Annotated in this window: 49 protein-coding genes and 1 tRNA gene (1 of these 50 running past the window's edge); 21 read left to right on the top strand and 29 right to left on the bottom strand. The window is 39.5% G+C overall.

Features of this window, described 5'->3' with window-relative positions:
- Positions 1 to 190 (bottom strand): hypothetical protein (locus tag HP439_RS19370; RefSeq protein WP_216657734.1); only part of this gene is annotated, 190 nt, incomplete at its 3' end.
- A gap of 123 nt (positions 191 to 313) precedes the next feature.
- Entirely contained in the window at positions 314 to 1,561 is a 1,248-nt protein-coding gene (locus HP439_RS01605; protein ID WP_172388601.1) for a PQQ-dependent sugar dehydrogenase, read from the bottom strand.
- Between the two features lie 549 nt (positions 1,562 to 2,110).
- Here HP439_RS01605 and HP439_RS01610 point away from each other — a divergent pair.
- The 7 genes from HP439_RS01610 (at position 2,111) to HP439_RS01640 (ending at position 8,790) form a co-directional block, all read left to right on the top strand.
- Positions 2,111 to 2,752 (top strand): hypothetical protein, encoded by a 642-nt coding sequence (locus HP439_RS01610; RefSeq protein WP_172388602.1) that lies wholly within the window; start codon positions 2,111 to 2,113, stop codon positions 2,750 to 2,752.
- A gap of 10 nt (positions 2,753 to 2,762) precedes the next feature.
- Complete coding sequence (locus HP439_RS01615; RefSeq protein WP_172388603.1) at positions 2,763 to 3,749, top strand: hypothetical protein; 987 nt, start codon at positions 2,763 to 2,765, stop codon at positions 3,747 to 3,749.
- Between the two features lie 221 nt (positions 3,750 to 3,970).
- Positions 3,971 to 5,800 carry a helix-turn-helix transcriptional regulator gene (locus tag HP439_RS01620; RefSeq protein WP_172388604.1) on the top strand — a complete coding sequence of 610 codons (1,830 nt, stop codon included), beginning with the start codon at positions 3,971 to 3,973 and terminating at the stop codon, positions 5,798 to 5,800.
- Positions 5,801 to 5,945: 145 nt separating this feature from the next.
- Positions 5,946 to 6,920 (top strand): SPFH domain-containing protein, encoded by a 975-nt coding sequence (locus tag HP439_RS01625; RefSeq protein WP_172388605.1) that lies wholly within the window; start codon positions 5,946 to 5,948, stop codon positions 6,918 to 6,920.
- 7 nt (positions 6,921 to 6,927) lie between these two features.
- A complete protein-coding gene (locus HP439_RS01630) occupies positions 6,928 to 7,170 on the top strand; it encodes a PH domain-containing protein (protein WP_172388606.1) in 243 nt (80 codons plus the stop codon).
- Between the two features lie 10 nt (positions 7,171 to 7,180).
- Complete coding sequence (locus HP439_RS01635; RefSeq protein WP_172388607.1) at positions 7,181 to 7,984, top strand: hypothetical protein; 804 nt, start codon at positions 7,181 to 7,183, stop codon at positions 7,982 to 7,984.
- A 38-nt stretch (positions 7,985 to 8,022) separates the two neighbouring features.
- On the top strand, positions 8,023 to 8,790 hold the full coding sequence (locus tag HP439_RS01640; RefSeq protein ID WP_172388608.1) for a DUF6620 family protein: 768 nt from the start codon (positions 8,023 to 8,025) through the stop codon (positions 8,788 to 8,790).
- An 83-nt stretch (positions 8,791 to 8,873) separates the two neighbouring features.
- Here HP439_RS01640 and HP439_RS01645 read toward each other — a convergent pair whose 3' ends face one another.
- The 7 genes from HP439_RS01645 to moaA form a co-directional block, all read right to left on the bottom strand.
- On the bottom strand, positions 8,874 to 9,599 hold the full coding sequence (locus tag HP439_RS01645) for a 3-keto-disaccharide hydrolase (RefSeq protein ID WP_172388609.1): 726 nt from the start codon (positions 9,597 to 9,599) through the stop codon (positions 8,874 to 8,876).
- Positions 9,600 to 9,712: 113 nt separating this feature from the next.
- Entirely contained in the window at positions 9,713 to 10,621 is a 909-nt protein-coding gene (moaCB, locus tag HP439_RS01650; protein WP_172388610.1) for a bifunctional molybdenum cofactor biosynthesis protein MoaC/MoaB, read from the bottom strand.
- Positions 10,621 to 11,067, bottom strand: a complete 447-nt coding sequence (locus tag HP439_RS01655; protein WP_216657735.1) for a molybdenum cofactor biosynthesis protein MoaE — start codon at positions 11,065 to 11,067, stop codon at positions 10,621 to 10,623. Before HP439_RS01655 ends, moaCB begins: the two co-directional genes overlap by 1 nt.
- Positions 11,048 to 12,166 carry a HesA/MoeB/ThiF family protein gene (locus HP439_RS01660; protein WP_172388611.1) on the bottom strand — a complete coding sequence of 373 codons (1,119 nt, stop codon included), beginning with the start codon at positions 12,164 to 12,166 and terminating at the stop codon, positions 11,048 to 11,050. The genes HP439_RS01655 and HP439_RS01660 overlap by 20 nt, the downstream gene beginning before the upstream one ends.
- Before the next feature lie 2 nt (positions 12,167 to 12,168).
- Entirely contained in the window at positions 12,169 to 12,396 is a 228-nt protein-coding gene (locus tag HP439_RS01665; protein WP_172388612.1) for a MoaD/ThiS family protein, read from the bottom strand.
- Positions 12,397 to 12,765: 369 nt separating this feature from the next.
- Positions 12,766 to 13,494, bottom strand: coding sequence for a sulfite exporter TauE/SafE family protein (locus HP439_RS01670; RefSeq protein ID WP_172388613.1), 729 nt, complete (start codon positions 13,492 to 13,494; stop codon positions 12,766 to 12,768).
- A gap of 138 nt (positions 13,495 to 13,632) precedes the next feature.
- Positions 13,633 to 14,622 (bottom strand): GTP 3',8-cyclase MoaA, encoded by a 990-nt coding sequence (moaA, locus tag HP439_RS01675; protein ID WP_216657736.1) that lies wholly within the window; start codon positions 14,620 to 14,622, stop codon positions 13,633 to 13,635.
- Positions 14,623 to 15,076: 454 nt separating this feature from the next.
- On the opposite strand from moaA, the gene HP439_RS01680 reads away from it, so the two are divergent.
- Positions 15,077 to 15,703 (top strand): metallophosphatase domain-containing protein, encoded by a 627-nt coding sequence (locus HP439_RS01680; protein WP_172388614.1) that lies wholly within the window; start codon positions 15,077 to 15,079, stop codon positions 15,701 to 15,703.
- Between the two features lie 81 nt (positions 15,704 to 15,784).
- Here the strand turns inward: HP439_RS01680 and HP439_RS01685 are convergent, their stop codons facing one another.
- From HP439_RS01685 to HP439_RS01745, 13 genes are all read right to left on the bottom strand, one after another.
- Complete coding sequence (locus HP439_RS01685; protein ID WP_172388615.1) at positions 15,785 to 17,074, bottom strand: DEAD/DEAH box helicase; 1,290 nt, start codon at positions 17,072 to 17,074, stop codon at positions 15,785 to 15,787.
- A gap of 293 nt (positions 17,075 to 17,367) precedes the next feature.
- A complete protein-coding gene (locus HP439_RS01690; RefSeq protein WP_172388616.1) occupies positions 17,368 to 18,402 on the bottom strand; it encodes a PKD domain-containing protein in 1,035 nt (344 codons plus the stop codon).
- Positions 18,403 to 18,426: 24 nt separating this feature from the next.
- Positions 18,427 to 19,800 carry a discoidin domain-containing protein gene (locus HP439_RS01695; protein ID WP_172388617.1) on the bottom strand — a complete coding sequence of 458 codons (1,374 nt, stop codon included), beginning with the start codon at positions 19,798 to 19,800 and terminating at the stop codon, positions 18,427 to 18,429.
- Positions 19,801 to 19,810: 10 nt separating this feature from the next.
- Positions 19,811 to 21,547 carry an alkaline phosphatase family protein gene (locus HP439_RS01700; protein WP_172388618.1) on the bottom strand — a complete coding sequence of 579 codons (1,737 nt, stop codon included), beginning with the start codon at positions 21,545 to 21,547 and terminating at the stop codon, positions 19,811 to 19,813.
- Positions 21,548 to 21,556: 9 nt separating this feature from the next.
- On the bottom strand, positions 21,557 to 23,173 hold the full coding sequence (locus HP439_RS01705; RefSeq protein WP_172388619.1) for a DUF5008 domain-containing protein: 1,617 nt from the start codon (positions 23,171 to 23,173) through the stop codon (positions 21,557 to 21,559).
- Positions 23,174 to 23,178: 5 nt separating this feature from the next.
- Positions 23,179 to 23,922, bottom strand: coding sequence for a fasciclin domain-containing protein (locus HP439_RS01710; RefSeq protein WP_172388620.1), 744 nt, complete (start codon positions 23,920 to 23,922; stop codon positions 23,179 to 23,181).
- A gap of 3 nt (positions 23,923 to 23,925) precedes the next feature.
- Entirely contained in the window at positions 23,926 to 25,512 is a 1,587-nt protein-coding gene (locus HP439_RS01715; RefSeq protein ID WP_172388621.1) for a RagB/SusD family nutrient uptake outer membrane protein, read from the bottom strand.
- A gap of 23 nt (positions 25,513 to 25,535) precedes the next feature.
- On the bottom strand, positions 25,536 to 28,685 hold the full coding sequence (locus tag HP439_RS01720) for a SusC/RagA family TonB-linked outer membrane protein (protein ID WP_172388622.1): 3,150 nt from the start codon (positions 28,683 to 28,685) through the stop codon (positions 25,536 to 25,538).
- An 11-nt stretch (positions 28,686 to 28,696) separates the two neighbouring features.
- Entirely contained in the window at positions 28,697 to 29,785 is a 1,089-nt protein-coding gene (locus tag HP439_RS01725) for a DUF5007 domain-containing protein (protein ID WP_172388623.1), read from the bottom strand.
- A 42-nt stretch (positions 29,786 to 29,827) separates the two neighbouring features.
- Positions 29,828 to 30,922 (bottom strand): fasciclin domain-containing protein, encoded by a 1,095-nt coding sequence (locus tag HP439_RS01730; RefSeq protein ID WP_172388624.1) that lies wholly within the window; start codon positions 30,920 to 30,922, stop codon positions 29,828 to 29,830.
- 19 nt (positions 30,923 to 30,941) lie between these two features.
- Positions 30,942 to 32,447, bottom strand: a complete 1,506-nt coding sequence (locus HP439_RS01735; protein ID WP_172388625.1) for a RagB/SusD family nutrient uptake outer membrane protein — start codon at positions 32,445 to 32,447, stop codon at positions 30,942 to 30,944.
- Positions 32,448 to 32,457: 10 nt separating this feature from the next.
- Positions 32,458 to 35,436 carry a SusC/RagA family TonB-linked outer membrane protein gene (locus HP439_RS01740; RefSeq protein ID WP_172388626.1) on the bottom strand — a complete coding sequence of 993 codons (2,979 nt, stop codon included), beginning with the start codon at positions 35,434 to 35,436 and terminating at the stop codon, positions 32,458 to 32,460.
- Positions 35,437 to 36,237: 801 nt separating this feature from the next.
- Positions 36,238 to 38,412: a S9 family peptidase gene (locus tag HP439_RS01745; RefSeq protein WP_172388627.1), complete on the bottom strand. Its 2,175-nt coding sequence runs from the start codon at positions 38,410 to 38,412 to the stop codon at positions 36,238 to 36,240.
- A gap of 417 nt (positions 38,413 to 38,829) precedes the next feature.
- On the opposite strand from HP439_RS01745, the gene HP439_RS01750 reads away from it, so the two are divergent.
- Positions 38,830 to 41,211: an ABC transporter permease gene (locus HP439_RS01750; protein WP_172388628.1), complete on the top strand. Its 2,382-nt coding sequence runs from the start codon at positions 38,830 to 38,832 to the stop codon at positions 41,209 to 41,211.
- Between the two features lie 113 nt (positions 41,212 to 41,324).
- Here HP439_RS01750 and HP439_RS01755 read toward each other — a convergent pair whose 3' ends face one another.
- A complete protein-coding gene (locus tag HP439_RS01755) occupies positions 41,325 to 41,951 on the bottom strand; it encodes an NAD(P)-dependent oxidoreductase (RefSeq protein ID WP_172388629.1) in 627 nt (208 codons plus the stop codon).
- A gap of 74 nt (positions 41,952 to 42,025) precedes the next feature.
- Positions 42,026 to 42,799: a helix-turn-helix domain-containing protein gene (locus HP439_RS01760; protein WP_172388630.1), complete on the bottom strand. Its 774-nt coding sequence runs from the start codon at positions 42,797 to 42,799 to the stop codon at positions 42,026 to 42,028.
- A 367-nt stretch (positions 42,800 to 43,166) separates the two neighbouring features.
- Here HP439_RS01760 and HP439_RS01765 point away from each other — a divergent pair, with 367 nt between their 5' ends.
- Positions 43,167 to 43,655 (top strand): DUF1440 domain-containing protein, encoded by a 489-nt coding sequence (locus HP439_RS01765; RefSeq protein WP_172388631.1) that lies wholly within the window; start codon positions 43,167 to 43,169, stop codon positions 43,653 to 43,655.
- Positions 43,656 to 44,070: 415 nt separating this feature from the next.
- Complete coding sequence (locus HP439_RS01770; protein ID WP_172388632.1) at positions 44,071 to 44,649, top strand: YdeI/OmpD-associated family protein; 579 nt, start codon at positions 44,071 to 44,073, stop codon at positions 44,647 to 44,649.
- A 63-nt stretch (positions 44,650 to 44,712) separates the two neighbouring features.
- On the opposite strand, the gene HP439_RS01775 is transcribed toward HP439_RS01770, so the two are convergent.
- Both HP439_RS01775 and HP439_RS01780 read right to left on the bottom strand, forming a co-directional pair.
- Complete coding sequence (locus tag HP439_RS01775) at positions 44,713 to 45,345, bottom strand: response regulator transcription factor (protein ID WP_172388633.1); 633 nt, start codon at positions 45,343 to 45,345, stop codon at positions 44,713 to 44,715.
- On the bottom strand, positions 45,338 to 47,230 hold the full coding sequence (locus HP439_RS01780; protein ID WP_216657737.1) for a tetratricopeptide repeat-containing sensor histidine kinase: 1,893 nt from the start codon (positions 47,228 to 47,230) through the stop codon (positions 45,338 to 45,340). Before HP439_RS01780 ends, HP439_RS01775 begins: the two co-directional genes overlap by 8 nt.
- A 228-nt stretch (positions 47,231 to 47,458) precedes the next feature.
- Between HP439_RS01780 and HP439_RS01785 the strand changes: the two genes are divergently transcribed.
- Entirely contained in the window at positions 47,459 to 47,929 is a 471-nt protein-coding gene (locus HP439_RS01785) for a hypothetical protein (RefSeq protein WP_172388635.1), read from the top strand.
- A gap of 182 nt (positions 47,930 to 48,111) precedes the next feature.
- Here HP439_RS01785 and HP439_RS01790 read toward each other — a convergent pair whose 3' ends face one another.
- Positions 48,112 to 48,654: a hypothetical protein gene (locus HP439_RS01790; protein WP_172388636.1), complete on the bottom strand. Its 543-nt coding sequence runs from the start codon at positions 48,652 to 48,654 to the stop codon at positions 48,112 to 48,114.
- Positions 48,655 to 49,064: 410 nt separating this feature from the next.
- Complete coding sequence (locus tag HP439_RS01795; RefSeq protein ID WP_172388637.1) at positions 49,065 to 49,418, bottom strand: nuclear transport factor 2 family protein; 354 nt, start codon at positions 49,416 to 49,418, stop codon at positions 49,065 to 49,067.
- Positions 49,419 to 49,754: 336 nt separating this feature from the next.
- Here HP439_RS01795 and HP439_RS01800 point away from each other — a divergent pair, with 336 nt between their 5' ends.
- The 4 genes from HP439_RS01800 (at position 49,755) to HP439_RS01815 (ending at position 53,559) form a co-directional block, all read left to right on the top strand.
- Complete coding sequence (locus HP439_RS01800; RefSeq protein ID WP_172388638.1) at positions 49,755 to 50,588, top strand: oxidoreductase; 834 nt, start codon at positions 49,755 to 49,757, stop codon at positions 50,586 to 50,588.
- 19 nt (positions 50,589 to 50,607) lie between these two features.
- Entirely contained in the window at positions 50,608 to 51,528 is a 921-nt protein-coding gene (locus HP439_RS01805) for a helix-turn-helix domain-containing protein (protein WP_172388639.1), read from the top strand.
- 502 nt (positions 51,529 to 52,030) lie between these two features.
- On the top strand, positions 52,031 to 52,555 hold the full coding sequence (locus HP439_RS01810; protein ID WP_172388640.1) for an SRPBCC family protein: 525 nt from the start codon (positions 52,031 to 52,033) through the stop codon (positions 52,553 to 52,555).
- Positions 52,556 to 52,779: 224 nt separating this feature from the next.
- Entirely contained in the window at positions 52,780 to 53,559 is a 780-nt protein-coding gene (locus tag HP439_RS01815; protein ID WP_172388641.1) for an aminoglycoside 6-adenylyltransferase, read from the top strand.
- Between the two features lie 232 nt (positions 53,560 to 53,791).
- On the opposite strand, the gene HP439_RS01820 is transcribed toward HP439_RS01815, so the two are convergent.
- Positions 53,792 to 53,865: transfer RNA gene (locus HP439_RS01820), tRNA-Ile, on the bottom strand.
- A gap of 85 nt (positions 53,866 to 53,950) precedes the next feature.
- Between HP439_RS01820 and HP439_RS01825 the strand changes: the two genes are divergently transcribed.
- The 5 genes from HP439_RS01825 to HP439_RS01845 all read left to right on the top strand — a co-directional run.
- Entirely contained in the window at positions 53,951 to 54,580 is a 630-nt protein-coding gene (locus HP439_RS01825) for an HAD family hydrolase (RefSeq protein WP_172388642.1), read from the top strand.
- 91 nt (positions 54,581 to 54,671) lie between these two features.
- Positions 54,672 to 54,863: a 30S ribosomal protein S21 gene (gene rpsU, locus HP439_RS01830; RefSeq protein WP_172388643.1), complete on the top strand. Its 192-nt coding sequence runs from the start codon at positions 54,672 to 54,674 to the stop codon at positions 54,861 to 54,863.
- Between the two features lie 112 nt (positions 54,864 to 54,975).
- Positions 54,976 to 55,812 carry a sulfurtransferase gene (locus HP439_RS01835; protein WP_172388644.1) on the top strand — a complete coding sequence of 279 codons (837 nt, stop codon included), beginning with the start codon at positions 54,976 to 54,978 and terminating at the stop codon, positions 55,810 to 55,812.
- Positions 55,813 to 55,981: 169 nt separating this feature from the next.
- The gene (locus HP439_RS01840; RefSeq protein WP_172388645.1) at positions 55,982 to 57,229 is read left to right on the top strand and encodes an MFS transporter; all 1,248 of its coding nucleotides are present in this window, start codon (positions 55,982 to 55,984) and stop codon (positions 57,227 to 57,229) included.
- Positions 57,230 to 57,608: 379 nt separating this feature from the next.
- Positions 57,609 to 57,671, top strand: the 5' end (the start) of a protein-coding gene (locus HP439_RS01845; RefSeq protein ID WP_172388653.1) for a HEPN domain-containing protein. 2,043 nt of this gene lie beyond the right edge of the window; only the first 63 of its 2,106 coding nucleotides appear in the window; the start codon lies at positions 57,609 to 57,611; its stop codon lies off the right edge, out of view.

A 57,671-nucleotide genomic window follows, 5' to 3' on the forward strand; every position in this document is an offset into this window, starting at 1 on the left:
CGCGATTCATTTCCTGTTCTAGCTTAATTTTAAAAGGAGAATAATAATTTACGATAGCGGTATCATTCTGAACTGAAGTGTCGATTTGATAATATTGTACCTTTTTTACCGTGGGATGTAACTGTGTTTTACAGGATATGACTAACAGCGGGATTGTTAAAAATGCCCAAATACTCCAGGAACGCTTCATACTCATGAATTTTCTCCAAAAGTACAGACTATAATTAAATTTCTTATAGGATGGGACAAATATCTTTTAAAAAAAAGGACACTTAACGATATGCTAAGTGTCCTTCATTGTTTTGTTTCAACTCTATTTTTTGGATATCTTGTACAGCTTGCCGCCGTCAGTTACCGTAAACAATTCGCCGTTATTGCCCTGTTTTATATCACGAAAGCGTTGGCCCTCTTTCGCTAATAGGCGTTCCTCACCAACAACTTTATTGTCTTTGATGACGATGCGGGCAATATGGGTACTACTCAGTCCTGAGATAAATAAATTGTTCTTCCATTCTGGAATTACATCACTGTCATAAAAGGTGATTCCGCTGGGAGATAATACTGGATCCCAGTAATAAACAGGCTGTTCTAGACCTTCTTTTTTCTGGATTACTGGATCACCAACTTTTTCTCCACTGTATTCTAGCCCATAGGTTATCTCCGGCCAACCATAATGCTTCCCAGGTTCCACTCTATTTAACTCGTCCCCACCTCTAGGCCCAAATTCAGTTTCCCATAGGTCTCCTGTCTCGGGGTGGAAGGCCATGCCTTGCACGTTACGATGTCCATAGGAATAAATCTCTGGACGAGCATCTGCTTGAGAGGCAAACGGGTTGCCTTCCGCAGGTTTGCCATCTTTTGTAATTCGTATAATTTTGCCCAAGGCCGATGTTAAATCTGCTGCTTGCGGGCGAGTCTCTAAATCTGATCGCTCTCCGGTACTTAAATATAAAAAACCATCTTTTCCAAATAATACCCGTCCGCCATAATGTAGTTTACCATCGTAGGTTGGAAGTGCTTGATAAATAACGGATGCTTGTTCAATAGTTTTCTCATCGTCGGAAAGTCGGCCTTTTCCAACTGCCGTATGGTTTCCACCATTAGCAGGTTCAGAGAATGCCCAATAAACTGTTCGGTTAGACGTGAAATCAGGATCTAAGGTAATTCCAAGTAACCCTCCTTGGCCGTCAGCATCAACTTTCGGTAAGCCGGTGATAGCCTCACTAACGGCTCCATCTACACCGACAATCCGCAACGTTCCTTCCCGCTCGGTGATTAATAATCGTCCGTCAGGTAATACTGCAATAGCCCAAGGAGACTTAAGTTTGTCGGTAACAACGGTACTTTCATAAGCTGTCGTCGTTTTTACTCCAGCGATTCGGGTCTGTCCGTCAAAAGCCGGAGGATAATCGGTATTTGCTTTTTGTGTTTCCACGGGAGGATATATACTATCTGAAGCCGTGCTATCAGAAGAGGTACTCGTTGCCGCCGTATTATTGTTACATGAAGCCATAAATAAGCCGAATGCCGGTAGCAAAAATGCAGGTAGTTTGTTCTTCATATGTTTGTCTGTTATGTTACGAAAGATCGTTATTGTCATTACTTAATTTCACGACGGATATAATAGCGGTCCTTCTCTTACAATGTTTAGTTTTCTACGTTTAGGAAATTAACTGCAAAATACAAGAATTTGTTTCAAATCACATCATAAAAAGTGATTAAATTTATATTTTCATGGGTCGCCTATTTCGTTGCTTCAATTAATTCCTAGAGCTAATATGCTATGAGAAATACTATTTAGCTACTTTTGGTAGACTTCCGCGGCTGATGTCTGTATGATTTTTAGATCGCGTCGTCCTTGGGTCGGACGTTTGCGATTCTCCTTAACTATCGTAAAAGATACTGTTTAACCGAGTATAATATATTATACGAAATCCTATTTGTTTTTTTATTTTGTAAAACTCTGTAATATAAGTTTTTACGTGTATTGTAGTCATTTTGTAGTCGCTGTTTTATTGAATCCGGTTCGTGAGCTACAGGGATGATTGGGTATATTGGGGTAATGATGAAAAAAATATTTTTTAATTATAGGGCGTTTAATCGAACAAAAATGAATCGTTATAGAATGATCTTTTGTGCGAGTGTGGTTGCTTTTTTGTTTGCTGGCTGCAATCAGATTTCCCAAAGTTTTAAAGATACTTTTAAGCAGCCCGCTCAGGGTGAAAAACAAGGAACATCTCGCATGATGAAACGGATGATGAATGAAGTTTTAACCAAAGAGAATTATTTAGATAACGCAGGATATCTTAGAGGAGTGAAACAGAAACTTGAGGATCTGCCTAAGTTTAAAGGCAAGTCGCTACAGGTATACAGTGATATCCATTTTTACGATGATGGTAGGGTGATGTTAAGTCTGCGGGATCCGGATATTTTAGAGAACGTTGATAGCTATACTTTTCGTGATGGCGAGTGGCAGGAGCCAGAGCCGGTTCAGGTGAGCAGCAGAGTAGATCTCGACCAGCAAGTTTTATCGCTCGATTCGATAGATTTCGGTACAGTTACAAAACTTTACAACTATTTGAGTAAAGAATCGGAAAAGATTGACGGCGCAGAAGATGTTAATCATATTTACTTGATAATTAGACCTACATTGATCGACAATCAATGGTATTCCTCAGTGCAAGGGGCTCGGGGGACGTATAGCCTGCGTGCTATGTTGTCCGGCGAAATAATAAAGTTTGAACGAGATTAATAAACAAGGTATGTCTAGAAGCTTTTGGGTATTGTATTTAATGTTTTTCATCTTTGTCTTTCCGATGATATTTGAGTACGCTCCGGTTATGCTAGGAGGAAGCAGTATGTTCGGTTATACATCATCTTGGATATCTATTCTTTACCTTTCTATCGGTAGCGTAGGGTGGATATTGTTTATTGTTGCCTATTATTTAAAAATGGTGCGGCCGGGGATAGTGATGCAAAAAAGTGCAAATAAAACTTTACAAGAAGGGATTCTACGCGTAGCTCGAGTCGAGTCGAAGAAGATTTTAAAGGATGCACAAAACCATCAGGAGCTGGAACTAGAATTGAGTTTTAAGAACTTGTCAAATGTGTCGGTTAAAATCCCCTACGAATTAAATGACGGCTCGCCGGAGAAAAAACGGTTTGAAGTAGGGAAGAACGTGGATATTCGTATTAATCCTAGTATGGGCGCGCCGCTGATCATCATAGATGGTTCTTGGTTTGGAAAACGCAATATTTTAAACCCATATAATCTGGGATTGATTTTCCTTGCAATATTTTGTGTGAGCTATCTGGTATTCTCTTATTGGTTTCAAAATAACGGAATGGGTTGGCGTTTTCTACACTTTTGGCATCCGTGGGTTACTATTCCGTATTATGGTTTGTTTTTCGGCCTTTTAGTTGGTCAATTTCTATTTGGAGAGGTGATGGGGGTGCATACCAAAAGAGCAAATATGGATCGCAAAATTCTTATAAAAGGGAAGACCGCTATAGCGAAGTTACGCGAAAGGAACCAAACAGGCTTGTACATTAACGAACAACCACAAATACGGTTTGAATTTGAGTTTACAGATGATCAGGGGCAAATCCGCGTCGGTAGTGTTAAAAAGATAGTCAATCTTTTGGAATTACATACTATCAATGTAACTGAGTTGCCTATTTTTTATTTACCAGAGGATCCATCAAAAGTCCTTTTGGCGGAGGATTTTTATTTTGATGAAAATTATTAGTTACAATTATCTTTTTTGTTAAAAAGTAAAACGCCATCCCGTATTCTTTGATAGCGACTTGCTTTCAGCTCTTTTGATCCTTGAAAAGAGACTCTAAAAAAGGAGACCTGAGATGGGATGGCAACCCCATGAATTTGAATTAATTTGATATATTTAGCTTTTGAGCCAAATAAACGGCGTAATTTACTATTTGGCTTCTTACAATTTATTCAAATTAACTCATGTCGAATATTCAATATTTTGTTTGCGTAGCCTTCATTCTATTAAGCTATACTGTGAATGCGCAGGGGAATACTCTGGCGGCGTTATTGGATAAAGCAAAGTCAGCTCGTATGGACGCGAATGCTGAGGAAAATTATCGTTTGCTTCATCAAGCAGAGCAACGAGCCGATCTTGAGAATTATCCCATTGAACGTGGAAAATTATTCTCCGAATTGAGTAAACATTATTTAGTAACTGACAATTTTGATCGTGCAAAAATATACGTCGATAGTAACTTAACCCTTTCAAAAGCCTCTCGGAATGACCTCGCGTTGGCGCATGCATATACCGGAGCAGCAACGTATTATAATTATTTGGATATCGGGAATCTTGCGGTGGAATATGCGCAACGGACAACGGAAGTTTTGAAACGATCTCCTGATGCTTCGCTCGCTGCCAGAGCCTATTATATTCTTTACGGTGTATATTCTGGATGGGATGATCTGGCTTTAACAAGTAAGTACGCAAAATTGGCAATCGAAAATTCTAAACTAGCGAAAGACTTTGAACTTCTTGCAAATTCATACAGTGCTTATTCAACGGTAATGGAATATCAATATCGTAAGAATAAAGAAGGTATTTATTTAGATAGTATTGCTCATTATCTGCATCTTTCATTAAATGTTTTTGAAACAAATCCTTCAGCAGTGAGTAAGCGGACATATGCGATTTCTAATGTGAATCTTGCAAATTATTTTTTTCGATACGGGGATGAAAAAAAGCCAGCGATACAGGATAGTATATTGAAGTATACGAATGCGGCTAAAGAGATTTATCTGATTCATGACAGGAGTTATTTGATTATGGGAAACGTAAACGGCTTACTTGCTGAGGTAGCTAAGGTACGTGGTAATGATCAGGTCGCTGAAAGCTATTTAATGGATTCCTACATTCATCTGCGTGCTTCAAAGGCTCCTTCCTATTACGCGCTAGCTAATGTTACCCAGGGATTGAGTGATTTCTATAGCGAGCGAAACGATTTTGAGAAAGCACTATTTTATCAAAAAAAGAAACAAGAATTTGAACAGAAAATCTTCGATGAAGCGGAGATGCGGCAAACAAAACGGTTAGAAACACAGTTCGAAAATAAACAATTGCAAGCACAAATACAGGTTGCGCAGGATCGAGAAAGTCAGCGGCGTATTCAAATAGTACTATTGATTGGACTTTGTTTGCTTTTGGTAATCGTGGTGTTTCTAATTCGAATATCGAGTAAGAATAAGCATAGGCTAGATCGAGAGCGCAATTTAAGATTGCAGCAACAAAAGGATGATAATGAAAGGCAAGCAAAATTGCAACAGCAAATTCAACTGGAAGAGCAGGCTAGGTTACGATCAGAACAGGAACTTCTTTACATTAAACAAGATCAATTACAAAAAGAAGCTATGGCCGACGCGTTGCAGATCGATCGAAAAAATAGGCTCTTACTTCAACTCAAGGAGAAATTTAAACAATTCGAGACAACCGAAAATGGGAGATTCATCGATCGAATAATTAAGGAAGAAATGCGACTGGAAGAAAAAGTGGAACAATCCGCAAGAGCATTTAAAGACATTCACCCAGACTTTTTTGAGAAGCTTAAAATCCAGTCAGGAGATAAACTCTCAGCACTTGAGCTCAAACATTGTGCATACATGCATTTACAGTTATCGACCAAAGAGATTGCTGCCGCATTTCATATTGAACCCAAAAGTGTACGCGTTAGCAAATATCGAATTAAACAAAAGCTTCAACTACCTAAAGAAACGGAGTTAAATAATTACCTTCAAACACTCGTTAATAATTCTTAAAGTGAAATTGATTTAAAATTATAAGTAACTTATAGTCAGGTAGATATTTAATGTGTAGTCATTTTGTAGTCGCCTGATTTATACCATTTTCATTTGGTCTGTCGTAGATTTAAAAACACAGTTTTATAAACTTAAAATCGACGCGATGGATAAACGTTCTAATTTTTTACCTTTTATAGAGGTTATTGAATGGCACGATCAGCCCACAACAGTAATGATGTGGAAAGTGCCGGATGAAGATCGAGAGATAAAAAATGGTGCAAAGCTCATTGTGCGAGAGGGGCAGGCCAGCATGTTTATGACACAGGGAACGGTTGCTGATATTTTTCAAGCGGGCGCTCACGCCTTGCAGACACAAAATATTCCAATATTGACCCGCATAAAAGGATGGAAATATGGTTTTGAAAGCCCATTTAAAGCAGACGTATTTTATTTTGCACTAAAACAGTTTCTGAATTTAAAATGGGGAACACCCTCCCCGGTAATTCTGCGGGATCCACAATTTGGGCAAGTGCGTCTACGTGCATTTGGGAGTTATAATGTTCGTATTAGCAATATAGAACGTTTTTTTCGTGAATATGCAGGGGTCAGCGCCGAATTGACGATTAAAGATTTCGAAGTGAAACTTCGAGATTATATAGCACCGAAATTTGCAGAGGCATTGGCGCAGTTACAGATACCTACATTGGATATCGCACGTAACCTTTCGGTATTAAATAATCAAATAGAACCGTTAATACTGCCTTATTTTGAAGATCTTGGAATAACTATAACACAGTTTACTGTTACCTCCGTCAGCCTGCCACAACAGGTTACTGAATTTTTTGATAAAGTTACTGGGATGAATATGGTTGGGGATGATGCAGCGCGGTTTCGAGAATTTAATACATCGTTAGCAATTGGTTCTCCAAATAGTGTAATAGCGGGCGATGTTCAGCAGGGGGTGGGTTTAGGTTTATTGATCAAAGAAATGCAAAATCAGCCAGTTAACGATACGTCGGGAACTTCATCAACCGACATTACAGCGTCATTACAACAATTAAAAAAGCTTTTTGATTCAGGGTTAATTGATGAAAATGAGTACAAGGATAAGAAGACTGAATTGCTATCAAAACTATAATTAAACGATGGACGACCCAGAAAAAAAAACACTATCAATAGTCGAGCGACTAAAGAAGAAAGCGTTAGAACAAAAGCGAGAGAAGGTCACTACTCAACCTTTGAGAACGACGGTTCTACAATGTCCAGATTGCGGTGCAGCACGTGCAAAGGTAGACGGCTTAACACGTTGCGCATATTGTGGGCGGCAATTGATGGAAGTGGAGTTGACCGACGGCATAAATATAACATCAAAAGATAATTCACCTTAATAAATAAGATATGCTTAATATTTTTGGATTTAATAAGAATGAAGAAACCAGTCAGCGAGATAATATTCAACAACCAGAGACCGCTACACCTTTCGGTCGTTTACAGATTTTTTTGGGGAAACTCGACGACCGTGCCCAGGAAATTGCGAAGGAGGTTGAAGAATCCGCGCAGCTTATTGCTGATGCAGATACAGACCCTTATAAGCGGAGCTTTTTACAGTTTAAATCTGCGATAATAGCACAATTTACACAGATTATTCAGAAAGCGAGTTCGACCTATCAGACAAAAGTGATTCCTTCTGCACGCGGAATGGAGATGCTTGAGATCGCGCCTTATTATAGTGAGTGGAATGCTCGAATGGTTAATATGATGGAGAAATTGTTCAATGGCGTGCTAGAACGTGACCTAGAAAAAGAATATGCACTTACTATGGAGGAGTACAATTTGGCGGTTGATGCTTTCCATTGTAGTCAATGTGGTGCAAAGCTCGATATTAATAGATTCTATTTTCAATCAAGCTATATCACATGTGAGTATTGCCAGACACAAAATACGTTTGATCCTGGAAGTAAAGCACGAATGATCGAACATATTGTGCAACCCTTGGCGCGTGCACGTTGTAAAGATTTATATCAAATTTATCAAAACAAAAAAATGCAGACAAGTAAAAGGGATGCTAGAGATGAGCATGAGGCTTACCTAGATGTGCTTATAACAGAGATGAATTCAATATTACCAGGGATGGAGCAGCAACATCAAAGCTATAGAGCTCGCCTGGTAAGAGATTTCGAGAATGACATTTTACCATGGTAAAGTAAGATAACTAAATGAACACTTAAAAATAAAATATCATGTTTAAGAAACTAATAAAAAAATTCAATGACAATATTGAAGATCTTGCGAAAGGCGTAATGCAAGATCAGTTAAATAAGTCTACCCCAGAACAAGAGCCTGGAAATTACGGACAGGGTGACATGCAGCAAATTTTTGATATGGGCGCAGCTTCGGCGGGCGTAAAGACAATGAATACTGCTTCTGAAGATCCAAACGATCCATTATTGGCGCCCGTTCATGGTGTGACGATAGCAGATTACGCTGCAGGAGCGTCTAAGATTGGTGAGGGATGTTCAGAGGATGAAATATGTACTGCTCTGGGAATTGAAAGGCCAATTTGGGATGAAGCGCAAACGACTTGGAATAATAGAATGAGGGACGACAATACATATAACCTCGTCAACGTATATTCAAAATATTTTGGGCAAGCAAAAGAACATCCAAAATTAGGAAGCTTGACACCGGGGAATGCACCCCAAACAGATGTTCTTACCGAAGATGCTAAGGCGAATCTCGATCGTTTGGAAACTGATAAACATTATTTTTTCGAGATTCAGGGTGCTCTCGAAGCCGCCTATGCTAATGGTATTGATGGCGCACAATGGTTAATTGACAATCTTGGGCTCACCGTGTCTCAAGTTAATGGCGCAGGAACGAAATATATGAATGATTTTGGCGTGATGGCCCAAATGATGGCTTATCAGGAACAGAAGAAAAACGAATATAACGAACGCTTTGCGAAAGAGCATGGCACGGGCGGTGTAGTCGATGATATAGATTTTTAATTACAATCTTCCAGTGTTAAAATAATAAAAAAAGCTCTACGACTAAACCGTAGAGTTTTTCTCTTTAAGAATCCTTTGAAGACTTACAAATTTCTAATTTTTATATTCCGAAAAGATACTCCGCGAGACCAATCCTGTAATGCTATTTTGCCTTTTGTATTCTTGCCAAATTCAGGATAATTTTTAAATGCACTTCGTGTCACTTGGGCTTTCCATTCTGAAGAATTAAAATCCGTTTCTGCGGTCATAACATCGTTTAAATAAAAAGTTACCTTCCCGTCTTTCTGAACTATCCGTGATTGATTCCATTCATTTCTAGGCTTGGTGTTAACAAAGTTTTTCTGAGGCGAAAACGTATATAAACATCCCGAGCGTTTTAACGGCTTATCGAAATCCACGTGGGCATCATCTAGTAATTGATACTCGGGTCCCGAATGATAAGTAGCATCAATAGTTGGGTCTTCAATGACATTAATAAATACACCGCTATTACCTTCTTTTTCAAGCTTCCATTCAAAGGTGAATTCATAATTTTCGTAGGTATTATTACTTATTAAATCTCCTTTTTGTGTGTCGCTCGTCGGGTCGCAGTAAATTGTACCATTTTGAACTACCCATGGGGCAGGGATGTTTTTTTTGTTGTATATATGCCAGTTATTCAGTGATTTACCATCGAATAATAATTCCCATCCGGTTTCTTTTTCTTCCTCAGTAAGTTTGTTGGGTTCTTCTTCCGGCGAACTGCAAGCGAAAAAAACAACAGAAGATAAAAGGGGTAAGAAAATCGTATTTAGTAGGTTAAGTTTCATAACGCTAACTTAAGGGAAATACAGTAAAATATCAACTAAATTGATATTTTTGAATTATAAGCGTTGATCATGATCGATTGCAACCTGTTTATATTTTTCTGTAGCCAAAGGAGTTAGTGGGCATTGTCACCGCGAACATCGAATACGTGTAGAACATGAGGGAACAGCGTCGCCATATATTCTCTAACGGCATTTTCTGATCCAGGTAATGTCAACACAAACATGTCGTCTGAAAACCCGGCAATGCTGCGGGATAGCATGGCAGTTCCAATCCGCTGCTGCCCATAAGACCTGGCATTTTCCATGATTCCCGGAATTTCAGTTGTTAGGTAGGGTTTCACAGCCTCAGGTGTGACGTCGCGTACAGATAGGCCGGTGCCCCCTGTAAATATCAACAGATTGACTCCTTCGGACTTATAAGTCTCTAGTTTTGCTGCTATTGCCTGCTTTTCGTCCGGGACAACACTATACAAGATGTGATTAAACCCGTGGTCCTGTAATATTGAAACGATCGCTTTACCCGATTGATCTTGTTTTTTTTCTTGAAATACGCTATCGCTGCATACGACTATCGCAGCTTTAAGTGTTTGGGGTGCAAAGGAAGAAGCATTGCTTTTACCACCTTTTTTATCAATCAACCGTATGTCACTGATCTGGATACCTTTATCTATTGGTTTGAGCATATCGTAAATAACCAAGGCTGCAATCGAGGCGCCGTGCATCGCCTCCACCTCTACGCCAGTTTTGTATATTGTATGAACCTCCACTTCTATGTTTATAGACAAATCGTCCAAGGAGTAGCGTATAGCTGCATATTCTACGGGTAGCGGGTGACAGTCGGGAATCATGTCACTGGTTTTTTTTATCGCTAAAAGTGCGGATGCTCTGGCAAACTCAAAAATATCGCCCTTGGGAACTGATTTACTTTTTATTGCATCCATCGTTTGAGGCAATGTAACGGTGACTTTTGCAGCAGCGATGGCTTTTCGTAGGGTGTAGTTTTTAAACGTTATCTCGACCATTATGATTTATTTTCTTTCCATTGGTAGCTATCGTCTGTGAAAATTTCTTTTCCCCAGATCGGTAATTCTTTTTTAACACGCTCGACGAGCTCCTCGCAGGCGGCTATTGCTGCCTTTCTGCGTTCACTAGAGACAAAAACGAAAAAGCAGATTTCTCCAACTTTTATCGAGCCCAAACTGTGATATACATGTAAACAGGTTAAGGGATATTTTTCGAATATATTTTCTCTAATGGTCGTCATTTGTACCAATGCTAATTCCGTGTTTGCCGTATATTCAATCGCGGACACGGTTTTATCCCCTATTTCATCGGCACGTATCTGGCCTAGAAAAAGACTGTGTGCCCCAATATTCGTTTTGTTGGCGTGTTTGGAAATACCGTCCATGATCATCTGGGGAGAGATCGCTCCAGCAACAAAAATATTTTTAACAGATTTTTCCATCATTATAGGTTAGCATGGCAGAAATTCCGCCTTCTAAATTTCGAATTGAATAATTTGCACCAAGTTTGTCGGCTAAAAATTGTGCAGCGGTAGAACTCCTTTTTCCTTCTTGACATATTACAATCACATTGTACTTATCAATTTTTTTAAATTTATCGTGAAGTTCCTTCAGGGGTATCTGTAGGTGTGGGAAGGATAATTTTGGAAGCTCGTTCGTATTTCGAACGTCTACTATCAGAACATCGTCGGAATTTGGAAGGAGGGCGAACTCTTGTTGAGAGATAGGATCGACAGAATTTAATTTCAGTCCGCAATGATAGGCATAGTCAAAATCCTCAAACTCTGCTAGTGACTGCGGTTGAGAGGGGACTTGACGATTTTCTACAGGGATGTCGACGACAATGGTCCGATTATCTTTCACATTCATAATCATTAACTTATTAACGAGAGGTTGGCCAACACCTGTCAATAATTTGATTGCTTCCGAGGCTTGCAACACACCGATCAAGCCTGGCAATACGCCCAATACTCCGTTCTCATTGCAGTCCGGTGCGTCGAGCGGGCTTGGTGGGGTAGGGAACAAATTTCGATAAGTTGTTTTGTTTCCGTTTTCATCGGAAACATTGAACACAGCAACCTGTCCTTCGTATTCGAAAATAGCCCCGAATACCAAGGGTTGTTCTAACAGCATACAGATATCAGTAAGCATGTAACGCGTTGAAAAATTATCCGTGCAGTCAACAATAACGTCATATCCCTCGAGTAGTTCGATAGCATTCTCCGTAGAGAGATAGAGGATATATTCTTGAATATTTACAAGTGGGTTCAATAATTTCAGCTTGTTTGCAGCTGCTTGCGCTTTGTATTCACCGATCTGGGTGCTATCAAATAAGACCTGACGTTGCAGATTACTTAAGGCGATACGATCGTGATCGATAATACCAATTTTTCCTACTCCCGCAGCCACTAGGTACTGCAGTACGGGACAACCCAAGCCACCAGCGCCGACAACAAGGACCGATGCCTGTTGAAGCTTTTTCTGGGCCTGAGGACCAAAGCCATTTAAACTATAATGCCTCGCGTATCGTTCTTCTATTTCCATTGTTAACCTCCCGAATAGGGTGGCATAAGAGCCACTTGATCTCCCTGCCGTAATACCGTATTTTTTTTTATAATTGTATTGTTAACGGCAATCACAAATCTTTTATTTTTGATATTTGGATATTTTTGATGGATATGAGTAATCAATTCGTCTGTATCTGTCGCTATACACGTTAATGACTGCCCCAACACATCAATTAAAGATCCGTAACTTATTATCGTTATCCCCATTATTTAAGACTTATTATTTGTTGCTCGATAGTCTTTTTTCTATATACCGTTAATACGAGCTGATTAAACACCCAAAAGTGTGTCGTACGAAAATACAATTTTATAATCATCACCAGGGGGGCAATCGACATAATATTCTTGTAATTTTTTTTGATGAAAAATAGCCAAAAGATACTCATTAGCGATTTTTTGAATGGAATGCCTTGTATATTATACATGGGGTGTTATAGGTTATGACAAAAAACTTAAAGGATTTACCCGAAGGAACATAGCTCTCGTATTGATGTTTATTCTGGAAAAACAAAGGTTCTTTTGATTTTGAATATGGAAAATCGAATAGATGAATCGTAATATTGCTGAAAATCTCATTTATGCTGTTGTGAATAATAGTTTATAGGCGGCTAATACAAGTACTGAGGCGAGTACATATTTTATTCCCTCTTGATTTAATTTAGTTGATCCAACATACGCACCCATCAGGCCACCGCTAAAAGCGACCACCACGTAAGTCCACATATTCGTATTAAAAACGATGCCCTGAGTCAACATGCCGCCCAGCCCGGATATGGAATTAACAAATATGAAGGCGGCGCTTATTGCTGCCGTTTGTTTTTGGTCAGTCCACCTTAATAATATCAACAGGGGGGACAGTATGATTCCGCCACCGATACCGATCATTCCCGAAAGCAGCCCAACGGCTCCGCCGATGAAAATTGCGGCATAGTGATTCGACTGTTTTAGTTGGCTCTTATCAGCGCTTTTGAAAAAGAAAAACTTTATAATCGGAAAGATTAACAGTAGGCCGAGTACTCGTTTATATAAATGGTCGTCTAAGCTAGTTGTGCCACCTAAAAATGCCATCGGAATGGAGGCTATTGATATGGTTATGAATAATTTTTTCTTAAAATGATCTCTAATATAATACTGACTAAAGGATGTTAAGGATACAAACAAGTTTAAGACGAGCGCTGTGGGTTTCATTTCCTGTGGTGCTACTCCATATAAAGCCATTAGCGCAAGATAACCACTCGCCCCGCCGTGTCCTACAGATGAGTATAAGAATGCGACAGTAAAGAGCAATACATAGAACCATTCCATAGATTAATTTTTTATTGAAAGGTGTTGTATCCTAATTTTCAGCAAACGCCAATGTTATCAAAGTGTAATTAATTTCATTAATAGGTACCAATCGACTGATCGTCTGTATAAGGGCCGAGGTTTGTCCTGTTTTTCTGGTTATCCACCGATGGATATCATACTACGGTTTTTGATCGCCTTAGATTCGATTTTTTCGAAATCTTTATTTAGCTGACCGCCGAGTCCTTCTGCTTTAGAATCGATATTTTGTTGAATTAAAGGAAGTATTAACTTGTTTGCTCGAAGCGAGTCGAGTAAGTTTGTCTCGTCTTTAGAGAACAAACAGTTTTTTAATTTTCCGTCAGCAGTTAGCCGTATTCTATTGCAATCAGAACAAAATGGAGCTGTCATGGTACTTATGATTCCAAATCGCCCCTGGTATTCCGATATCGAAAAAAGCTTGCTTGTGTCATGCTTCTTTCGCTGAATTGTATTTAGATTATAGACCTTGGATAATCTAGTTATAATCTCCTTGTATGTTATCACTTGATTGCTAGTCCACCTGTTATTACTAAAGGGCATAAATTCGATAAATCTGACTTCAATGTTGTTTGTACGGGTTAACTCAACGAAATCAACTATTTCATCGTCGTTTAATCCTTTCATTACTACAACATTAATTTTAACGGTGAGACCGGCTTCTAAGAGCAAATCAATGTTTTTTCGTACCCTATCAAAATAATCTCGACGGGTAATTTGGATGAATTTTTTTCTGTCAAGTGTGTCTAAGCTGATATTTATACTGGAAAAATTGGCCGCAAGAATTTGGGGGAGTAGCTCATCTATTCGAATGCCGTTGCTGGTCATGTGTAATTCAACAGGAAATCTTGCCAATATTTCCAGTATTTCAGGTATGTCTTTTCTTATTAGCGGTTCACCTCCCGTTAAGCGAAGCTTTTTTACACCATTTTCGACAAAAATTTTGACTATTTCCTCGATTTCTTTTGGCTGCATGAGGGATTTGGTTGGTGTAAAAATATAGTCCTCTTCTGGCATACAATAGAAGCATCTCAAATTGCAATTATCAGTTAGCGATATTCGAAGATAGTCATGTTTGCGTCCATAGCGATCAACAAGTATGTTGTTCATGTTCTTTTTATCTATGTTTATCTACTTTTGTTCTCTTCATTGTGCCTCTTCAAGTAAAAATAACTATTATATTGGTAATTTTATACAAAATAATAATCTTTATGATTTAATCTATCGTAGAATAACTTGTGTTTTTGTTTTTTTTAGCGGTGTGTTATCGTGGTTTTGAGATTTGTTGGTTGCATTTTAAGTGTTTTTTAAGGATTGCTATTGTAAAATGAATATAATTTTATCGTTATGGCTGTTTTCTGCGATTATTTATATTCCATAATATCCCTTGTAAGTAAAGTTGAAACTTAGTCGCGGTTATGTAGCGTTAAACAATAGGGAAAAATGTACGTTTTTCGATAGGGTGAGAGAAGTAGATAAAAATGGAACATCGAACTCATCCAATTGGGAAGTGTAGGGTTAAACAATTACTCCCTAAATTCTACTTTTATTTTTAGATTTGGCAATGCGAATTATAACCCTCTCAGATACTCATGGTAAACATCAAGGTTTATCCATACCCGATGGAGATGTTTTAATCCATGCTGGAGATATAACTTCTCGCGGGTATAAGAATGAAGTGGTAGATTTTTTCGAATGGTTTGCAAGCCAAAACCATCCCCACAAAATATTTATTCCCGGTAATCACGATTTTTTTTTCGAAGTATTTTCCAGCCAAGAAGTTTTAACAAGTATACCTAAAGAAATAACATATCTAAACGATTCGGGAGTAGAAATAGATGGCATTCATTTTTGGGGATCTCCTATAACACCATGGTTCAATAATTGGGCATTCAACAGGCTTAGGGGAGAGGATATAACTAAACATTGGGCATTAATTCCGTCAAATATAGATGTTCTCATTACCCATGGCCCACCACAGGGCATCCTAGATAGGACGACAGAGGGGGTGATTACTGGCTGTGCTGATTTACTCCATACGGTAAAGTTGATTAAACCCTCATTTCATATTTTCGGACATATTCATGAGGGTTACGGGATGGAGCAAAGCGAGCAAACTACATTTCTAAATGCTTCGATTTTAGACGGGCATTATCAGGTAAGGAATCAGCCCTTTAATATTGAAATCTAGAAGACGACCACCGTGCTAAAACTGACTTTTGCTAAGTCAATCCAAAGTGATTAGCGTTGATCGCACAGTAGGTTGATAGTATTACCCTTTCTTCTTTTTCATTTCTAAACGCGCTTTTTTACCCGCGCCTATGTTGTAAGTCTTAACATTGCTCGGCTTTTTTGGATGGAAGGCGGCACCGCGAGTATTATCGACTGTTTTTTGATCATCGCTATTTTTGCTGCTTTTTTTATTAGCATCGTAAATAACTACATTCTCTGGAAGGTCTAATTTTTGCATTTTCTCTCCCGTTTGCTGCTCAATGCGCTTGACCTCTGGTAACTCCAAATCAGTTGCAAGTGTAAACGCAAAAACTTCGTCTTCTGTGGTTTTTACGATATGTTTAATATACTGATTGGTATCGTCTGGCAACTCAAAGTGAAATATAAATGGAATATCGTTCAAATCGATCGTGTCCGCTTGCTCATTTGGAATAATTAGAATTCGGCAATCTGGCCGTTTTTTAAATGATTCTATATCATCAAAACCGAATGTTTCAAAAAATAACGGATTTAAAATTGATACTTCGTTGGGATGAGATTTAAATAGCGATTCGGCGAGTTTTTCTGCCGTCTGTCTTGTATTTACAAACAGTACAACTTTATCAAAAATATCTTGATCAGCAAGCAGGACATTTAAGAGGTTAATCTTCGTGGTAAAGTTGGGTACATGATAAATGATCTGTGGGTTGACATCGAGTTTACGATCCAAAGTTTCCTCAACTTCAATGGTGGTTGGTGCATTCATAAATACATCAATCATTTGATGCAGTTTATCGTGATCAACAGTACTAAAAACAAGATGTTGACATTTCTGCGCGCTTTGCGCCAGTTCTCGTACCGTATTCATCATGCCTTGCTTGATGATCTCATCAGCGTCATCAACAATAAAAGTCTTAAGTTTGTTTAAGTTTAGTCCCAGCTTAAGATATACTGCGCGAGCACGGTTGGGAGTCGCTACCACAATATCTATTCCGTCGACTAACGTTTCAATTTCCTCTTCCATACTGCCACCCGTACGCAAGCCAATGATGCTTAGGTGTTTGTTTTTACTGATAGTATAAAATTGATCTACAATTGCGTTGATTCGCTCTTGATCGGGGGCTAATACTAATATTTTCGGAGCTTCTGCCGGTTCGAATTTTAAACTGTTAAGCACGCTAAGAACATAAGTCGTTGTTTTTCCTGCTCCTTCCGGTGCGATACCAATTATGTCATGGCCACCAAGAATTCTTGACATTGTCTTTAACTGAATTTCCTTAGCGGAAAGAAATCCCAACTCTTTAACTGATGCAGATAACCGTTTGTTTAACTTTAATTTTTCTAATGACACGCCTTGTATAGTTTAATTCGAACAGCAAAGTTAGCTAAAATACTTGGTCTTACATGCTGATAGAAATAACTAAGGTGATGAATGTATCTTAAAGGACGTTCAGGATATTTTTGAATGCATTTCAAGTAATACATTGAAAAGTTATTTTTTTAAAAAGAAGGACCATGACTCTACAATAAGAGTCATGAATCCTAAAGATAGGCTACGCTAAACTACAAAATAAAACTCAACCTATTAACTGTTACGCCTTGGCCGCGTGCTGATAAACGGCTCAATAGGATACAAGTCGCATCCTACCGAGGTAATTTCAACATTCGAAATTCAGACATTTGAAAGCTTCCGCTGGATTTTCTGGATATAATGTGGATTCGGTAATACGCATACGCTGTGGTATTATTGTATGAAAATATACGGGTTTGTTTACGTTCCGTAAAATTCTCATCAGTCCGGGTATCGAGGACCACCCATTGCTCACCGTCTTGTGACCCCAATATTTCCCAACTCTTCGGATCCCTACCGTCGTCGTCATTACCGGAAGTCATCGAATAGCCGTTGACAACTTGTGGCTGAAAATAATCGAACTGCCAGTAAAAATATTCTTCCTTTACATCTCCTACATAAACCTTGGTATTGATGTCGTTGTCGATAAGTTTTAATGACCCTTCGCCCGCATCTCGTCCAGAACCGTTTTCGCGTGATATCGAGAACTCATTATTTAATACGGTCAAATCTTCAACAATCCCTAAGTTTGCAAGAAGCATTTCTAAAGTAACTTCTGAACCTTTGGGCGTTGTTAGGGTTACGAAGACTGTTTTGAATTCTCCTTCAGGAATCGAGATGTCCATTGTCTCTTTTTCGGAAAGCATATTATAGGTTGTTTCGTTCACCTTTTCTAACCACTGCATCCGTTGGACGGTCATCGGTGTCTCATAACCCATCTGCAGATTACCGTTTGACGGGTTTGCAACAAGTTTTACCAGATCTTCTGGTAAAATTTCGACGGTCTCTTCACGCTGTGCCCAGTACCCCTCTTCATTAAGAGCGATCATTTTTACATTAAATGTGCCTGTTTTTAAAAACGTATGGATAGGCGAAGCTTCTGACGAGGTGCTATCATCGTCAAATGACCACCGCGCGTCAACATAGTTTTTAGAGCTATTTGTAAACTTGATCGTGAAGGGATCTTTTGGGTCGGCTACAAGATAGCTGAAAGACGCCGTAGGTTTGGCCAGCAGGCCTTCATTATCGACAATAGGATCGTCCTTATCGGTACAGGAAATCATACCGAGTAGCAGAAAGCTTATTATAAAAAGATATTTTATATTCATAATTTGTTCTTTTTAGGTTATGTCTTAGTGTACTTTTATCATTCGCCACTCTGTCATTTGGAAAAGATTTGTACCGCCTACAATTGAGGTTATCTTTAACCGATAGTGGGTATACGCTACAGGATAACTTACATTGAAACGTCTGGTCATTAGGCGGTTTTCAAAAACTTCATTTTGTCGACTATCCACTGTCGTCCATGTTACACCATCATTTGAGCCTAGTAATTCCCAGGCTTTTGGATCTCGTTGGTTTGCGTCATTTCCAGAGGTAAACGTATAGGCGCCAATTTTTTGGCCTTCTTCATATACAAGATTAATCTCTAGATCTCCTGTGAAATCGGGCTGTAAAAATTTTGTTGTATAATTGTTGTCGATTAGTTTTTTAGATCCCTCGTTAGCATCTGGGCCTCCGCCATTATCTCTATTTACGGAGAATACACCAAGGTTTGTAACATCCTCTTCCAGTATGTTGTTACAATCTATAAGGATAGTCGTCGAGCGTTTTTCGGGGTTAACAAGATGCAGGGTCGGATCTTCTAAGGTAATGACAATCGCTAAATGTTTGCCTTCACTTTCGTTGATTGTATTCCATGGTACGTCGACAGCAAATGTAGCTTCACTTGCGTTACTGGTAAAATTTAGTTTCGAGCTGACGGTGAATTGATCCGATTTAAGTGCAATTGTATTCGCAGGTAGAAGTCCTTGGTTTACCATCGTGGTGATGGTATCTGCGTTCGTCTGGATACCCACTGAAAACGCGTTTCCAGGGAAACTCGCTAAGCTAGCGGTAAGAGGGATGGTGATTCCTCCAGAAGTACTAGTATAGTTTTGCCGATCACGTACCTCTACGATATTCCCGCCGGTTTGTAACGATATATAGTGTATATCTTCGTCCGTGAGGAGCTCGCTAGTATTAAAGAGAATTACCCCAGTGTCGTTATCTTTATCTACCTGATTATCTTTAGTAGCGTTGTCCAGAGTGTAACCGATGGCGATTTTTTTTCCAAAATACCTCTCGACCTCAGTTCGGGATATTGTTATCTTGAAAACCGCTGCATCGGACCCGTAGCTTACTTTGGCAACATTGTCAATCTGGATGGCCGCTGCAGATATCGCAACCGCATCTTTTAGCGTACCGTCTTTAATTTGTGTTTCTACGGCCTCTTGATTTATGCGTAGAGCAATCTCGAACGCGCTGGCAGATGGACCGCTTAAAGTCAGACCAACCGTTGCAGTTATTGATTCGTTAGTCTTCGCGATATTTTTCGTGTTTGTACTAGCGGAAACCAACACAGGGGCGCCGCCAGCCGCGCTAAAATCTTCTAAACTGGATTCCTGACACGCGACGGCCGTGCAAATTAGCAGGAAGGTAAAGCCTATTTGTCTTATTGTTTTCATCTTTTTCGAATTACTTATCTAACCATACGCGTCCATCCAATTGCCAGTTCATTTGTCGAGGAACTTTTAGCCAGCTGATAATTTGAGCGGGCACATCGAACGTTCGTGGTACAAGCTGTCCAAGTTCGTCCGTAGAGGGGGTACATATGTAGTCGTTTAATAAAGTAGTAGGATAACCAGCATCGCCTAATTTCAGATTTGCGCCAAATGGCCCCTCGTCAAACACCATGCCTTCGGAATTTGCGCCCATCATAGGCCAATACCCAGCAAGGTAGTCGAAGTAAGGGTGGTTCGGATCTACACCAACTTCACAGCTATACTGTTGTACCATATCTTCAGGCATGGCTATCTTCCAAATTTTTACGTCTGCTAGATATGCATCTGATCGCCAGCTCTCGCGAGTTGGCAAAAAACCGATACGTAACGGCCAATCTGAATTCATATTACCCCAACCAGTGATATTGCCCTCCCTGTTGAATTCGCCATTAGTATAGAGCCTTACATAACGTTGACCTTCGCGTTGTAAACCGACAACAGTGATTGTATTCCAGGTAGCGTCGTTTAAGCGTTGATGTTCATCGGCTTTAACTTCACCATAGCCCGTATCGCCACGCCCGTTAAAAACCCAGAAGTTATCAGAGAGGTGAATTACCCAACCATACATCATTTCGCGATCCCACCCACCTTGCCATGTCTCCCGTTTCCCGATCACCGAGGGATGGCTAAATCGGTAATTATTATTGGATCCGCGATTTTTTTTGACCTTGATCTCAATAGTAAAATCCTCGTTGCCCAGATTAAACAATTCATTTTCGGCCGTTTGTAACTCTGCATATTTAGTGTCATTAAAGCGCATGAATTCACCTGAAAATTTGTTGCCGATATAGGGCTTTCCGATAAATTTGGAACTATAGTTCGGAGAGTACATGATCGTAAAGGTATTTAAAGCGGGTTCGCTGAATATGGTGTTATCATTCTCTGCGTCTGGAATGTCGAAATCCCCGCCTTGGCTGGAGGTAATAATAACGAGCCATTTTTCCTGATTAATATTCTTGCGCTGCTTGAGCGATTCTAATATGTCACCGACCTGAGCATCAAAATCATTAATCGCGTCGCTATATAGATCGTATGAAAGATCATATCCGCTAGCTAGTCCTGCCTGTTGCACGTCCCTAAAATGGGCCGTAATCATGGTGCAATCGTCTGCTTGCAGCGCAGTTATTACTTTATCTTTGACATCTTCATCGCCAGCGGCGAGTTTTGTTTGGACGTCTTTATTATAGTTATCCAGAAACTGCGGGTCAGCGCTAATCAGTTCTAATTTTGAGTCGCTATTGAAATTGCTGATCCTGGAGAAAATAGAAGGATATAGATCAAGTTTGTTATTTGAAAAGTTATTATCGATTACGCCATGCTTACCGGGGTCCACGCCGGTTAAAATATTAGTCCAATTGGCTGCAATCCCTTGCGCAGCTTCTTCGCTCAAAGATGTCCAACTATGGATAGAGTTTGGCAATAACTGCGTTAAGATTGGCGTTTTTGCATCACGCACGGATTGACCACGAGCACCGTCCACAATCAACAGCAGTACTTTAGGTTGACCATATGTGATATCAACTTCCTCTTCGTTGTCTTCGGTTGTCGGAATCATTTTGTTAAATTCCTCATTACAGCCATTAAAAATACTTAAGGCAACTAAGGATAGTACCAAAAGCTTTATCGGGTTTATATTGTTTTTCTTACTCATGACCTTTGCTTATTCAATTGTTACTCTAATTAGGTTGGAAACATCTTGATTATCGAATTTGATAAAGTTTCCCATCAGCAGCAGGGCACGCTTACCATCTTCGGAAGTTGTTTCCTCGATTCTTGTTAATACGCCATCAAATTGTCCTGTAGCATTTAGGTTAGATGCAGCGAGTCTACCGTCAGGATTTAAAATCATAAATCGGTTTCTCGTAATTCCATCGTAGCTCAGGAAATTTCCCGAAACCACGATTAGCCCATCATTTAGCTGCTTGGCATAATTTGGGAATCCGCCGATAAAAGTCCTAGCCTTGAAGCTTTCATCCAGCGTTCCATCCAAATTCAATAGAGCCATATACTGGGCCTGTTTGCCATTATAAGTTTTAAATGCCCCTAGGACGATATATTTCTGAGTTTGTTCGTTATAGGTTACATTTGAAATGGTGTAATCGGCACCGGATCCACCCGCGTTAAACGTAGCATCAACGGTTCCGTCGGCGTTTAATCGTGTAATATAACCTGTCGTTGCTTCATCGAAGCGGGTGAATGACCCGAAGACAACAATTTTTCCTTTCGCTGAACCGGACTCATGACGTATAGTCTCAATATTGCCATTACCACCGCTAAATGGAGTATTACCATTAAACCGGAAGGTTTTATCCAAGGTGCCATCGAGATTTAGACGCGCAACGTGGCGAATTTCTACACTATCTAATATGACGGAATCTCTGGTTTCACGTTGATTAGGCTGATCGTAACGGCGACTGACATAGTAGCGAAAATTGCCCGTAGCGATCACTTTATCCTCGTCCGCATAGAGTTTCGAAACAGCAGAATTAAATCCACCGTTGAATTTTGGAACATATTTGGTCGTGTCGGCCTGGTCCGGTCTTCTGAATGGTTTAACACCGATCGAGTCAAGTCCACCAGTTAGATGAAGGCTTGTAATATTGGAGATGCTCTCATTTTTTTTATCGTAACCCGAAAATGCACCGGCAATATAATAACGATCGTTGATTTGAATGATACTGTTTAGAGAACCATTCGCGCCCAGACCAGTTCTCCAGCTAACATCATATACGCCATTAGAGAATGTCCTTACTAAGCGATTGATTGGTCGTACTAAACCTCTTCGGTTATAGTCCGTGAAGCTGCCTACGAATATCACTTTTCCGTCACCGAGCACAAAGCGACTGTTGACCCAGTTGTTAGCACCTTGTTTAGCCTCCCAAGTGGGGTCAATCTTCACTTTTCCTTCTACGTCAAATTCGGGTCCAAATACGACGATATCATCAATGGTAATCGAAGTGACACCAGTACTTGCATATGCCGGGACTTTTACCTCTATCTCGCTATCGGTGATATTGACTATCTCTGCTTGTTGACCATTAAACTTAAAAATAGCTTTATCACGGTATTCTGTTAAGCCTGATATTTTGAGTTTAACAAGCGCTCCCTCTGTTCCTGTTGCGGGTGTAGGGGGTTGCGAGCGATCAAAAACGACAGACAAAGCCGGTTTACCCTCTTGGTAAGGTTCCGAGAAAAAAGTAGATTCCTTTGCGCAGCTACTGACAATAAGACAGAAGACCAATAGCGCAATTTTATATTTTCTTAATGCATTTTCCATGATTGCTACCTTTTACTTTGAATAATATCTGATGTTATCTGCCCGCTGCTGAAGCCAAACTGTGCATCTACGTAATTTAATACATGAACAACGCCGTTATTAGGTTGTATATCCGAGGAAGCCACAGGGATGGCGTTGAAGACTGTTGGTTGACCAAGGTCATATATATATGCAATATGTAGCTGCCGGTATCCCATGTACTTGAGTACAGAATTTCCATCGGAGCTAACTGCGTCATTATATTTTACACCAATATTAAAAACCGCATCGCCTTGAGAGCGATAATTTTGACCGCCATAAACGCTCATTAAATCATAATCAACCTGCGGATAATCGGCAAGTTTATTTTTGCCATTAAAAATATGGCGTTGAAGATAAAAACTCCATATTTCCGGATCGATGTCACTAAGCGTTTTAACTGTATCGAGTCCGAGAGAAAACAATGTCGAATTTAATCCTATCGTGTTTATATCTCCAATCAAACTTTTTATATCCTCGTCTCGAGGAGCAAAAAAAGTAAACTCCTCGCTTTTAAATTTTTCTTCCAATCCTGCCAGGCGGATAATTTGGGCGATTGTATCAAATTCACGAGGTTTGCTGTCCAGATATTCCATGATGGAACCGTCGAATTCAGCTGCCGCCCGCCCGCCGTCGGTATAATAATCGTCTTTGGAGCAGGAGGTAAGATAAACACAGCCCACACATACTAGTGTGATGAGTTTAAACAAAATACTTTTTAATGTTTCCATATATTATCTGCCTGTAGTAGTCCAATATTCATTTAATATTACTTTCGGATTGTAGTTCCTTGCGCTGGCGTGTAGTGGCCACGTCCACGCACCACGATTGTATTGGTCGATATTCATTGGTGCCATCGTCCACGCGGCATTGAGTATACGACGTGTTCGGATTAAATCGAAATAACGGTGACCCTCACCAATAAGCTCCCGACATCGCTCTAAAAAGATAAAATTCTTCAATGCACCGCCACCTTCTCCACTGTAACTAGAGGCTTGTGCGCGGTTACGAACAAGGTTAACTGCAGCAATAGCTTCCGAACTTCGATCAAGTTCTGCTAATGATTCTGCATAGAGCAAAATAGCATCAGCATAACGGAAAATAATAATAGAGTTATCGGGATAACCATTTTCATTCCCTGAGGTATAAACGTTTCCACCGAATTTCTTCATTACAAATTGACCATCGTCAGAAAGTATATCTTCGAACCACACGTCGCGCCTTTTGTCTGACTCGCCCATAGGGTAAATCTTCTCCATATAAATAGAGCTAAAATACGCCGGACTAATAGATTTGTCGTGACGAGGGAATAAGTACGGCCATCTTAAAAAGTGACTCCAGAATTGATAGTGATTGCGAACGTCGAAATCGTCCAAAGTCTCGGGAAAGAGTGTCGCATCGCCATAGTTCACGCTCCTATAGAATTCGAATAGCGATTCTTCGGTGCGCCCTTTAGAAACCTGAGCCCAGGAGTCTTCAGTCATTTCGTATAATCTATGAGCTTTGCTATCGATTAATTCTTTACCTAACTCCGCAACCTTAGTATGATAGTTTTTGCTATTTGCGCGATCAAAGGATGCGTTCCAAGCGTTCATATGCATTAATAAAGCCGCAATCGCTCCTCGCGCTGGGCGTGCACCGCGTTCAGCGGGATCACTTAAGGTCCAAGTTATTTTGTCTTTTTCCGGTTCGAGGTCGGCAATACATTTGTTTATAACAGAAATCATATCCTCGCGCGCGAGTGATTCCGAGAAATAGGGTTCTGTATAGTATACCACGTCACCGTACAGACGAACCATCCAAAAGTAAGTGAAACTGCGCATAAACTTCGCCTCAGCGACGTATCGATCTTTATCCGTTCCGTCTACACCGGGGATACCTTCTTCTAATTTGGCTAGTAAAATGTTTAGACTCTGGATAACCTGGTAATAGCCATCCCATTTGGTAATATTCTCTAATTTATAATCTTCAAAAACGGGACTATAAATAGCGCTTAATAAGTCATTGTTCCCTAATACTTCCACGACCCGACGCTCAGCGGGGTCGATAGGCCGAGTGCGGAAATCCCCGGATTGCGGCGAAGCAAGGATTTCGCCTGAACGAGCTTCGCCCGTGGCACCCATAACCCAGCTTTCCTGAATCTTCGAAAAGAATTTTGCGTAGACAAAAGCAAGGTTAGATTCTACATCCGCTTTGGAAAGGTAGAAATTATTTCCCGTCAGTCGGTCGATAGGATCTATTGTAAGGTATTTCTGACAGCTGGTAGCCATCAATATAAATGTGGTAATCACAAGCTTGGCGAGATTTCTATAGTTCTTCATAAAATGCTGCTGATTCATGGTGATTAAAATGAAAGGTTTAAACCTAGGTTATATGTTCTTGGAACCGGATATCCATTCGAAAGGTCTCTTCCCATACTGGTAACGTTTTCCGGATTTGGTCCGCTATAAGTAGAAAAGGTTGCGATATTATCCAAAGAACCATACACGCGTAAGCGCTGCAGCCCAAAGCGCTCCAAGAATGGTCGTTGGAAATTGTACGCCAGAATGATGTTATTTATCTTCAGATAGCTTCCATTCTCTTGCCATAATGTTTGGTCATAACGAAATGGACGTACTGTTTCGCTACGTGTGTACGCATAAGCATAAGGATATTTTGCAATATCTCCCGGCTGTTGCCACATGTCGTAGTCGTCCAGAGGTACAACAACCTTATTATCTTCTCCCTGTCCAAAAGGGTTCGCCATTAGCCCCATACGCTCCGCTAAAGCATTATTTAGGATAGTTCTTTTTGCTGTATAAGAAGCATAAATACTTAATTGAAAATTCTTATAAGTAAACGTATTCTGTATACCGCCCGTGATTAGTGGTTGCGAATTTCCCGTCCTAGCGTAGTCGCGTGTATCCAGAATGTAGTCGCCATTACGGTCAACCCATATTGGATCACCGGCCTGGAAATACGTTCCATCTTCGGTACGATAGCGTAATCCCGTCGCTGGATCAACTGGAACATCTTCGTCCCGTGCATATACACCCTCGTTGAGCAAAAGATAATTCGACAGGGTGGAGGTTCCAACTCGGAAAACGATATTTTGCCCTTTCACATCGTCGGAATTCCACTTAATAAATTGCCCCCCATAATGCGATGGTAGTTTTAAAAGTACGTCTTTGTTCAATGCTCCGTTAATCGAGAAGGTCCAAGTTAACGGGCTAGAGGTTGGTAGGGGACGGATATTTAAAGCGAGCTCGTGGCCGTAATTTGCAATTGCGGCATCGTTTGAGGCTAATACGTTAAAACCTACAGAGGTATTTAAGAACTGATCGAACAACAGATTATCGACCTTTTTGTAATATGTATCATATACCAAGTCTACCTTGTTATTAAACAGCACGAGATCTAGCCCCAGGTTATATTGCATAGAGGTCGTCGGTTTTAAATCCGGATTTGGAATCTGTCCGAAATCGATACCGATACCTTGTTGCTGATTGTAGTTTCCTTGGATATTATAACGTCCATATATCCGCTCCAAAGTACTATTAGGCATCACGTTTATACCCCAACTTGCCCGGATTGAACCCACATTTAACCAAGGTGCCCAGTCTTTTATCCATGGTTCATGGTGTGCATTCCAGCGCACACCAACTGCTGGATTTCGTGTATACAAGTTACCAAAGCCGTTTCCAGAGGAACCGTCCATACGGTAAGAAAGATCTACAACATATCGACGCTTATAATCGTAGGAGGTAGACATTGCAAAGGAGAGTGCGCGTTCATCTTTAAAGTTGTCCAACACACCGCCACCACGTGAGAAATAGCCGTCAAAACCCAGCGGCCCCTGGAAGATATCGTTCGGGGTACGTTCCTGACTGATAACAGAATTCTGTCTGGATACATTCCGTATCTCGTTGAATAGATTGAAGAAGAAGTTATGACTTTCATTAATTGAAGTCACATAGTTTAAAGAGCTTCTGCTATACAATTGTGTTTCGCGGCCCGCGAATGAGTACACCTTCGAAAACTGATTGTTCGCTGCAGCAGGTGTGAATGTGTCTTCTGTGCTAGACACAAACTCATAACTTAATGCCGACGTAAGTCGTAGACCGGTAAGTATCTCGTACGATCCTTCAATAAATGGCCGAATCAGTCTCACGTTATTAGTGTTTTTTGTACTAATTGAAGAGATATAATCTGAGGAAGCTAAGTAGAATGACGGCGGTGGAAGTAAGGTAGAGGAAAGTCCGCCTTTAGCAACGCCTGTCTGCAAGATTCCTGTTCCATCACCTTTATTTATTTTTCCTACTTGGGCAAATACCTGACCTGTAAAACGAATCTTACTATCGGGACTGTAGTCCATTCGTAGGTTGGTAGAATATCGGTCGAAACCTGTGTTTCGGATAATCCCCGTTTCACTATAGTACCCCAAATTCGCTTTATAGGATAATATCTTGTTCCCACCGTCAACACTTAGGTTGTGACTATGGTTAAATGTCTTTTGAAAATAAAGATCTTGCCAGTTCGTCGAGTTATTGAAATAAGCATTTAGACTGTCCGATAAATGTGGCGTATTTTGGATGCGGTCAATATCATCCTGTGTTAATGCGTTTCCGTATATCTGCTGCAGTTTTAGTAGCCTTTCCAGATTACCTCCGAGTGTTGGACGCAATTTTGGCGGAGTTTTAATAAATGTGTTGTTTGTGTAATTTATACGGGGTATATCTGAGTTACCTCGTTTGGTATTGATGATTATTACGCCATATGCGGCGAGAGAACCATACATCGATGTAGCTTGCGCATCTTTTAGGATTTCAATACTCTCTACGTCTTCGGGTGGTATCATCGAAAGGGGGCTAATCCCAGGACCCTGTTGTTGCAGTCCCATCTCGGAAGCTCTATCTGCATCAAGGGGGACGCCATCGATAACATATAAGGGTGAGGTGGGCATCAGAATAGATTCGTTACCGGAACCTGTAACGGTTAAAGTTGATAGTCCACGAATTTGAGTTGTTCCTCGGTAGCCTGGAGCACCCGTGTTAACCTGAATATTCATGCCCGGAACCTTACCTTGTAATAAAGATTCTAGCGGTCCCGGTACGTCCCGGATATCGTCTGCCGTCAATATCGCGGAGGCGCCAGTGGAGGTTTCCTTCGGGCGCTTCACATATCCCCGGGTGACAATAACCTCTTCTATGCCCTGATCAGAGGGGGTTAGCGAAACATTAAGTGTACTTTGGTTAGCGGAGGCGGTGACACGTTTATCCAGATAACCCAAAGACTTGAACAGTAGCGTAGTTCTTCCATTTAGGGTCACGCTGAATGTGCCATCCCCTTTGGTGGCGACGAGCGCTCTCCCTGTCGCCGTATTAATGATAGTAACGCTACCTAGGCCATTTCCATTTGCATCGACAACCTTACCACGTAATGTGTTCTGGGCAGAGGCGGAGAGACATAAGCTCATCCAAAATAAAATTAAGCTATATATGATCTTTTTTTTCATGGAGAACTGTATTAATCGTTTTCAAATTTTGGGTTGTCATTTCGAAAGTGGAATACGATTTCCCAGTTACCTTTCTTAAATATTTTAAAATTGAAAGTCATTCCGGCGATCTCTCTGGTTCCACCCCATCCTAACCGAGAATACTTAATGTCAAGGTTTGCCCAGCCTCCGGAACCATAAGGGGTTTTATTGCTTGTTAAGGGAATAGGGTATAGTACATCATATTCAACATATTCCGCCGTGATTTTTCTATTGAATCCGTGAAACATCTCATCCCACCTGGTTTCATTAAATTCTGCTGGGTGGATTGGTTTTTCGTCCTTGTCAAGAAACTTGATACGAAGCTTGTTTCCAGCATTTCCCTCAAATTGGCGGATGTATATGACTACGTCTTTCTTTTGATCATTGTTGACTAGATAAATATTTGTGTTTTCTCCCATCATATTGTACATCAGAATCGGCACAATGTAAGCGCGTTTTCTAGGATCATTCGGACTCAAAGGATCGGGGGCGACTTCACCTGTGTAAGGATTTAAGTCGGTCGGTTCATAATCCAGTTCACGCCATGGAATAAGTTGAAAATCTTTAATATAACGTATTCCCCCCGAATTGCTTAATTTGAGATCGAAGAAACGAATATCCTGTGTTTTTAATACCGAGTCGGTGGGTCTTGGTGTTATGCGCTCACTGATTGCCGAAGCATGCATGATGAAGCGGCCCCCTGAGTCTACCTCAAACATCGGCTTTTTTACCAACCGGCGTTTACGCTCAATTTCCTCCATAGAGGTTTCCTCGCCATCGTACTCTTGAATCCACTCATAAGTTTCCGCTGGTTCCAGAAAATCTAGTGCAGGTGTGCCATCACCGAAGCGTGGATTTACGATCTCAAAGTTTAGTGGGAGCGTCGAATTGTCAGAATTCAGTGGATTGAAGACAGTGGTTCTCCCCATTGTAGGTTCTAAAATTTGGGTTGAATAGGTCAAGTTTTCACTTATAAAATCTTTGTCTTGAGGCAGGTCGTACATCTCGGAGCAGGATATTATGCCCAAAGAGAGCAATACTAAACCTGTGAAAGCCTTATAGTTGTTATAACTCATCATAATGGGTTATCATTTAGTTTTAATTTTTTTTAAATACTTAACTTATTGTTCTTCATAATTGACAGACCAATCTGCTAACTGAAACATGGTACCGCTCCTTATGCGTGTTATTGTCAACCTATAATGACTATAAGCGACGGTATTTTTAAATCGGAATACACGTTGCATAAATCGGTCTGAAAATTCCTCAGATGACCGCGAGTCCAGTTGATTCCAATTTTCGCCATCGTGTGATCCCTCTAGGCGCCAGTCGATAGGATCTCGGTCCGACTCATCATTAGCAGAGGTTAGCGTATAGGCGTTTGAGACGGATGGCTGGTTCAATTCAACTTGTAGCCATAATGAATTTGGAAACGATCCTAAAAGGAACTTTGTCTGTGAATTTCCGTCAAATACATATTTAGATGCTTCAACAGCATTTGGCCCCCCGCCATGTTCATGAGAGGAAGAAAACGTTCCACCCACGGTCTCAAACAAGTTAGGCGGCGGTGGGATTAATGTAAATCGTTTAACGAAATCATCGAAACCGAAAACGTGGTCAGACGATAAAACATGGATAATACCGTTGTCTGCTTGGATATTAATTGAAGCGGTATTGGTTGTTACCCAATTTTTTAGGAATGGACTTAATTTAGTATCGCTAAATTCGACAACAGATGGCCCTCCTTGGATATAGCCAGAAGAATAGGATTCTACTAATTTTCCGTGCATACGATAGCCATTACGGAAATCATAAAGAAAGGATCCATCTTGATTAGATAGTGAGTCACTGGTATAGTTACCACGAATAACGTATTGAGACATCATTGTATCTAACTGTTCATATTTCACATTTCCTAAATACTCGATAGGTTGCTCGGCAAGTCGACGGATGTTATTCAAGTTTTCGATAGCCAAACGAAAGCTCTCGTTTGTGGGTGCAAATACCGTTATAGCACTATCGGCGATAATGTTTTGCATGCCAACTCGATCAATAACTTTTACAAGCGAATCATAGACTCCTGGTTTACTTTTTAGGTAGGCATATACGCTCCCATCATAACGGGTTTTTTGTATCTCATGGGAGTAGAAGCCGTTATCTTTTGAACAAGAGATAGCCAATACAACACATAAAATTATTAGTATCCGAAATTTCATAATTTCCTTGTTTATGTAGTTATTTCCAATAATTATTTTGTTCCAAGAGGGAATTTTGTTGTAACACCGATTCAGAAATCGGCCAATAAATTCCGCCATTACGAATGCGCTCTACAAATTCCGGATCGTTATTTTTAATCTTATTGTAGCGAACAAGGTCGTACCAGCGATGTCCTTCTCCCATTAGTTCCCTATGGCGTTCGCGAAAAACGGCATCCAATAGATCACCATTTGATGCGGATGAATAGTTTTCTAGTCCACGATTTTCCCGTATACGATTCAACAGGTCTATTGCGCCGTTTTGTTCACCTAAAACAGCCAATGCTTCTGCTCTCAGTAACGTAATATCCTCTAGACGAGAGAATACGAGCGCACTGGTAAAAATTTGAAAATTGGGGTCTGTGTTACCGCCTTGAATACACTTGATTTTATTGAAGATTGGGTATCGTCCGTTAAAGTTTCGAAAGTAGTCCTCATTTAGAGGTTTACCGAGTGTGTCAATACTAAAACGCTCGTCTTTGGCTTCGTTGAAAACGTTGACAATGGTTTCTTTGGTTAGATAAATATCGGGTATGGTTTTATTGACAACTGGAGTTGCGAGTGTTAGTTCTTCAATATTTCCAGTAAAAGCACCTTCTAAATGTGCCCACACGCTGGGAAAAGCGAACATCTGACTACTATGTTTATCGAAGAAAAAGCCACTTGGCGAAGTAAGGTTGTTTGTGGCAGTGTAATTGATGTTGGCTTTTTCATAATTATCCATGATAAACGCAGTATAAGAAGCTACATTCGGGTAGTTCTCTTGCCAGGCAGATACATGTGCAAGTAGCGCATATGCTGCTATTTTAGTGGCTAAAGCACCGTCCCAGCGCGATTGTGCTTCGTTGTAATAATTGCCGAGCTGCTCGGGTTCGTCCACACTGTAACGCAATGGTAGGGCAGGGGCGGCTTCTAATAGCTCTTGCTCTACCCAAGCCAGAATTTTTTCTTGGCTTTCCCTAGGTTTATTCGTGAAATTGTCTTCCGAAGAACTTGTGATAAATGGTAAATCTCCCCAAACACGCGTCATATAGAAATAGGCAAAGGCACGCAATAGCCGTGCTTGAGCTATATCGACCTTAAGATTTGCTTCTTTATACCGGTCATCTTGACCGAGTACTTCTGGCGCTCGAGTGATAAATACATTGGCTGCATTGATCACAGCATACCATCTCCGCCAATTGCGTAATGCTTCCAGGGTTTCATTGTTGGCGTTTAAATCCTGCTCTGAGATCGCCATAAGGTCGCGACGAAGCGGAATCGAGTATTCCCCTGTACGAACCTCACCGTAAAGCCAAAAGGCATTACGATCTACTAAAGCAGATTTGGTAAGCGCATATACACCGAGCAACCCTGCTCGCGTATCTTCCATTTTCTCCCACATATTTTCGTCCGAAACGACCCGAGTTGAGTCTACATCTAACATTTTCTCGCAACTGCTAAGAGAAATACAAACTGCAGTAAAAACATATAATATCTTTTTCATATGGCAGTTATTAAAAATTAAGTTTAAATCCTATTAAGTAGCTTTTCGGAATCATCATATTGTATCCTTCATCAAGACCTAAATAATTGGTTAATTCAGGATCACGCCCCGAATACTTAGTTAACGTGAGTAAATTGTTTGCTGTCGCATAAACATATAGTTTTCCTCCGTCAAGGTTTGAGGCTAACATCTTGGTAAAATCATATCCTATTGAAACCTGTCTTAGTTTTAGAAACGAACCGTTTTCCATGAATAAATCTTGATTCGTTTGATAGCCACTAACACTACTCCATGGGTTATAAAGGGGATATTTGCTATAATCGCCTCGTTTTTCCCAATAGGTTATTTCTTTCACAGAGCCGATGTTTCCTGAATTTTCGTTATCGATGAAATCAAATCGTTTGGACATTTCTTGATTAACAATATCACGACCTAGGTTGAAATAAAAATAGAACTTTACATCAAAATCTTTGTAGAAAAAATTGTTTTGCCACGATCCTGATATTTTTGGGATGTAATTTCCCCGTAGTACACGATCGGCAGAAGTGATGCGGTTGTCTCCGTTCTGATCTTTCCAGATAGGATCACCCGCTTGGAAAGGAATACCGTTATAATTTTTGGATACGCCATCGACGATTGGTATTTCACTGTCAGAAGTGTATATACCCTGGTTTTCTAAAACCCAAAAGGCATCAATCCGTTCGCCAACCTTAAGCATTCGGTCTTGTATAACCACTTCCTTTGCACCGTCTGGTAGGGCGGTAAGTTTATTGGTGTTAAACGCGAGATTTATCCCTGAATTCCATCGGAAGCTATAAGATGTCGTCGTAGCAACGTCACCGCTCAGTGACAGCTCTACGCCGGTGTTCTGTACGTCCATCCCCGATTTTAAAGCATATTCATAACCGTACTCTGCATGAGCCGGCATAGTAAGAACTTGGTTTTTATTTTGTTTGATATAGGCATCTAGAGAGAAGTATATATTACGCTTAGAAAGCTGGAAATCAAAGCCTAGGTTTGCATGATCTGAATACGCCCATGGTATGTCGTATCCTGTCCAACCATCTGAATACGGCCTAACTAATGCCGCAAAGCCATTATAACCTGGTACAATGACGTTTCCAGTATAGCCTACTTGGGCGGTGTAATGTGGTCCTTGGGAAATATTGTCAAACAAATTAAGGATTCCCAATCTACCAGCGCTAGCTCTTACTTTGAAACTTTCGTATCGTGCATCGTCGCTGAAAAATTCATTTTTTAAGTTCCAACCCAGCGCCAACGACGGCGTAAAAATCCAGCGGCTGGTAGGTTGAGCGTTTGAAGATCCGTCATAGCGCAATAAGAGGCTCGCTGTATACTTTTCGTCAAGGTTATAGGTCCCGCGTCCATAGAAAGAAACCAGGTTGTTTCGTGTACGGTCTAAGAACTTAAATACAAGCTGTCTTGGAAATACGGTTGGATTGAGGTAGTTGTCGTTATTGGGATCTGTCTCCAAAAGGTTTATCTTAATGAAATCGTTTACTCCTTTATATGCATAGGCGTAATTATATTTGTGATTGTCCCATTGCAATACACTAGCTGCTTCCAAAAATAGATTACTATTTTCGTTAAGTTTCCAGTCGTATGATGCCACATTGTCAAAAACAAGTCGTTGATTGTAGCCATAATAGTTTGAGGCGAAATTATTTCCCTCCAACAATGTACTCGGGTAGAACAAGTCTCTAAAACCCTCGTTGTAGTCTACCAAAAGTCTCGATTTGAGTTTGAAGGATGCAAACTGAATATTCAATGCCAGATTTCCTTCCAGGATATTCGAGTAATTGTTGTCAAAACTTTTATCGTGTTCGGCAAGATAGCCGTCGTAGGCTTCCTTGTTTGGTGCTAGGGGTGCACCCAGATCAGGAAAATAGGACATCATTGCATACCGGTTACGCAAATTTTTATTGCGATCGCGGCTCAATCGGGTAGCATTGATACTGGTATGAAAGAATAGCCATTTTAAGGGTTGCAAGTCTAATTGGAACCGCGCATTATACTTTCGAAATTTGGTGTCTTCGGCTATTCCTGCATTTTGTAGATTGCCTAAGGAAAATTGAAAATTTGAGCGCTTACCTCCGCCCGATATACTGGCGTTTATGCCATAATTCATTCCATTATTGTAATAGCTGTCTGACCAATTTGATGGCCCGTAATATCTCTGGTTTAAAGAGTCGCTAAGATAAACAGGGTAGGTTTCATCCTCATCGTAACGACCGTTACTTGTATACAGGTTATAAAACTGCTTTCTAAAATTATTTTCGTAGCCGCCATTAATCGTTGTGACTCGCGGTCGTTGCGACATGCCAATAAAACTGTTCAGACTGATTCTTTTCTTTTCATTGCTAGCGCTCTTCTTCGAGGTTATTTTGATAACACCGTTTACTGCCAGAGGCCCGTAAACACTAATACTGGCTGGATCTTTTAAAACTTCGATGGTAGCTATATTGTCGAGTTCTATATTACTTAGAAGATTGTTTTCTGGGCCGATTCTATCTATGTCATAAGCCTGAATCATATACGAAAACGGATGACTGCCAATGAGTGGAATATTATCCAATACAACTAAAGGCTGATTCTGATAGACATCTTTATGGCTAAAAACAGGTGTTGAGATCCCGCGAATATACATGGGACCCGATGTTCCGGGCTCTCCGCTGGGTTCCGTAACAGTCAGTCCTGCAGCCTCTCCCTTGAGATATTGGGGTAGGGTAGCATACCCGTTTAGAGCAATATCTTTGGGATCCTTCAGCATCGATTTCGTACGTACATTTTTGAAATTTAGATCAAACACAGAATCCAAGAGCTGGGGCACAACAGTGTCCTGTAATAACGCATGTGAATGAACGCTGAATTCCGTTTTGTGGGAAGCCCAAAGATGATTTTCAGATAGCAATATGAACAATACAACAAGTATACTTATACTATATGCATAAGGAATTTTCTCCTTCATATACATTTAGGTTTAAAGTTTTTAATTGATAATAATTTTTCTAATTAATAGGTTAAGTGATCGTTACCCTAAGGAAAGCATCGTGCTAAAAGAGTTATCATAATTTTCTTTTTTAGTTTATAATTTAATATTTAATTTTCTTCCAACTAGGTTTGATGGTAGTCGGTTGAATGCGTTATATGTTTTGGTATTCAGCTTATAATTTTCTAATCTTTCGCAAGACTAGGGCTTGTCGGCAACGAAATGTTGTTATCCGTTTTCGTGTAAAATGGCTTGCAGTAAATTTTTATCGTATGACCGCATGTCGGTGTGTTAAAATTGGTTAAAATTTCCGTTCACGAAGCTAATATATATACATAAAAACGTTTTAGCAAATTTTTTTATTTTTTTTTATTTTTTATGGTTTTTGGGCAATTAACATACTCGGATCAGCTTTCTGTTGCTGAGGTTGATAGCGTTTTTTATTTGTTAAATAGCTTATTTTCAGGTATATATTTGTAATGTTTATACAATTATGAAGTGCGGCCGCATTTAGTGGATTAGGGCGAATTCACACCTACTAGACCTCTAAAGTACATTCTAAATGCATTTAGTAATATTCGAAAGATCGCTTTGGCAAGCGCATTTGTAACACGGACGCAGAATCTTTCTCAATGACGAAATTAAAACAACCATTAATCTTACGTTTCAAATCATCGCAGAAAGGTTAATCGCTCAATCCTTATGTAAAAGAAACATAAGGAAAAATAGCTAAATAATTGCCACTTGTCCTTATGCTAAATTTTAGATAACCGTTAATTATTAATTTTTTAGGTACAGATTGAAGTACTTCGCGATTTTATCATACATATGGATTCTGTCTTTGCCTAACACGTTATGCTCGTGGGTAGGGTAAAGAAAATAGTCAACTTGCTTGCCTTTCTCGATACAGTTCTGGACGAATTCCATACTGTGCTGTTGAACAACAACTGGGTCCTGCGCGCCATGAATAATTAATAAATGGCCCTGTAGTCTGTTCGCTTTATTAAGTAAGGACGTTTTTTCGTAGCCTTCAGGATTTTCTGCGGGTGTATCCATATATCTTTCGCCGTACATCACTTCGTAATATTTCCAATCGATAACCGGACCGCCAGCTACAGCAGCTTTAAAAATATCATTTCGTTTGGTCATCATAGAACTCGCCATGAATCCGCCAAAGCTCCACCCGAAGATGCCCATATTTTCCGTATCGACATAGGGGAGAGATCGTAAGTAGTTGATTCCCACCAGTTGATCCGCCATTTCCGCTTCACCAAGATTTCTATGCGTTACTCTAGTGAAGTCTCGTCCGCGTGCATCCGAACCCCGATTATCAATCGTAAATACTAAATAGCCATTTTGTGCCATATATAGATCAAAGTATCCAGCGCCGCCAAGCCATTTATTTGTCACCAATTGTGCATGTGAACCACCGTATAAATAAACCATAACAGGATATTTCTTCTTTGAATCAAAATTAGAAGGGTAGATGATTCTAGCGTTTAATGGTGTTTGTCCATCCGCTGCGCTAAAAGTTTTAAATTCGATTTTAGGTAAGTCGATTTTACCTTCGAAAGGATTTACTGCTGAGAGCACATTTTCTACAGTGTTGTTTTCCCGGTTTATAACTTGAATCTCATTAGGAGTTTCTAAGTTCGTAAACTGATCCAAAACATATTTTCCGCTTCCGCTAACAGAAGCGGAATGTATTCCATCTGTCTGCGTTAATTGTTTTGTATTACCATTTTTTAAATCGACCTCGAAAAGGTGTCGGTCCATGGCCTGGTTTGTAGTACCTATATAATATGCTTTCGTGCCTTTCGTGTCAAACCCTTGAAAATCTGTAACAACTACATCTTTATAGCCTAAGTTACGGATCAGCTGACCGTCCGTGTTGTATAGGTATAGCTGATTGTATCCATCGTTATCTGTTTGGTAAATGAATTGCTTCGGATTATTTGGAGTAAAAGCAAGTGAATGCTGTGGTTCTACCCAGGTATCGGAAGTTTCCTCAAACAGGGTTTTGGCCAGCCGCCCCGTTTTTGCTTCGTATTTATTGAGTTTTAGATGATCCTGACCTCTGTTTAATACCCCTACATAAATAAATTCATTGCTTGGATCCCATGTAACAATCGTTAGGTATTGTTCTTTAGGTTCACCTGTTTGCAAACGGATATATTCCTCGGTTTCGGTATTGAAAATATTTAAAGTGACATGTTCACTTTTCATTCCAGCCATTGGATACCGAATGTCTTTGATCGTGGTGACGCGGGTGTCCCATTGCGAAAGAGGGTATTGACTAACATTGGTTTCATCTTTTGTGTAGTACAATAGTTTCTTGTTGTCGGGTGACCACCACATTCCTTTATCGATGCCAAATTCATTACGATGAATTGCAGATGTTCCGTTCACGATCCCATCAAGCGTATCTTTGGTTACCTGAATTTTCTTTCCATCGGCTTGCATTATTTCAATATTGCTTCCGTTGAGGAATGCTGTTTTCGTGGCTGTCGATATAGTTTGGTCGCCTACGATTTCTTTGGGCAGCGACGAGTTTATTTTTATCTTTTTACTAACAATATTATAGGTGATATCGTAGCGGTTGTTCTCGCCATCGATGCTCATGCTGATATTTCTTTCGTCTAACCAATTGTATACAGTAGGAAACGTGGCTAAGGCCAACTCATCGCCTTTTATTGCAAAATTTAACGCTCTTTCGAGGTCTGTTTTTTCGATTAATAATTTTGGTTTCCAATTGTTTTTTGCTTCGCGGATTAACAGGTTTTGACGAGAGCTGTCTACACTGGAAAATGCATCAATGTTTGCAACCCATTTTACAGCATATATGGTTTGAGGGGCATATTTGGCAGGTCCGTAGACAGTCTCCTCAATAGTGAATCCTCTTTGGCCATAGGCAAAAGAAGAACCCAATAAGAATAATACCAATAATTTTTTCATTGTTTATGAGTTTTGTGCTCGCGAAAATAACGATTTGAAGGAAAAATATGCAGACAAAGTTTTGATGAGTGATCAGATAGAAATATAAAACGAGAACCTTGGCCAGTTCTTTGGCTAAGAAAGAATACTAAATCCGATGGGCTTATTTTGGAGTGGTATACTTGGAATTACAGAGATTTTTCAACTGTATTAGCCGTACATTTAATTAGAATTAATGTATCTCGTTGTTGAGTCGAGAACCGTGTTTCTTTATTGGAGAATCACTGTTCACTATTGGACAGTGATATGCACGGTTTCGGACATGTTTTAATATGTTTAAATGTAAGTTGTTGTTATTTAGTTGTTTGTCCGACTGGCATGGCCTTTGAAAAAGTAAGATTGTTTCAGGAATACCTCTAATTACTCATTATACTACGCATGATAAAGAATCATTTAAAAATAACCTGTCGGACATTATGGAAAAATAGAAGTTACTCTTTTATTAATATTATAGGTTTGGCGCTAGGTATGAGCGCAACAATTCTTATCGGTCTGTGGATAAGTTTGGAAGTAAATTTTGACCGCTTTTACACTGCTTCGAATCGGTTATATCAAGTCTATACTCTCGATGAGTTCGATGGTGAGAAGCATACATGGGGAGGGACTGCTGCTGTGTTAGGTCCCATTCTACAGCAAGAAAATCCTGAGATGGAGGAAGTCATTAGGACTGGGAGTGCAAGTTCTTTACTTCGCGCTGGATCTCAAAGTTTTAAAGCGTCGGGCGTGGTAAGTGATCCGTCATTTTTTAAGCTGTTCGACTTTTCGTTTATCAATGGAAATACGAAATCTCCAATCTCGGAGCCTAATTCAATTGTTTTGACGGAAGCTTTAGCGATAAAACTTTTTGGGACAACCAATGTGATAGGAAAAATTGTGCACGTTGATAAAGGAATCGCGATGGAAGTGCGGGCAATCATCGAAAACATTCCCAGTAATTCTACCTTTCATGGTGAAGAATTTTTTTGCTCTTGGGATTACCTTGAAAAGAGTGGTTGGATCGAAAATGACTCCTGGACAAATTATAATCACCAGACGTATGTTCTACTAAAAGAGGGAGTGTCCATGGAGACGGCGAATCATAGTATAGAAAATCTAGTTAGAAAGCACACGAATAACAATGTGAAAGCAAGTATTTATCTGTATCCCGCAAGCCGTTGGCATTTATATAACCAATCTGTTAATGGGAAAATGGTCGCTGGAAACATCACTACAATACGTGTGTTTGCACTTGTTGGTTTCTTTATCCTTCTAATTGCCTGTATCAATTTTATTAATCTAACGACCGCGAGCGCTGAAAGACGTGCGAAAGAAGTGGGGATACGCAAAGTTGTTGGAGCCCCGAGAAAAACTTTAATTCAACAATTTCTAATCGAATCCTTCATTTTAACCCTCCTTGCAGGCGCTCTTGCTCTGGTTCTTTCCTTACTTGTGCTACCCTTTTTCAATAGTATGATTGGTAGTGATGTTCGAATCGATGGTCAATCTTCAACATTTTGGGTGCTTTTCGTTGTCGTTATCATTTTTTCGACTTTAGGGGCGGGTATTTATCCTGCGTTTGTTTTATCAGCTTTTGAACCGATGCGAACGTTAAAAGGGCGTTTTATTTCTATAGGTAGAGGCTTTAAACCTCGTAAGATCCTGGTAACTTTTCAGTTTACGATTTCTGTATGCTTGGGCATATGCACAATTATTATTGGTCAGCAAATTCGTTATGGTCAAAATAGAGAAACTGGATATGACAAAAGTAATCTCGTATACATACCGTTGGATGGCAATTTAAAAAAGAACTACGAAGTTGTGCGCAATGAGTTGATCGAAGCTGGAGTTGCCAATAGCGTTACCAAAAGCTTGGGACGAATTACTCACTACGCAAATAATAGCTGGGGTTATTCGTGGCCGAATAGTAAACCAAATGATTTTGACGCCGTATTTAACGGCATGAGTAGTGACGCTGACTTTGCCAAAACCATGGGTATTAAATTGCTGGCAGGTCGCGACATCGATATTTACAAGCATCGCGCTGACTCCAATGCAGTGCTCTTAAACGAGGCCGCGGTGAAACGTATGGGATTAAGTAATCCCATTGGCACGCAAATCACTTCGTTAAAAGGTACAGAATATCAGGAAACCTGGAATGTTGTTGGTGTTATTCAGGATTTTGTTTTACAGTCTCCTTATGAAATTATTGAGCCGATGATTGTAAAGGGCCCGGCGAGTTGGTTCAGCTATGTACATATTAGGGTTAACTCAGCGAACAACCTGCTTTCGAACATAGAACAGATACAATCAATTCTGAAAAAATACAATCCCGGTTATCCTATCGATCTACGCTTCGCAGACGAAGCCTACGCCTCGAAGTTCATTCAACAAAAACGGACACAGGTAATGACGGCAATCGCCTCCGGCATGGCTATTTTTATTGCCTGTTTAGGTCTTTTCGGATTAGTTTCTTTTGCGACGATGCAACGAATTAAAGAAATCGGTATCCGCAAAGTATTAGGTGCATCAGTCACTCGTATCGTCGCAATGCTGTCTGCAGATTTTTTGAAACTTGTACTTTTATCTACTGTTATTGCTTCACCGATAGCTTGGTTTATTATGCAAAAGTGGCTAGAAGGTTTTGTATATAGAATAGACGTGCATTGGTGGATTTTCGTCATCGCTGGTGTAATAGCCATGATCATCGCGCTATTTACAGTTAGTGCCCTGGCAATCAGGGCGGCCCAGGCTAACCCGATTGGAAGCCTGAGAAGTGAGTGATCAGGGGTACTAAGATTAAGAGTGAGCGCGTCGATTTTAATTAGATTTTTTATTCTCCTGTTTACCATTGAAAAGCAGCCGTGACAAGTATTTAACATTGTCACGGATTATTGTTAATGGGAAATGCTTACCGTTTTTTTATGGTATTTGTTGTTCGTTAACTGGTTAAGCATAAAGTCCGCAACATCCGCGCGATTAATCTTAAGATTTAGGCCCTTATGGTTATTGTCAAAATCTATTTCATAGTTTTTAGTGATATCACCATTGCTGAAAGCACTAGGCCTTACGATCGTATAATCTAAACTACTATCGCGGATTAATTCTTCCTGTAGATTGTGATCAGAAAGCGCTCGTCTTAACAAAATACCAAACATAATATACTTCCATAGAAAATTTAAACTGTTGTAACTATCTCCCGCACCTAAGGTGGATTGGCAAATAAGCCGACTGATACCGACATTTGTCATTCCCTCAATTATATTTCCTGTCCCGACAGCTCTGATTTTTCCTTTAGCTCCGTCACCCAATGCGCATAAAACAGCTTCCTGACCCAACAATGCGCTTTCCAGATCTTCAATATTTTGCACGTCTCCCTTTACCACCCGGAGTCTTTCATGGCTAACATTAGCTAGTTTGTCCGGATCTCTAACGAATGCAGTTACTTGATGTCCCGTTGCCAATCCCTGTTTTACGATTTCAATTCCGACAGTGCCCGTAGCACCAAATACAATTATTTTCATAGTGTTAAAGTTTAATACTACAAAATTGAGAAGGTTCAGTGACTTAGAATAGAATAAAAACGACAACGGTGTTTTTATGGTCGGAAATCGGAGGGGGTTTTGCCAGTAAATGCTTTGAATACCCTTATAAAATGAGATTGATCAGAATAGCCATTTTCATAAACGACGTCTGTGAGCTTCGTATAATCATTGCCAGAAATCTGTTGCAATGATGCTTGAAATTTAATAATTTGAGAAAATTGCTTTGGAGAAAGTCCTGTTTCTTTCAAAAATCGCCGTTCCAGTGTTCGTATGTTTAAATCTGTTTGCTCCGCTATAAAGTTGATAGGTTCAGCACCTTTTAAACGGATAATCATTTGAATAGCTTTTGCAACGTCCAGGTCAATATTTTGCTTTCTACGCTCAAATAAATTCAAAAGCATCTCAGACATTATTTGAATTTTGCTTTCGATAGTTTTTGCTTTTAATAAAACGTCGGTTACTTTCGGAATATCCAGTTCTGGTATATTATCCAAATAGTAACAACTATCGTTAATACTTTGAGGAGCAATGTTCCAGAAAGCACGTAACACGAATGGATATAATTGGAAGACTATGATAAGGTGGGGGCCATCAACTTCAAGTTTTATGGGTTTGATAGTTTGTCCATAAAGAAAAATGTTTGGCATCTGTTTATTGTGTGGATGTATTTTTAGCCCATTTTTTGTTTGCTGAAACATCAGTCCCGGATATCCATCCGCAAAGAAGGGGAGATTTGTTTTTGCAGCCTCATCTTTACCCTCAATGACCCAGATGTTTTTTACAAAAAGTGAGATAGATCTATGGGGTATGAAATCCAAAAAGTTCATGTTTCTAATATCGTAAGTTGATTTTAAAAATATTAAACGAATATACTTATTTTTCGATAGGGGGTTCCTCCCAACGATGACAGAGAATCACGGGTAGACTCAATAGTATCGACTAGATTTGTTTTGAAGCGATTAGTAGAGTAAAGTTATTATTCTGATTGAATGTTAAAATACACAAGATTTTAAATTTATATCCGCGAGCGCTCATATCGAATTGAAATCGTTAACCTTTCGCGATAAATCAGAGATCCCATATGAGGTAATCTAAAACTTTAAAGTAAATTTGGTTATCGATTCAAAATGGGAAATGATATTTAAGTAATGATCAAGATGTACTGTTTTTCACCTTTGTAAACCTCTAAAAGCTATGAAGATGCAACTTAATAGTAAATCGACTATCTTGCTCACAGGGCTACTGACAGGTACGTTAGATGGATTATCTGCAATAATACTTAATCCCGCGATACCTGCTGCTAATATCTTTAAATTTATCGCAAGTGGGTTATTTGGTAGGGCCGCTTTGTCCGCAGGCATGGAAATGGTTGTATATGGTGTGTTGTTACATTATCTGATTTCATTTATATTTTGTATTGTGCTGTTACGGATCTATCCATCTTTCATTAAATGGTTTAAATACAACTTCATAATTGTTTTCGTCTATGGACTTTTGATATGGACGATAATGAATCTTGTAGTGCTACCGTTGAGCGGTATAGGTCCTACGGCTTTTCATTTTGTAAGTGTGTTTAAAAATATGATGGCCTTAATCGTTGCTTTCGGTTTGCCAATCGTTTGGATTGCTAGCATGATTTATAATCGAAAAGCAGATGTTAAAGAACATAACGCTATGCTATAAACAGGCATTGCTGTTTAGTTAGCCCATATTGGGCTTCCCGTTCCAGCAGACAGGATGATTACTAGATTTCACGCAGGATTAATAACTACAATTAATTTGGGAGGTGATATCGAAAAGGTGCATAGTCATTTTCAAGGGAACCAACTATGATGACGCCTATCAGGCGACCGTTGGAAAGCTTGGTTATGAGGTTTTTAGAAGGTGAGAAAATATTTGAACTTCTGCGCAATGGCTATTGCGATTCTTCTGTCCAAGAGAAGATCATCAAAATCGATGTTTAGATTGATGCATCTCCGAAAATAGAAATGTTATATTGTTTCTGCGATAAATTGTGGCAACGTACCAGAAATGTATAGATATAATTTGATTTTGCCAAAAATGGTCATTTCTTTTGTTTGAACAAAACCAGCTGTCTATGAAGAATAAAAATATTGAAATGTTCTATCCCAAAACAAGATCAGAATGGCGGGAATGGCTTATTAATAATCATGAAAAAGAGACTGCTGTGTGGATAATCCTATATAAAAAGGACGCTAATCAGCCTACGATATCTTGGGCTGAGTCGGTGGAAGAAGCGTTGTGTTTTGGTTGGATAGATAGTATTAAGAAAAAGCTTGATGCTAGTCGGTCCATTCAGTTTTTTAGTAAGCGTAAAGCTACTGGAACTTGGTCCAAAATAAACAAACAAAAGATTCAACACCTCATCGATGAAGGAAAGATGTTCCCTGCGGGTATGGCGATTATAGATATCGCGAAAAAGAATGGCAGTTGGACACTATTGGATCAAGTGGAAGACCTGATAATACCGAAGGATTTAGACAATGCGCTGGCAGAACATGTGGGGGCTAAAGATTATTTTTTGTCACTGAGTAGAACGAAGCGGAAAATGCTACTGCAGTGGGTTATTTTGGCTAAAAAACCAGAGACAAGATCGAATCGAATATATGATATAGCAATCCTTGCCGGTTTACAGAAGTTGCCGCGTGGGTTTTGACACGCGATAGGAGTGGACTGCTTAAACCTTGTGTTTGTTGCGTCCGATAGGTAGTAACATCTTTTATATCAGTTTATTTTCGGTTGCTATTTTAACCAATTCGATCATGTTTCTTGCCTTAAACTTCTGCAACAAATTTCTACGGTGTGTTTCCACGGTTATCACCGAGATAAATAATTTTTCTGCTATCTCTACTGACGTGTGGCCCTGTGCGATTGCTTGTAAAATCTGCTGTTCCCTTTTGGTTACTCTTGGAAGCTCAAAACTATTAGCTGAAGGGCGTAACATAATTTCTTGTACTTCTTTACTTAAAGCGAGATCGCCAATTATAGCATTTTCAACGCATTGAATTATCTCATAAGCATCTGCATTCTTTAATATGTATCCACTACCGCCATTTTCTAAAAATCGAAAAATTATGCTTCGTTCGGCCTGATTGCTTATTCCGATTACAATTGTTTTAGGCGATTTTTGTTTGATAATTTTACAGAAATCTAAACCATTCCCATCGCTTAGGACAATGTCTAGCAAAAGGACATCTATTCTGTTCTCCTGAATGAAATCTAATAAAGCAGCGCCCTTTGTGAAAGAGAAAATTTGAAATTTGGTACTCTGCTGCAGGAGTGATTTCAATCCTTCCAGAACCATTGGATGGTCATCAACGATCGCTAAGTTTAAGCTATTTTTATTATACATCACATTCTACGGTTATAGTGGTGCCTTCTCCTTGTACAGAAGTAACGTCTACTGTTCCATTAATCAATCGGACGCGGTTTTCAATGTTTTTTAGCCCTAGACCATACATAATTTTGGTTTTATCAAATCCTATTCCATCATCTTCGATTGTTAAACTAAGCGTATTTTCATTTTGACTTATTTGTACAATCAGATTGCTGGCTTGTGCATATTTGATAACATTACTAATACTTTCTTGGGCAACGCGGTAGAATACCAACTGCTTTTGAAACGGGATGTTTTTTGATAGGTTAAATGCTTCGAACTGAATAGACAAATGTTTATGTTCCATCGATTCTGAAAGTTCTTTTAGAGCTGTTTCCAGTCCGATATTCTTAAGTGTTTCAGGCATGAGGTTTCTGGAGATACGTCTCATTTCTGAAATAGATTTATCTATCTTTTTTAGAATATCGATAGGCGCACCAGGTTCTGCCGATGAAATTGACATACGAATATTCGCCAGCATCCCTCCGATACTGTCATGCAAATCCTGTGCAATTCGTTGCCTTTCTTGTTCTTCTCCTTGGAGCATAGCTTTTGTGGCTTCATATTTTCGCTCACTTTCAATACGTAATAGATCTTGCTGATGACCGATTCTGATTTGTCTACTCAGTTTTTGTTGATTCTTATAATTCCGGTGAATAAAAAAAGCGATTACTAGACTTACTCCAAGTGCACCTCCTAAGAGTGAAATACGCAGATTCTTATTTCTGGCAATTAATAGATTCTCTTTCTTTTCTTGCTCTAGTTTATCTATTTTTTGTTGTTTTTCTGTTGTCTGAAGTGTGATTTCCAGCTCATTCATTTTTTCGAGCAATTTTCGTTGTTGTAGCGAATCACTCAAAGCACCTGATTTCTTCATCCAATCGTAAGCTTGCTTGTAGTCGCCTAAGTTTTCGTTAACAGTTGCTAATTGCGTATAAGTGATTTTTCGGTTGACGGCTTCTTTGCTCAGGATATTCTCCTTCAAAATTTGCTCTAATAGCACTTTAGCGTTTTGATAATCTTTTTGCATCAGGTACACATTATACTTACGAAAATATAGCATATGTAACAACTGCGGTTGATTTTTGTATCTGGCGAGCTTCATTCCTTTGTCCAAACTAACTAAAGCGTTATTATGCTCTTGTGTTGTGGTATAATACATTGCCTCCTGATAGTAATAGTTGGGATAGTGTTGGGAGTTTGGAAATCGTTGTATAAGATCCTTCGCTTTGTCTAAATAGATTTTCGCGGATTTACTATCTGGCTTATAACAATAATTACTTATTAAATTGAGATAAGTAATTAGCCGGACCGTGTTGTGCGCTGGTATTTCTGATATTAGCGCTAATGCTTTCTTATGATATTCTTCTGCCGTGTCAAATTGGCCTACGGACATGAAGGTCAACCCTAATTGCGTATACGAATATATTAGTAGATCTGTGTTTCCATTTTTCTCGCTTAAAGGAATACAGCGCTCAGTTAGCATTTTGACCATAACGTCGTAACCTTTGTCTTCTACTTGAACATAAGCATAGTTGTACAAAGCTTTTATAAGTAGATCGGTGTTGTGTACATCGTGCTCTAATAAATCTATGGCAGCCTGATAATGATTTTTGGCGTTAGCTTTTTTTCCGTGGGATGCATAAAAAATTGCCTGATAGTATTCTAAAACTCCCTTTTCTATAAGATCTTTTTTAGGAGAAATCAAGACGGTCTGAAGTGCTTGCCAGCTTTTTGAGCTGTCAGTTTGTACCCAATATTCTGACAATAGAAGGTAGTTGTGTAGGCGAACGCTGTCGTTCGGACTCATCTTAAGGTCTCTCTCGATTTGCTTTAAATAGTTTATTTCGTCTAAGGGCATCAGTCGTTGTGCTTTTGATAGAAGACAACAAATAATAATCACAACTGATAGGAATGTATTTTTGAACATCGACCGTTGATTAAACCCCAAATATCTAAATAAAAAATGATTGCGAATGTTTGGTACTTAAAATCATGGTAAACCATTAGAAACAAAATCACGGTTTATAGTGATTGTTACAATAATGCAAACGATGGAAATTTGCCTATCACAAATAATGAAACTATTATGAAAAAGTTGAACACAAGGATTGCTCTTATAGGCGCTTTATCAGTATTGATATTCGGAACAACTGGTTGCAGCAAAGACGACGGCAGCCAAGAAGAGCCAGAGAAGGGTGGTACCTATAAGATTACTGTGAAGCTGGATGATGTTGATACTAACCAAGATTTTGTATCGATCTCAATCGCTGGGGGAACAATCGGAGGAAAAACAGATGTTTGGAAGGTAAACGGGGAGGTTAGAACTGGAGAGGGTGCGATAAGCTTAAATAAAAATGATTTCAGCGGAGCGACGAAATCTTACGTGATTGAAACTACTCAACCTATTCAGGCATTTGCTGCAGGTGTACAAATCATCAATTACGGTCAAAATTTACCTATTAGTTTGAAAATTGAAAAAAATAAAGAAACAAAGGTTAATGAAGAAAAGACGCTTACCGGAGACGGAGCTGATTTTACAAAACAATATTCTTTGTAAGATAAGCTGGTGAGATCTCGAAAACCAACGAGTCTAAATAGTAGCGTCATTTGTTTGCAGAGATAAAGCAAAGACTTCCCAGGTAACGCGCGTCGGCTGATGTTGTCTTGGATCGTACTCGATAAAATCCTGAAAAGAGGAAGACAAAAAAAGAAAGAGAAGCATAGCCTCTCTTTCTTTTTTTAGTCGTCATCCCACTCGTCATCGTCATCCCAGTATCCTTCGTCATAATCATCATAGAAATCTTCTGGATGTCTACTGATCGGTACATCGTTAATGATGCGTATGTTCGCTCTACCGAGGTCTACATTGATCATGAATGATGGAACATTTACCGAAAAGCGCCAGTTACCTCCGTCGGAGTATACGTAACCTCCACGGTAAGGGTCATAGAATGTATGGTAATCTTTGAAATACACATGTCTACGGGCATCATAACGGTGCGCCCTTGCCCAAGAAGGAGCACCATGCTTGCGTCGCTCTTTTAGGTATTCTTTCCGTTTCTTCGCAGATTCCCTATAATACTCGGCTTCTTTTTTACCACGCTCTCGGTAATATTCATCTCTTTTCTTTTCCCGTTCGCGGACATACTCATAGTGCTTCTTGTCCGCTTTCTTGCGGTGCTCCCAATATTTGTCATCACCGCCTCGTTGTGCCATGGCCTCATTAATTCCGGTAGAAAGTATTGTTAGACCGGCAAAAACAACTAATACAAACTTTTTCATAATAATTTATGTAAGCATTTAAACCCATTTCCAAAACTGTACCAAGTTTGAACAGTCGATTACTTTTGAGACTTGGCGATTTCGAAAAAGTTTAATGGTACTCCGCGTTGAGGCGAACATGAATTGTTTTCTGAATCGTCCAGCTCACCAATAAAGGGACGGGGCTAGTTGGGAAAACCCAGCTTTCAAAATTGAAACAGCTCGAATAGGCTGATTAGAATTGGAGATGGTTAAAGGGTAAATACATCGGTCGGGAAGTGAGAACACCCCTGCGTTTATCCCACAAACAGGGACTTTAAAAACATAAATTTGCTATCGTGCCCAGATCCGATTTATCGCATGTTCTCTTGATTGTCCATTCGCTTATGAGATTGGATCTTTGCAAAATAATAAAGTGGTTTATGGAAATGTTATTCGAGTTCAATATCCATTCTTCGCAGCAACTTGTCTTTCAAAATGTAAATGTGTTTTACTCTTCCGTCAAATAAAGAATTGCCTTCTAAATCTTTCACTTTTTGATGCACAATTATTTCTAAAGACCCATTTTCTCTATCGTTAAATTCCAGAGGCTCAACCTTGGGATTGATTTCTGTCCATTGTCGAGTCCAATACTCTCTAATTTCAGTGTGCCCTTTTACGTAGCCTCCTTCAAAGGCCTTTGGCCATTGAATCTCTGGGTGCATTGTTGATAAGGCCGTGTCAATGTCTCTTGCGTTGAAGGCGAGATACGCTTTTTTGATTAAGTTCTGGATCTGTATTTCCATATTTCGTAGTTTTAAGATGCTTCACTTCGTTCGCTCTATAGAAGGGGTTATGCGTTCTATGCGTTCTCTAGTGCCTGTTGTATTCTCATTTGTACAATATATAAAAAATACTTTTCCCTCTACAGCAAAGATAGCTTTTATCAAGGGATCGGAATATCAGAACTTTCTCGCTCAGTCGTCGAAAAACTAAAACAATTGTTACAACCCGCAAGTTCACAGTAGACTAGATAGCTTTAATTTAAAAATTTTCTTTCTTTTGGATACAACATTCCGAGAGTTGAACACTTTTTAGTTTTGCCATCTACAGATATTTGTATTATAATTAAACTCAAAGATATGAACAATAAAAAAGTGTGGTTTATCACCGGAGCATCAAAAGGCATTGGGTTGGCTTTGACTAAGTTGGCCTTGTCGCAAGGTAACAAAGTGGTCGCTACATCACGAAATGTCGATGCGTTAAAAAATGCTATCAATGAACAAGGGTCTGATTTTTTGCCGTTAGAAATGGACATTACCTCAGATCTAGATGTAAAAAATGGCGTTCAGAAGATCATTGATAGATTTGGCAGGATAGACGTAGTGGTTAATAATGCAGGTTATTCCCTTGTCGGTAGTATGGAAGAGATGACTGACGAGGAATTTCGCAAAACATTGGACGTTAACCTTTTCGGAACCGTTAATGTCTTGCGAAACGTAATGCCTTCTTTAAGACAACAGAAAGCTGGTCATGTTATCAATATTTCTTCCAATGCTGGTTATGTTGGTTTCGCCAATGCTACTAGTTACAACGCTGCAAAATTTGCGGTAGTCGGACTTTCTGAAGCATTAGCAGAGGAAGTAGCTCCCTTTGGTATTAAAGTAACGGTGATTGCGCCGGGGCAATTTAGGACTAATTTTATGGATAAGGGCTCCATGACCTATGCTGAGAATAGGATATCCGCATACGGTTTAGATGAAGCTGAGAAAATGTGGACAAACTATAGCGGACAACAAATTGGCAATCCTCAAAAACTAGTAAAAATATTAACGGAAATCGTCGAATTAGAAAATCCACCGTTGCGCCTGTTATTAGGAACAGATACCTTTCAGCTCATAAAAGAGCATCGTGAAAAGGAGGCGAAGGAATTTGAGGATTGGAAATCTGTAACGCTGTCAACCGATTTTGACTGATTTTCGTAATTTTACGAATATGAGGAGAGTAAAAAACAGTCCGTATATCATAAATTCAATTTCGGAATTGCACCGGCTGTTGGAGTTGCCAAAACCCAAACACCCCTTGGTAAGTGTTATTAACTTTTCGGAAATTAAATGCTTTGATGACGAGAATCTGCGAAGTGTTTCCTACAATTTTTATTGTATTGCTGTCAAAAATAATTTTGAAGGCAAAATGAAATACGGACAGCAATATTATGATTTTGATGAAGGCATTATGACGTTCTTTTCACCTATGCAGGTCGTCACGACAGATATTGTTGAGGGAATAAAATTGTCGGGTTATTGGTTGGTGGTTCATCCCGATTTTATAAGAAATTATCATTTGGGTAGATCGATCAAGAAGTATGGTTATTTCTCTTATTTAGTGTATGAAGCTTTACACCTTTCCCACGATGAAGAAAAAACGATAATTGGAATAATGCAAAATATTGCTCATGAATATCATTCAGCTATAGATGAGTTTAGTCAGGATGTGATTGTTTCGCAAATTGAAGTATTGCTTAATTATTGTAATCGTTTTTACAACAGACAGTTTATTACGAGAAGTGCGGCAAACAATGACTTGTTAATAACACTTGAAAATCTGTTAGTTGGACGATTTAACACCATAGCGTTGGAGGAATCGGGGCTTCCCTCTGTTCAAGAGATTTCCGACAAACTTAATGTGTCCCCGAGTTATTTAAGTGATATGCTTCGTAACATTACAGGGCAAACCACTCAACAGCATATTCATAATCATTTAATCGAAAAGGCCAAAGAAGCACTAACGACAACCAATCTGTCAATCAGTGAAATTGCCTATCAGCTCGGTTTTGAATATCCTCAATCGTTTAGCAAGCTGTTTAAGGTTAAAACTAATCTCACTCCATTAAAATTTCGAAAGTCATTTCGTTAGAACTCCTGTTACTTAGGAAACTATGGAATGCCTTACTCCAGCTTTGGCTTAATTGAGCCTTGATTTCGAAATATCAGTGAAAATAGATGGTAGAGTATGCATCTTATTTGAGATATCTGACTGTTATTCTTTCGCTTCTCATTCATTTCACCAGTAAAGAGCTTTCAAGGGATAAATTCTCCTTCGTGCCTCAGTCCGATTTATTCCATGGTCTCTTGACAGTTCATTCGCTTAAGAGATGGGAGCTTTAATAAAAGAATGGGATGGTGGGTGGCTACTTGCGTGAATTTTAGATAGAAATTGTTCGTCCAATATATTTATAACTATCGTGTATTTGAGTAGATATGAGTAAAGCTAGATAAGTTAATACATGCCCGAAAAACGTCGTGGAAGTAGGCATGTCCTTGTGGTGCAATAAATAACTGTTCAACGTCGAATCCTATTTTGCTTTTTATTATATTTATTATGCACGGACGGTAAGATCTAAAAAAAGAAATAAGAAATGGGCACTAAGACAAGAGAAAATCCAGAAGATACATTTATCATCAGCCACGTATTTGAAACAGAGCAAGCTAATTTATTTAATATGTGGATTGATCCTGAAATCTATACGAGTTGGATGGGGCCGACCGGAGCAGAAATGTTATTTATAAACGCTGACGTAAGAGAAGGTAGGGCGGCACTTTGGCAAATGACAACGCCTGATGGCATGACTAAATATGGAAAATTGAGCTACAAAACCATCAGTCCGAATCATCAATTGGTGTATGTTCAGAACTTTTGTGACAAGGATGGGAATTTTATCAAAGCACCATTTTCGGAAACCTATCCTGATCGTTTGTTGCTAACTGTGGATTTTAATCAACAAGCCGGAAACAGAGTGCAGATGACGGTTAAATGGGAAATCTTTGGCGAACCATCGGATGCGGAACGAAAGACTTTTAACGATATGAAACCTTTTATGGTTCAAGGTTGGGGTGAGTCATTTGTTAAAATTGACGGGTTATTAAAATCGAAAAAAAAATAGCGCTACCATACAATTGACAGGTTACGGCGGCGGACTTCGACAATAAAATTAGATAGTTTGATTTAATCGTTACTTTTAGAGTTTCGGAAGTGACCAGATTTTACGTACTTTTGCAGCATGGCTGTAGCAATAACAAATAGATAACCAATCCTTTAGTGCCTTCCTGGCATATTTCCGATCCGTCGGGAATAAACTTTCTTTTTTTTATTTAAATAATTATTGATATGATTCAATTAGAAATGATTGAAAAAGTCCAGCTTTGGGCTCAAAAAAGCGATGCCATATCCGCGGTATTCATGTATGGATCCTTTGTCAAAGACGAAGGTGATACTTATTCAGACATAGAGTTTTACGTGTTTTTAAACGCCGATATTGAATTTGATCGCTACCGCTGGGTTAATTCAATAGAAGATGTACGCATTTTTTTTATCAATGAGTTTGGCTCAGAAGTTGCAATTTTTAGAAATTTAATCAGAGGGGAATTTCATTTTCTTCCCAAACGTGAAATTTGTATATTAAAATCGTGGGTTGGCTTAGTATCTTTTGAATACTTTGAGAAAATGTCGTTGGTAGATAAGGACGGCGAGCTATCGGCCATCCTAACTAGCCTTAGCAAAGAGACGCCGAATCGGAGTTCTTCAGAATCGCTTAAATGGGTTTGCAATTCGGCAATTAACGGCCTTCTACACGCCAGAAATCTTCTGTTGCGAGGTGAACTCGCACATGCCCATCAAAGCTTGTTCTACGTTCATAAATACATTCTTTGGCTCATAAGGATTGAGGTGGATTCTACTGAACACTGGGAAAGCCCAACAAAAAAAGTAGAGGAAGATCTGCCTGCATATTGGTATAAGAAATACGCTCACTGTACTGCAAGATTAGATAGACAAAGCTTGATTGATGCTTATCGACATTGTTTTGTGCTGACCATTGAGTTGTTCCATAAACTTCAAGCGCCCACAGATTTGGTATGTCTTTTGGATGAAATAGGAGCCGAAATATAGTTCAATGTGATTGTTGGAATTGTACAGTATTAGATTACTGGCAATTCCATTATTCTACTTGATGTTGTTAACCACATGTGATCTTATTCTTACGATCTTATTGTCTTTAAACTGATAGAGGTAAAACTAAGCAAAGACTATCGAGTAAACCATAAAAGAAGATAAAGTTCTATTACAATCTGGCCAAAAAAAAACAAAACCCTGCAAATTGATAACTTACAGGGTTTTTAAGTGCGCCCACCTGGGCTCGAACCAGGGACCAAAAGATTATGAGTCTTCTACTCTAACCAACTGAGCTATAGGCGCGGTGGTATTTTTCATCAAAAGTCCGTGGTTACTCGCTTTTGACGATGCAATTATCGATATTTGTAGTGAGAAAACAAAATTTTAGATGCAAAAAATTAAAAATATTATTCTCGATTATGGCAATGTTATCTTTATGATTGACTTTGCCCGCGTTCAAGAATCGTTTAGTAAGTTGGGAATCAAAAATATAGATACTTTTTTCGGTCATCGGGCCCAAGATCCGTTATTTGATCAGTTTGATCGAGGAGAATTCACAGCTTCCGAATTCCGAACTAGAGTTCGGGAGATGATAGGTGACGGCTCGCTGACAGATGAGGCAATTGACGAGGCATGGAATTCATTATTAATAGGTGTTCCACCGGGTCGACACGGGATGTTGGAATATCTTCATGATAAATACCGAACGTTCCTCTTAAGCAACAATAACGAGATACACTATGCGCATTGTATGAAACATCTTCAGGAAGTATACGATGTACCTAGTAATGAACAGTTTTTTGAGAAAACATATTATTCTCATCTTGTTGGTATCAGAAAGCCAGATCATGCGATTTTCCAGTTATTAATTGACGAAAACGATATTATTCCTCAGGAGACCTTGTTTATAGACGATAGTCCGCAGCATCTAGAGAGCGCAAGACTATTGGGATTTCAAACAGCATTGTGCACACATGAAGAACCTTTGGAAATCTTAATAGAGAAGTTTGGTCTTTAAAATAATAATTTTATTTCTTTGATTAGAGTCTACTTTCACGTATCTTTGCAACACAAAATTTAAAGGGCACGAAAGGAGGTATACAAAGCACATGATTATCGTAAACATCAAAGAAGGAGAATCTTTAGACAGAGCGTTAAAACGTTTCAAAAAGAAATTCGAAAAAACAGGAGTTTTGCGCGAACTACGTTCACGTCAAGCATACGAGAAAAGATCTGTAACTCGTCGTATCCAAGTTAAGAAAGCAATTTACAAACAAGGCTTAAATCAGGAAACTGTTTAATCTTAGTTTTAATACAGATATAGGAAGGGGCTAATTCATTAGCCCTTTTTTTTATGTATTTTTTTAAACTGAAACGCATCAAGGGGTATATTTGTACTAAACAGGTAGACGAATGGAATCAATTATTTTTAATAATGAGTTACTAGCATTGTATAAAGCAGGAGACAGGGCGGTAATAATAGAGGCTGGTTCTGGGGAAAAGGCGAAGTATGATTTTAGGCAGGACCATCTTCAGAGCGCCAAATTTGTTGATCTAGAGCATGATCTTTCTTCCGTGCAGGATCCCAAATACGGCGGGAGACATCCGCTTGTGAGCATTCAAGAATTCTCTATGTTATTAGGAGGGTTGGGGATTAATCCGACCAGTCATGTTGTCGTATATGACCGCGCTCATGGCACTAACGCTGCAGCACGTTTTTGGTGGATGTTGCGTTCTGTAGGTCACAAAAGCGTGCAGGTGTTAAGTAGTGGTTTTGAGCAAACAAAAGCTTTCGGAATTCCTACGGAATCCGGCGAATCAACCCTTAGCGGTATAGAACCTTATCCAATTAACGGTTGGCAACTACCGATGAGTAGCATGAATGAGGTTGCTGAATCCATTAATGATGCTAATTCTGTTATTATTGATGTTAGGGAACAAAAGCGTTTCCGTGGAGAAACAGAGGCAATCGATCTTATCGCTGGGCATATTCCTGGCGCTATCAACATTCCGTTAGCAAACAATTTAACAGATCAGGGTATATTTAAATCTCCAGAAGAGTTGCGAACAATTTATGGTCCTTATTTTCAGGACAAAGATTTCGAAAAGATTATCGTTCATTGTGGATCTGGCGTCACTGCTTGCCATACAATCTTAGCCATTGATTACGCTGGACTGCCGATACCTAAACTGTATGTAGGGTCGTGGAGTGAATGGTCGCGTAACGACAATCCTATGGAAACAATATAGTTTTCCGTAGAACACCATGCTTATCAAGAGAATTGAACAGTTGTAATTCGATAACTGGTATATACTAAATTGCCCGATGGATACCATTTTTAAGAATAGAATTCTGATATTTACCATAAGCATTCAAATTTAAAAGGCTTTTTCACACCTATAACCCCAGATCGTCCAGATGTCAAAAAAGGAAGTCGTTTCGTTAACTGGTTACCAGAAACTCGTTGTTTTTATACTAGCAATTACCCAATTTACTGTTGTTTTGGATTTTATGATTATGTCGCCTATGGGTGATCTTCTGATGAAATCAATTAATTTAAAGCCTACCCAGTTCGGTGTAGCAGTGTCCGCGTATGCGTTTAGCGCCGGAATATCGGGGTTACTGACCGCGGGTTTTGCCGATCGATTCGACAGAAAGAAATTGTTACTCTTTTTTTATTCAGGTTTTATTGTCGGCACTTTTCTTTGCGGGTTTGCTACCAATTATCCTCTTTTAGTTGCTGCACGAATTGTTACGGGTCTTTTTGGCGGTGTAATAGGGTCGATTTCGATGGCGATCATCACGGATGTTTTTCGTTTGGACCAACGTGGGCGCGTAATGGGGTTTGTACAAATGGGTTTTGGGGCAAGTCAAGTGTTAGGTATACCCATAGGGCTTTATATTGGAAATGCTTGGGGATGGCAAAGCGCCTTTTTATGGATTGCGGTCGTTGCGCTAATTATCGCCATACTTATCGCATTAAAATTAAAGCCTATTACAGCTCATTTAGGACTCCAAAAAGAACGCTCAGCTGCTACACACCTATGGAAAACGTTTTCGAAAAGAGAGTATCGAATAGGTTTCTTGGCTACGGCATTGCTATCAATAGGCGGGTTTATGATGATGCCTTTTAGTAGTGTTTTTGCTGTAAATAATCTCCATGTTACCCACGAGCAGCTACCCATGTTGTTTATGGTTTCGGGTATTTCCTCGCTAATTATTATGCCTTTGATTGGTCGTTTGAGTGACCAATTCGATAAGTTTAAAATTTTTACAATAGCTACAGTGTGGATGATTGTAATGGTTCTTATTTATACGAGTTTGGGGCCGACTCCTTTTACGATCGTTGTAATTTTTAATATTATGATGATGATGGGGATTCTAAGTAGGATGACTCCGTCGTCAGCGTTAGTAACTGCTGTTCCGGAAATGAAAGACCGGGGAGCATTTATGAGCGTCAGTTCTTCTTTGCAGCAATTAGCCGGTGGTATAGCGGCCGCGATTGCTGGAATGATTATCGTTCAGAAAACGAATGAAAGTCCGTTGGAACATTATACGACGCTTGGATATATTGTTGTGTTTATTAGTATAGTGACGATTTATATGATCTATAGGGTAAGCATTATTGCAAAATCTAAACCAATTAAAGATCCAAAGATCGATTGAAAATGCAGGTGGCTAAACGGCATATCGAAGCCCAACCGGCATATGTTAATTTTTAAGCACGTCCCCCAGTCGAATATTACTGGATTAACGTGGCGGGATAACGACAAAATGAATTATTTTCCGAATAGACGAAAACGGAAAGAGTGCTTTCTTTTCGTTGGTATAATAACGTTACAAAACCCCGATTATCTGCCCTAGATAACAATTGCTTTCTTTCCGAGGAGAAGCGTAAAATAATATTTTTATAAATATATAGTAAATTGATAGATATTATATGGTAAGTAGATAAATATTTTTTAACTTTGTTGGTAAGTTATTGAAAAGAAGACAGTGTTTTACACTGTTAAATGATAAAGTGTTAATTGAGAGAGAAGTTAATATGCAGAGCTTTCGTACAGAAATAGAAAACCCAGTTGTTGCAAAGGAGATCATTGAGTTAGAG

It is taken from the genome of Sphingobacterium shayense (assembly GCF_013179575.1).
In the GTDB taxonomy this organism is placed as follows: Bacteria; Bacteroidota; Bacteroidia; order Sphingobacteriales; family Sphingobacteriaceae; genus Sphingobacterium; species Sphingobacterium shayense.

Bases quoted from the DNA above. Each gene is read 5' to 3' on its own strand.
- HP439_RS01750 (WP_172388628.1), top strand. From the start codon at position 38,830: ATGATAAAGAATCATTTAAAAATAACCTGTCGGACATTATGGAAAAAT.
- HP439_RS01640 (WP_172388608.1), top strand. From the start codon at position 8,023: ATGTTTAAGAAACTAATAAAAAAATTCAATGACAATATTGAAGATCTT.
- HP439_RS01725 (WP_172388623.1), bottom strand. From the start codon at position 29,785: ATGATGAGTTATAACAACTATAAGGCTTTCACAGGTTTAGTATTGCTC.
- HP439_RS01835 (WP_172388644.1), top strand. From the start codon at position 54,976: ATGGAATCAATTATTTTTAATAATGAGTTACTAGCATTGTATAAAGCA.
- HP439_RS01735 (WP_172388625.1), bottom strand. From the start codon at position 32,447: ATGAAAAAGATATTATATGTTTTTACTGCAGTTTGTATTTCTCTTAGC.
- HP439_RS01800 (WP_172388638.1), top strand. From the start codon at position 49,755: ATGAACAATAAAAAAGTGTGGTTTATCACCGGAGCATCAAAAGGCATT.
- HP439_RS01785 (WP_172388635.1), top strand. From the start codon at position 47,459: ATGAAAAAGTTGAACACAAGGATTGCTCTTATAGGCGCTTTATCAGTA.
- HP439_RS01775 (WP_172388633.1), bottom strand. From the start codon at position 45,345: ATGTATAATAAAAATAGCTTAAACTTAGCGATCGTTGATGACCATCCA.
- HP439_RS01765 (WP_172388631.1), top strand. From the start codon at position 43,167: ATGAAGATGCAACTTAATAGTAAATCGACTATCTTGCTCACAGGGCTA.
- HP439_RS01680 (WP_172388614.1), top strand. From the start codon at position 15,077: ATGCGAATTATAACCCTCTCAGATACTCATGGTAAACATCAAGGTTTA.
- moaCB (WP_172388610.1), bottom strand. From the start codon at position 10,621: ATGGTCGAGATAACGTTTAAAAACTACACCCTACGAAAAGCCATCGCT.
- HP439_RS01705 (WP_172388619.1), bottom strand. From the start codon at position 23,173: ATGGAAAATGCATTAAGAAAATATAAAATTGCGCTATTGGTCTTCTGT.
- rpsU (WP_172388643.1), top strand. From the start codon at position 54,672: ATGATTATCGTAAACATCAAAGAAGGAGAATCTTTAGACAGAGCGTTA.
- HP439_RS01815 (WP_172388641.1), top strand. From the start codon at position 52,780: ATGATTCAATTAGAAATGATTGAAAAAGTCCAGCTTTGGGCTCAAAAA.
- HP439_RS01715 (WP_172388621.1), bottom strand. From the start codon at position 25,512: ATGAAGAACTATAGAAATCTCGCCAAGCTTGTGATTACCACATTTATA.
- HP439_RS01770 (WP_172388632.1), top strand. From the start codon at position 44,071: ATGAAGAATAAAAATATTGAAATGTTCTATCCCAAAACAAGATCAGAA.
- HP439_RS01825 (WP_172388642.1), top strand. From the start codon at position 53,951: ATGCAAAAAATTAAAAATATTATTCTCGATTATGGCAATGTTATCTTT.
- HP439_RS01790 (WP_172388636.1), bottom strand. From the start codon at position 48,654: ATGAAAAAGTTTGTATTAGTTGTTTTTGCCGGTCTAACAATACTTTCT.
- HP439_RS01780 (WP_216657737.1), bottom strand. From the start codon at position 47,230: ATGCCCTTAGACGAAATAAACTATTTAAAGCAAATCGAGAGAGACCTT.
- HP439_RS01645 (WP_172388609.1), bottom strand. From the start codon at position 9,599: ATGAAACTTAACCTACTAAATACGATTTTCTTACCCCTTTTATCTTCT.
- HP439_RS01700 (WP_172388618.1), bottom strand. From the start codon at position 21,547: ATGAGTAAGAAAAACAATATAAACCCGATAAAGCTTTTGGTACTATCC.
- HP439_RS01620 (WP_172388604.1), top strand. From the start codon at position 3,971: ATGTCGAATATTCAATATTTTGTTTGCGTAGCCTTCATTCTATTAAGC.
- HP439_RS01745 (WP_172388627.1), bottom strand. From the start codon at position 38,412: ATGAAAAAATTATTGGTATTATTCTTATTGGGTTCTTCTTTTGCCTAT.
- HP439_RS01665 (WP_172388612.1), bottom strand. From the start codon at position 12,396: ATGGGGATAACGATAATAAGTTACGGATCTTTAATTGATGTGTTGGGG.
- HP439_RS01810 (WP_172388640.1), top strand. From the start codon at position 52,031: ATGGGCACTAAGACAAGAGAAAATCCAGAAGATACATTTATCATCAGC.
- HP439_RS01760 (WP_172388630.1), bottom strand. From the start codon at position 42,799: ATGAACTTTTTGGATTTCATACCCCATAGATCTATCTCACTTTTTGTA.
- HP439_RS01730 (WP_172388624.1), bottom strand. From the start codon at position 30,922: ATGAAATTTCGGATACTAATAATTTTATGTGTTGTATTGGCTATCTCT.
- HP439_RS01795 (WP_172388637.1), bottom strand. From the start codon at position 49,418: ATGGAAATACAGATCCAGAACTTAATCAAAAAAGCGTATCTCGCCTTC.
- moaA (WP_216657736.1), bottom strand. From the start codon at position 14,622: ATGAACAACATACTTGTTGATCGCTATGGACGCAAACATGACTATCTT.
- HP439_RS01610 (WP_172388602.1), top strand. From the start codon at position 2,111: ATGAATCGTTATAGAATGATCTTTTGTGCGAGTGTGGTTGCTTTTTTG.
- HP439_RS01670 (WP_172388613.1), bottom strand. From the start codon at position 13,494: ATGGAATGGTTCTATGTATTGCTCTTTACTGTCGCATTCTTATACTCA.
- HP439_RS01625 (WP_172388605.1), top strand. From the start codon at position 5,946: ATGGATAAACGTTCTAATTTTTTACCTTTTATAGAGGTTATTGAATGG.
- HP439_RS01710 (WP_172388620.1), bottom strand. From the start codon at position 23,922: ATGGAAACATTAAAAAGTATTTTGTTTAAACTCATCACACTAGTATGT.
- HP439_RS01695 (WP_172388617.1), bottom strand. From the start codon at position 19,800: ATGAAAACAATAAGACAAATAGGCTTTACCTTCCTGCTAATTTGCACG.
- HP439_RS01635 (WP_172388607.1), top strand. From the start codon at position 7,181: ATGCTTAATATTTTTGGATTTAATAAGAATGAAGAAACCAGTCAGCGA.
- HP439_RS01840 (WP_172388645.1), top strand. From the start codon at position 55,982: ATGTCAAAAAAGGAAGTCGTTTCGTTAACTGGTTACCAGAAACTCGTT.
- HP439_RS01755 (WP_172388629.1), bottom strand. From the start codon at position 41,951: ATGAAAATAATTGTATTTGGTGCTACGGGCACTGTCGGAATTGAAATC.
- HP439_RS01720 (WP_172388622.1), bottom strand. From the start codon at position 28,685: ATGAAAAAAAAGATCATATATAGCTTAATTTTATTTTGGATGAGCTTA.
- HP439_RS01630 (WP_172388606.1), top strand. From the start codon at position 6,928: ATGGACGACCCAGAAAAAAAAACACTATCAATAGTCGAGCGACTAAAG.
- HP439_RS01655 (WP_216657735.1), bottom strand. From the start codon at position 11,067: ATGATGGAAAAATCTGTTAAAAATATTTTTGTTGCTGGAGCGATCTCT.
- HP439_RS01690 (WP_172388616.1), bottom strand. From the start codon at position 18,402: ATGAATATAAAATATCTTTTTATAATAAGCTTTCTGCTACTCGGTATG.
- HP439_RS01660 (WP_172388611.1), bottom strand. From the start codon at position 12,166: ATGGAAATAGAAGAACGATACGCGAGGCATTATAGTTTAAATGGCTTT.
- HP439_RS01740 (WP_172388626.1), bottom strand. From the start codon at position 35,436: ATGAAGGAGAAAATTCCTTATGCATATAGTATAAGTATACTTGTTGTA.
- HP439_RS01605 (WP_172388601.1), bottom strand. From the start codon at position 1,561: ATGAAGAACAAACTACCTGCATTTTTGCTACCGGCATTCGGCTTATTT.
- HP439_RS01805 (WP_172388639.1), top strand. From the start codon at position 50,608: ATGAGGAGAGTAAAAAACAGTCCGTATATCATAAATTCAATTTCGGAA.
- HP439_RS01615 (WP_172388603.1), top strand. From the start codon at position 2,763: ATGTCTAGAAGCTTTTGGGTATTGTATTTAATGTTTTTCATCTTTGTC.